The sequence below is a fragment of the Paenibacillus ehimensis NBRC 15659 genome (assembly GCF_004000785.1).
GTDB lineage: Bacteria > Bacillota > Bacilli > Paenibacillales > NBRC-103111 > Paenibacillus_G > Paenibacillus_G ehimensis.
In genome coordinates, this window is sequence record NZ_BILX01000055.1 from 1 (window position 1) to 44,266 (window position 44,266).

Here is a 44,266-nt window from a genome sequence, read left to right on the forward strand (position 1 = left end):
CTTGCGCTCCCGCGCTTGCTCCCGGCTGCGCCGCCGCTGGCGCTCCCGCGCCTGCGCCCGCTCCCGGCTGCGCCGCTGCCTGCGTCCTCTCTCCACCGTCAGGTTTCGCCCCTAGCAGCAAGCTCGCCGTATCGCGAAGCTGTTGAACAAGCTGCCGCACGTTTTGCAGCAGCTCGCGGCTTTGCGGCGACAGCGAAGCATTTCCTTCCAGCTCGCGCCCTGCAAGCTTGCCGAGCTGCTCTAAGACCTCATGAAACGGCGGCCCCTGCACCGCCTGCCGCACCGAAGCAACCGTTTCCGGAGTCATGGGCAGTCCTTTTTGAAACGCGATAACAGCCGAAGGAAGCCATGCTTCTTGCGGCATATTCGGGGGCATTTGAGCCTGAAGCTTCGCAAACGCCTGCACATTCTCCTTCGTCAACGTTACTCCGGCCTGATGCAGAAGCTGCACCAGCTGCCGGTTTGCCGGAGAATCAGGGAGCCCCATCGTTTTCACGATATCCGCGAGAGACCCGTCCGATATTTGCGCGGTTGGCTGCAGCGGCTTAAGGACTACCTGCCCCCCCGGCGATTCCGGCTGCACTTGAAGCATTGTGACTTCCCCCGGCTTCAGCGGCGTTTCAAGCTGTGCGCGCACCTGGACTCCGCCGATATTGACTACAGCATCCTTCTCCGGTCCAACCTGAAGCACCATGCCCTTCACCACTTGCCCGACCTTGAGCTCCAAGGCTTTAGGCTCCGCCGCCTGCGCGTCGCCCGCCAATCCCCGGATCAATCCGCTGATATTCATCGCTGCCCCTCCTTCCATCTATACAAATAAAGCCGGCCTGGGCACCGCTTGTACGTCACCCTGCCGGCAGCATTTCCGGTTCATTGTATATATCGGCTAGCCGCCGGGCTTTTTTCAGCCTAGACTCACAACTATTCTAAAACAGCACCTGCTGTTCGTAAACGATATTTCTTAGAAACGTTTTGCGGTGCATCGGCGAAGGACCGTATTCCGCCAGACGCTCCCGATGCATTTTGGTCGCATATCCTTTATGTATCGCAATGCCGTACTCCGGAAATTTCATATCCCATTGCAAGCACATGCGGTCCCGTGTCACCTTCGCAATAATGGAAGCGGCCGCGATGGATTGGCTTAGAGCGTCGCCATGTATGACGGCAAGCTGCTCCACATCCACATCGACTTGCTCGGCATCGACAAGCAGCGAATCGGGAACGGGGTTCAGCTGTTCGACCGCCCGTTTCATCGCGAGTCGAGCTGCCTGCTTAATATTGATCCGTTCAATCGTTTCGACGTCCGCCACTCCAATTCCGATGGACAGCGCCTCCTGCCGGATCACATCGTATAACGCTTCCCGCTTCTTCTCGCTTAGCTTCTTCGAATCGTCGACGCCCTCGAGCACCAGACCTTTTGGCAAAATAACCGCGGCAGCCACCACATCGCCGAATAAGCACCCCCGCCCGACCTCGTCAACTCCGGCCACGAACGTCCTTCCATAGCCCCAGAGCTCTTGTTCGTATTCCAGCATTTTCTCACCCGCATTTCCTGCAACAAAATTCGACCTGGTACTCCGCCATGATGTTCCATTATACCGCAGGATTCGGGACCTGCCTATCCCCTAGCGCATAAAACCGCGAATTCAAGCTTTTTCTCGTTTCGTCCAATAAATGTAAAACCATATTTTTTCCTTCCGCCGTCAACGTATAGTACCCTGCAGAACGATCCAGATCCACGAACAAACGATCGTTATTTTGAGCAAGCCAAAAGTACAGCGGATGCTCTCTGCCATCCTTCAAGCTCAGAGCGATCGTCATGTCGGGGGGCCGGATGTCCAGCTTAGCCGCCTCCGCAGTCGCTTCCTGTATCGCTTCGAGAAACTGTACGATCGCATCCCGGGAAACGATCGAACTCGTGTTGCCCGACGAATCGGTAATGATCAGGCTCGCAATATCTTCCGCCCGAATGCCATGCGGTTGGCCCCAGGTCCGTTTTCCGGCGGCAACATCTTTTCCCGTCTCATGACTGCAAGCACTGAGCAAACCGATGCCGAACAAAGCGGCGACAACGGCCATCCGCATACGTGCTTTCCATCCGTTCATTCCGTTCATTTTCTCCCGCCTTTCAGCAGCCGTTACTCTATATACATAACGATACGTACAACCGTTTTGTTTCCTCGTCCCAACCGAAAATTTTCAAGGGCCTGTCCACGACGACCTTGTCAAAAAGAAAAGGACCCGATTACGGAGAACCATAATCAAGTCCATGAAATGTGCAGCGAGCTGCTGGATTCGGATGTAAGGTGAGAAGAACGAAATTCAATATATATACATAATATTGAATAATTATTCGTTTTATTCTAAACTTGCAAAGCCATCGCTTCATTATAATTGCGCATCATCCGGGTCACGGTTACCAGTCTGTAATTATTGTCAATCAAATGGGGAAGCAGTTTTTCGATGGCCTGTACCGTTTGGCTGCGGTCCTCGCCCGCATCGTCTCCGCTGCCGTCATGAAATAAAATAATATCTCCAGTCTGCAGCGTGTCCAGCACCCGCTCCACAATCGTGTCGGCCCCAGGAAGACTCCAGTCCTTCGTATTTTGATGATCCGGCCAGATCACCGTATGAAGCCCGAGCCGATCGGCCGCCTCGACGGTATGCTTATTGAATTCGCCATAAGGGGGGCGAAACAAGGAGGGCTTTATTCCTGTAATTTCTTGAATAATCCCGTTCGTGGTTTCCAATTCTTCGTACACTTCCTGCCTTTCGCATTTGGGCAAAGCGGGATGGCTGTACGTATGGTTCCCTATTTCGTGCCCTTCTTCAACCATACGGCGAAGGAGATCCGGGTATTGCTTGGCATAGGAGCCGATAACGAAAAAAGTGGCATAAGCTTGGTGTTTCTTAAACAAGTCCAGAATTTGCGGAGTATAGACCGGATTCGGACCGTCGTCGAACGTGAGCGCGATCTGTCGTTCCCGCGAAGGCAATTGGTAGATAATCAAGCGTAACTCTCCCTTCCAAAGGAAAATAGCAAGGAGAGGCGTTCGCTTCCTCTCCGAAAACTCATGGTCCTCGGGTCGGATCGTCCGGCAAGCCTTATTTTTCAACCGCTATCGCTTCGATGCCAGCGCCGTCTCCGATAATCGCTGGTACAAGACGCTGCCCAGCTCCTCCGCTACCCGGTACACGGCCAGAATACTTTCAACGTGGGTTTCAAGCGCATCCTGGTTTAATAATGGGCCGATGACAAAGCCGTTGTCCGCTCCGTCGAGCTCGTAAGAGTTCGGCCGCAGTTGGAAGCCCCGCAAGGAAGCGTTCGTTTTAAAATGATTTTCGCGTGCCCGCAAATTGCGGATCAACGGGGAATCCGTCCGGTTCACGCGTCCGGCTCCGGTGCAGTTCACCACGAGATCTGCCGTCAGTTCGATTTTCCCCTCATCTCCGTCCGCTTCTATAGATAACCGGCGGTCTGCCCGGCTATCCATACGAATGATTTTTGCCTGCGTGGCGGTAACAAGCCCTTCCGCTACAAACCGGGCAGCGGTCTCGATATATTCACGGGCCGACGGACGCTGGCCGCCCGACGTCAGAGCTTCGTTCTCTTCGCCTTCGAAGACGCCGCCCGGCAAGTACCCGCTTGAAGAGACAACATTAATGCTGCGGACAGCAGAGAGCAGCTTCGGGCGATTCGCAAGAAAATAGATCGCCTCAATCGCCGAAGCGTTCGAGCCTGCGATCAAGATGTCCAGCTTCCGGCCGAACGTTGTGACGCGCTCCGTAACCGCCTGTTCCAGACCGGCATAGGCATCCTCGTACAAATCGTGAATATATCCCTCGTCCACACTCAAGCCGCAGCTATTGCTGCGCGGGATGCATCCCGTCGCCAGCACGAACGCCCGGCCAAGAAAGCTTGAGTCGTCGGCAAGCCGGATCGTAAAGCCGGACTCCTCCGGTTCGACATCCGTTACCTCTCCCGTAATCAACCCGACCTTGGCCAAATTCCGTTCTTCGGCCAACTGCACCGTTTGGCGAAGCAAGCGCTCGACGTAGAAGCCGAACAGCTTCCGGGGCACATACAATCCGTCTACCTGCCCGCTCTCAAGCTGCTCCTTATAGCGAAATATCCAGGCCTGCAGCAATCGGTCTTCATGGTGCACGCCTTCATTGAGCAGCTCCTTATAATGCAGTGACAGCCAATCCCGGAACTCTTTCGGTGTCGATTGGGCAGCCGGTTCAATGAGCAAAAATCCGGACGGGCTTTGTTTCCCGTAAGGAATCCCGCGACCGAATTCGCCGAAACGGTCAATCATCACGATATCGATCGGCTTTTGTCCCGCTTCCTTGCCTGCTTCCAGCAACCGGTTTAAGACATGAATCACCACCCGGCTTCCCGACAAGCCTCCGCCGGCAACTACCAAATCGGCATGATTAAGGTTTATCATCGTTTCTCTCCCGCTCCTTTTTCAACTATCTTTTCCACGCAATCTGTCGATATAAATCCCCGGATTCGACCCTTCGATATCGATAGCGCCCACGACTCGCGCGTAGAACGGAGCCGCCTCCTTGGGACCGCCGATTATGGCATAGGCGTAGCCCATATCCGCCATCGCATGCAAGCAATGCAGCAGCAGCGCTTTGCCCACCTGTCCGCCCCGGTAAGCTTCGCCTACCCCGATCGGGCCGAAAAAATTCCGGTACGTCGCTTCATAGCAAGCAAAGCCGATAATTTCACCGTCCTGTGTAGCAATAAAGCTGCTGACTGGGGAATTGGAAAACGTAACGTCGCATTCGCTCATCCAACCTTTGCTAAAATTGGTTTGCACCCATTCCAGCACCTGATTTTTCTCATAAGCTCTCGGGCGGCGTATAAGGATACCCTTCTCGCGCAGTGCGTTAATATAGCCGTCCAACGGAGGCAGCTCATAAAGCTTTACTAATCTGTCCAGCATTTCCACGATCGCTTCACCTCAAAATGATTTTCAATATTACATCGCCGAATACGTCTGCTCACGCGTCTCAACCGTGACAAGGTTTCGCACCCATTTGCCTTGCCGGATGCGATAAAGCGTCATGCACGCTTTCACAAGATCTTCCATAATGACCAGTATAAAAATTTGCGGCAAGCTCCACTTCAAGACGAAGGCGCCGACTAAAGCAAGCGGGATGCCTATCAGCCATTGTCCGGTGAAATCAATCACCAACCCGGCCTGCAAATCTCCTCCGCTGCGCAGCACCCCGCTGATCCCGACGGCATTGATCGTTTTCAGCCAAAAAGTAAGCGCCATGATCATATACACTTGGAAGGCCTCATCGATTAATGAATCGTCGATCGCTCCGTACAATCCGATGATCGGGCGGTAAAACAACAGCAGCAGCGAACCCAGCGAGAGCGACAGGAGAAGACTGATCATTAGCATTCCTTTAGCTTGATCAATTACAGCACTAAAGCGCTGTTGTCCAAGAGTGTGGCCCAGGAGCACGGCCGTCGCCGTAGCGCATCCTTGTTCAAAAGCGGCACTGAAAGAATCGACGGTCGCCATCATCGACATAATAGCCAACGCTTCGGTCCCGATCTTTCCGTAAATGACATGATACAAGAAGATTCCCGTAGACCAGATGAAGCCGTTGACGGTGGCCAGCACGGATATCCGGACAAACTGTATTAAACGATCTTTGCTGATATAACGGATGAAATCGTTCGGAACGAACGCCAGGGGGTGTTTTTTGAAGTAAATCATTGAGGTGAGCAGCAAAGCCTCCGCCACACTGCTGATCAGCGTAGCATAGGCAGCCCCCATGATGCCTAACTGGGGAAACCCGGCTTTTCCAAAAATAAGAAGGTAGTTCAGCAGCACATTCAAGGCGACGCCGCCTATGCTGAAGTACATCGCTGTGGAAGCTTGACCGATGGCTCGAAGGCCAACGCCAAACACATTGACAATCGCTAAAAAAATGACGCTTAATGAAATGACGCCCAAAAAACTCGATGCGATTTCGGTAAGATGGCTGTCGGAAGTGGCCAGCCCCATCACGAGCGCCGGATTTGCGGTAAAAAAGACGAGAACCGGCAGCACGACAAGCGCAAACGCCATCCCGAAACTAAGACCCAGAATTCCTTTGACGCCGGAAAGATTGCCCGCTCCCCAGTATTGGGCGGCCAGAACGCCGCAACCGCTGCTGAGGCCGACCAGCAGCACAATCGGAATCATCATCGCTTTACTAACAATACCGACCGCAGCCACCTCGGTTTGTCCTAACGTCCCGACCATCAGGACATCCGACAAATTCCGCGACGACAGCATAAGCACCTGAATGATGACAGGAATTGCCGTCGCAATAAAACTGACGAAAAATGCTTTTTCAAACCCAAACCACTTTCTTGTTTTCATTCCGGTTCTCCCTATCGTATGTCTCTTCATCCTCTCGCCGACTGTCTTGCAGACCGGCGAACTTTATCGCCGTCACTATTCTCGTATTCCCGCCTGCACTCACTCCTTTTTATGGTTTACTCTCCATCCTTGATTTCCCCTAACCTCCATCAGGGAAACTTTATCTCATAATCCAATAAATAGTAAATACTATTTATTAAAAGGATATTATCAAATTTTTCCCATTGGAGCAATAGGTTTTTGAGGATTTGAAATTTATAATTTTTCATAAGAGAAACGTTGTTCAACAAGAATTGAAAGTTAGAAAAGCCTCTTGCGCCTTAACGCAGAGGCGGTCTCTTGAATCACAAACGCGCTTCTTTCCGGTCAAAATATCGGCAGCACATGGAAAAACACATTCGGCGAAGCAATTCGAAAATAATAGCTGCTCCAGCCCGCCCCTTTATTGTTAAAACGATTGCGTTGGCCGAACAACAGCCGCTCCTGTTCCAATTCCTCGAGCTTATCGACTCTGCCCTCCGCATAATCCAGCAGTCGCGCGCCTGCGCTCTCCAGCCTCGTGAGGACGCCGCCATAGCGGATATCGAGCACTTCCCATCCAAAAGGCTTATACATCGCATGCCATTGGTTCCGATGAGCGATCCGCAGCGCGTTGACGCGACGGGACAACTCGGGAAGCACATCCAGCGCCGCCTCTTTAAGCTTTTCCAGTTGACCGTTGTCGTAAGCCTGCTTCAGTTCGATGCCTAATTGGCTTTTTAACGCCAGCACTCTGCACAATTGCTCAGGCACCTCGAACAAATAATCAAGATCCGCCTCGGGATTGCGTCGTTCACGAATCGCTTGCTCCAGCCGTGCGTAATGCTCCGACAGCTCCAATCCCTCGATCTGCTTGTCGAACAAGCCTAACAGCACATCCTGCCACAGCAAAAACTTGGACGGATTGCTCTGCTCCGTATTGTCCGGCACGCTCCCCGGCGTTTCGTCCAAATATTTCAGATTAAGGAACGCTTCTGCTTCAATGCCCGTACAAAACTTCACTCGTTGATACAGTTGTTCCGTGCTCACTTCCTCCGCGTAAGCATGTTCCGCATACAGCTGAATGCCGAGCAGCGCATTGAAATGGTTGTTTTCCATGCCGTCGTCGCCCCACATGGCCGCATGTACCTGCTTCACACCCTCCTTTTTGCAGGCCTTCAAGGCCGCGTCGGAAGTTTTCAAGGAAAGCCCGTAGTTTGTGCCGAAGCAGTTCCACGTCCAGATGCCGCCGAGGAAAATCGGATTCTGACCTCGGCCCAATTGACGATGGATGTCAATCAGATACGAATAGTCCTTTTCTTCCGTATGGAAAAAGTCCCAGTAGACTAACCGCACGTCGCTGGGAAGCACGCTCACCATTTCCTCGGGAAGCTCCACGTTTTTCACGAACACGTAATGATCGCCCTCAGCCTTGGAAGCCATCTTCAGGAACATGTCTCCGTACATGCATGGCTCCAAGCCGAGCTTTTGCGCAATTTGGCGCACCTTGGACAAGTGCCCGATCATCACGTCGAACCGGTCCTTATAACCGAAACGGTCGAGGTATTTCCCCCTTCCCAGCTCCTCCGCTTCGTCCATGCCGATATTCACCTTTTTGCTGCGAAACGGAGCGGTTGCGGCTCCAAGCATTTTCTCAATCAGCTCGTATGTCGGCTCGTAATCGGACAGCAGCACGCCCCTCGTGTCCCGGTAGTGCGCCGCCTGCTCCCATTTCAAAAACTCCTCCAGATGCGCGTAGGTCTGGATACTGGGATACGCCTCGATGCCAAAGATGTCCGCATAGTCATCTATCGCTTTCAACTCGGCGAACGAATATCTCCCCCGCATATAACCGAAATAAGGCTCGCCCTCCAGCTCATACACATCTTCCATGTAAAGCACCATCGAGTTGAGCCCCATCAGGGCGAGCTTGTGAATCCATGCCTTAAAGCTGTCCACCGTCAATACCGCATTGCGCGACAAATCGAATTGCGGCCCGATCGCATCGAACTGCGGATGCTCCTTGATATGGAACGATTCTTTCTCGCCGTAATGCTGAATAAACAATCCTAATGCGCGAAAAAATTCGTGCTTTCTTCCATAGCGGATCGTTCCTTGCCCTTGTTCCAGACGAACCTCCAACACATTCGGCGTCCGTTCCACGCGCACCGGGATGCCGTCATCCGATAGCGTAAGCCGCAGCTCCTCCGCCAACAGCCCGATCCCGGCTGACACCTCTTCCGTTTGCCCTTCAAACTTTATTCTCATCGCTTCTCCCTCCAAACTGGTACGGAATAGAAAAAAATATTGATATGTAACATTATTACGTATATTATTATATTGTGAGGAATTATATTACGTCAACGAATAAATCACAAGCAGGTGAACGTCATGAACAATGCCGGTTTATTGCTGCAAAGCATGCTCGATACGCTGCATCCGGCTGAAAAACGGGTAGCCGAGTATATCCTTCGGCACCAGCAGCAAATTAGCCAAATTTCCGTGCAAAAGCTCGCCGAAGATACGGAAACGAGCGTAGCGACGGTCGCCCGGCTTGCCCAGCGCGCCGGCTTCAGCGGATACCGCGAGCTAAAGTTCGCACTGCTTGCTGCTACGGCCGCAATTCCGAAGAAAGACGACCATTTTGACGATATTCGTCCCGGCATGGACTCCGCCGAAGTGATCCGGCAGCTTACCCGCGGGGCAAAGCAATGCATCGAGGATACGGCGCTGGTCCTGTCCGCCGAACAGGTCGACCGGGCCGTTACCGCGCTGCTGAACGCTTCGAAAACGGCTTTTTTCGGCGTAGGCAGCTCTTCTTTCGTCGCGATGGACGCCTCGTTCAAGTGGATTCGCCTGAACCGGTGGAGCTTTGTTTACAGCGATCCTCAAGTTATGCTGCTTTCCGGCGTCCTGCTTCAGCCAGGGGATGTACTCGTCGCTATTTCCTACTCTGGAAAAACGAAGGAAACCCTCGAAGTGGCGGCGATGGCCAAAGAGCACGGGGCCACGGTGATCAGCATCACGCAGGTCGGCAACAATCCGCTTCATCAAATGGCGGATATCGGACTTTGGGTCACCGCGACCGAGGCGGGGATGAAACGGGGCGACATCGGTTCGCGTCTGGCTCAAACCCATGTGATCGATATTTTATACATGTCCATGATCAGCCGTAACTTTACCGACGCCGTACTGCAGCTGGAAGAAACCTACACCATGGTGCGCCAAAAAAGAAAGGGCTAAACAAAGAGCAAATGGAGGCGTTGCACGTGACGGAGCGCGAACGAAGAGCCGGCCGGCTGGTGCTCAAAGGGATGATCCTCGACGGAAGCGGCAGAGACCCTTTTAGCGGTTATGTCGTCATCGAGAGGGGCAGAATCGCAAAAGTATACGCCGAGGAGGAGACGGCCGCCGGATACGGCCATCCGGATGAGGCTGCAGACGCACCCCTGCTCGATTTTGGCAGCTCCTGCTTGACACCCGGCTTGATCGACATTCATCTTCACGGCGGCGCAGGCGCGGATGTCATGGACGGCAGCGCCTCCGGCCTGATCCGGATGCTCCGCTATTATCTCGCCCATGGCACAACCTCGATTCTCGCCACCACCTTGACGGCCTCGAAGCCGGACATCGACCGCGCGCTAGCCGCCGCTTTTTCCGTGCGGCAAACGGAGCGCATCGGTCAGGTGATCCAAGGCATCCATCTTGAAGGGCCGTTCCTCAGTCCCAAATGGCCCGGAGCCCAGCATCCGCAATGGCTTTGCAACCCGCAGACCGCGTGGCTTCGCGAATGGACCTCCCGCTTCCCCGGATTTCTTCGCATGCTGACGCTCGCTCCCGAACTGGAAGGCGCCCAGGAGGCCGTCGCTTTTGCCTTGGAGCAAAACATCATCGCCGCTTGCGGACATTCCGACGCTACCTACGATCAGGTGCGGACCGCTATCGGCTGGGGAATTTCCCATGCCGTCCACTGCTGCAATGCCATGCGTCCGTTTCATCATCGGGAACCGGGGGTTGTGGGAGCGGTGCTTCTGCACGACGAGCTTAGCACCGAAATCAACGTTGACGGGTATCATCTGCACCCGGCAGCCGTAGAATTGATTGTAAGACTAAAGCAGGACCGCGTCTGTGTAATTACGGATTCCATGCGCGCCGCGGGCATGACGGACGGCGTCTACCATTTGGCCGGACTGGAGGTGCATGTCAAGGAAGGGGCTGCCCGGTTCGCCGACGGTACGATCGCCGGAAGCACCATTCCTTTGGCGCAATCGGTACGAAATCTCGTGCAAACGCACGGAAAATCGTTGCCGGAGGCCGTGAAGCATGCGACCTCGATTCCGGCAGGAATCGCAAAACTGCACAACAAGGGACTTTTAAAAGCCGGGTACGATGCGGACCTCATCGTGCTGGAGCCCGAGCAACTGCAGGTGAAGCGCGTCATGCTTGGCGGGGATTGGTTTGATCCCGAATCCAACGACTTTGTCTAGGCATCGGGAAGCGCATATTCACAAGCATTCATTTCAGGGAGGGGTTCGCTTTGCAATCCATTGGTGTCATTGAGGCCATTTACCGGTATCCGGTTAAGTCCTTTCAAGGGGAACGCCTGAGCACGGTCGATATCGAGCGATACGGTCTCTACGGAGACAGAGGGTACGCTTTTATTGATCACACGCGCTCAACCGATGCTTCCCGCTCGAATAAAAAGCTGAACGCCAAATTTGTCCCGAAGCTGCTCGCTTACTCCAGCAAATACGTGGCCGACCGATCCGGCAACGAATTTCCGCCAGTGCAGGTTACCGCCCCCGACGGCCGGGTATTTCAATGGGGTGAGGAGCTTTTTGAAGAAATTCGGGCCGTCGTTTCTCCGCGGGAGATTTCTCCACAGAAATATTCGCCTGAGCATGACGACCTGCTGGGGGTTGATGAAGCAAACATTTTGCTCGCCACGGATGTTTCTCTGGCCGAGCTGGAAAAAATTATCGGCGTGGAAGCCGACATGCGCAGATTCCGACCCAACTTCGTCATTCGCTACGACGAACAAAGGCCTTTTGAGGAGTTTGATTGGATCGGGAAAACCGTCCACATCGGAGATACGAAGCTGGAGGTATACAAAAAATGCCATCGATGCAGCATGGTGAACGTGGATCCGGACCATAACACCGTCAACCCGACATTCCTAAAGCATATCGCCAAGCATCTGGATGCCTGCTTTGGGGTATACGCCAGAGTCGTTCGGACCGGAACCATTACCGTTGACGATCCGGTTTATTTGAGCGATTGATTTCAAATTAAAAAGAGCGATTCGTTCCTTTACGAATTCGCTCTACTTGATACATTCATTTTTCGTTCCCAACGCGCGCCGTGCCTCTCACAGCGCGCGTTGCCGCGTTTATGGACAGCTGTGGCATGGTTAGGCTGTCGGGGCATCTTCAGGCGCTTCCAGGCTTATTCGTCCCAGCTTGCCTGCCCTCAGCTCGCGCAGAATGGCGAGCGAGGCCTTCTCCAGATCCACCCGTCCTCCGCTCATCAGCGCGCCGCGCTTGCGGCCTACGGCTTCCATCAAAGCGACAATCGCCTCGGTATCTGCCGGGTCTTGCGGAATCTCTTCTACGCCGAAACGCTCTTTGACCGCTTGCGCATAATGCTGGGTCAAATAACGCATAGCGAACAGGGCGATTTCCTCCACCTGCAAAATCTCTTCCTTGATCGCCCCGGTCGCTGCCAAGCGCAGACCGACCGACTGATCTTCGAACTTCGGCCACAAAATCCCCGGCGTATCGAGCAGTTCCATCTCCGTGCCGACCTTAATCCACTGCTGTCCTTTGGTGACCCCCGGCTTGTCTCCGGTTGCGGCGATTTTACGTCCGGCCATCCGGTTGATCAGGGTCGACTTTCCGACATTCGGAATTCCGACGATCAGCGCGCGGATCGCTCTCGGATTCATTCCTTTGCGCAGCTGCGCCTGAATTTTTTCCGACAGCAGCTCCTTGCTGCGCTGCATAATTTCTTTCACCGGGTTGCCGCCTACGGAATCGATAGGGATCGCTTTCAGCCCTTGCTCGGCGAAAAACTCAATCCACTGCCGGGTAACCTCAGGGTCCGCCAAATCATGCTTATTCAGCAGAACCAAGCGCGGTTTGTTTTGCAAAATCTCATCGATCATCGGGTTTCGGCTGGATAACGGTACCCGCGCATCCAAAAGCTCGATCGCCATATCAATCAGCTTCAGCTTCTCCTGGATTTGCCGCCTTGCCCGTGTCATGTGACCCGGAAACCATTGGATCGTCATCTGAGTCACCTCAATCTGTTTACCTACTGCCGGTTCGGGCTGTTGAAATGAACCAGGCTGATTTTATTGAACGGCCAGAATATCAAATCGGCACGTCCGACAATTTTATCATAATTGACAAAGCCTACAGACGGGTCGCGGCTATCCGAGCTGTTCGAACGGTTGTCGCCCATTACGAATACGCTGCCCTCGGGGACTGTCTGCTCCGGGAAATTTCTTGTGTTATAGGGTCTCCCTTCCGAGGCGGCTTTATCCAACGCCGGCTTCAGATAGGTTTCGTCCACCAATTGGTTGTCCACGTACACCTTGTCGCCTTCGACTCTAACCTTTTGGCCCGGCAAGGCAATGACGCGCTTTATGTAATCTTTATCTTTGGTCGCATGAAACACGACGACTTCCCCGTGCTTCGGCGTCCCGAACTTGTAAATAAACTTATTGACAATGAGCCGTTCTCCCGTATAGAAATTCGGCTCCATGGAAGGCCCTTCCACAATGAACGGGGCGAAAACGAGCCAGCGTATAAAAAACACGAGGGCCGCCGCAATCAGCAGCGCTTTGATCCATTCCCAAGCTTCGTTTTTGACGGGATTCGTTTTTTCTACGGTTTGATCCTGCTCCATTAGCTTTCCTGCCCTTTCGCCAGAGTGGGTAAAAAACGAAAAGGGACTTGGTGTGCAAGCCCCTTTGTTTTCGTTATCGAATCTCTTGAATTCTTGCTGCCTTACCGCGCAGACCGCGAAGATAATAGAGCTTCGCGCGACGGACTTTACCACGGCGAGCCACTTCAATCTTATCGATCTTCGGAGTATGAAGCGGGAACGTTCTCTCAACGCCGACACCGTAAGAAATTTTTCTTACTGTGAACGTTTCGCTGATTCCGCCGCCGCGGCGCTTAATAACAACGCCCTCGAACAGCTGGATACGCTCGCGCGAACCCTCGATAACCTTAACGTACACTTTCAAAGTGTCGCCAGGACGAAAGCTCGGAATGTCGCTGCGCAGTTGTTCCTTCGTAATCTCTTGGATCAAGTTCATGGATGACTCCCTCCTTCCACACAGGTGTTCATGCCGCTGCTAATAGATGTCGGTTCTTCGATGTCACGTGCAGAGGACCACCGTATTCAAGCAAATTGCCACAACGTTTTATATAATAGCATAAACTCAAGGGAAACACAACCAGTTCTTCGCTGTACCGGCTGTGATTGACGATAATTTTCCGAGTCGCTTCATTTCCGATGTACTTGAAAACGTATTCAACGACGCAAAATTAAAAACCGCCTTGTCTCATGCTTCTGCGCATGACGCAAAACGGTTTTTCCTGAGCGTAGGCCCGTCATTCCGGCTTCCCGGGGAGATCCCGACCTGAACGCTCCTGCGCTTCCCATTCGTGAAGCCAGCGGCGTTCTTTAGGCGTGAGCTCGATCCCCTCCAGCAAATCGGGACGTTTCCTCCATGTGCGCTCCAGCGACTGCTTTCTGCGCCACTCCTCGATATTCCCATGGTGACCGGAGATCAGCACTTCGGGAACCTCCCAGCCGCGGAAATTCGCGGGACGGGTATAATGAGGATATTCCAGCAGCCCGGTGCTGAACGAATCCGTCACCGCCGACGTTTCGTTGCCCAGCACGCCGGGGAGCAGACGTACGACACTGTCGATCACGACCATCGCCGGCAGCTCTCCCCCGGTCAGCACATAATCGCCGATGGACAGCTCGTCCGTCACCAAGTGCTCGCGGATACGCTCGTCATAGCCCTCGTAGTGTCCGCAGATGAAGATCAAATGCCGCTCCGCCGCAAGCTCCTCGGCTTTTTTCTGCGAGAACGGCTCGCCTTGAGGACACATCAGGATCACGCGGGGCTTCGATTCCAGCCCGGAGGTTACATCCTCAACCGCCGCGAACAGCGGTTCCGGCTTCAGCACCATGCCGCCACCGCCACCGTACGGATAGTCGTCCACCGTATTATGCTTGTTGTTCGCGTAATCGCGAAAATTGACCGTATTCAGCCCGACTAAACCTTTTTCCCGTGCCTTCCCCAAAATACTCGAAGTAAACACCCCTTCGAACATCGCTGGAAAAAGCGTCAGCACGTCGATTCTCATAGGTCAAGCAAGCCTTCCATCAGGCGGACCGTAATCTTTTTCCCGTTTACGTCGACGTTCAGCACGACATCGTCGATATAAGGGAGCAGCAGCGGTTTGCCGGCCGGACGCTTGACGACCCATACGTCATTCGCCCCGGGCGATAAAATTTCCGAAATCGTACCCAGCTCTTCGCCTTCCTCCGTGACGACGGTGCAGCCGATAATTTCGTGGTAGTAATACTCGTCTTCGGGAAGCTCGGACAAATATTGTTCTTCGACTTTCAAGAGCCAGCCTTTATATTTCTCCACTTCGTTGATATTCGTGAAGCCTTGGAATTTGATGATAAACATATTTTTTTGCTCACGGGCCGCTTCGACCGTAACAGAGAGCTGCGTCCCTTGCTCGGGGTGGACGAATACCAGCTTGCTGCCTTTGGCAAAGCGTTCGTCCGGAAAATGCGTTTCCGGTACGATTTTAAGCTCGCCGCGGATGCCGTGTGTATTTACAATTTTTCCAACCGTATACAACTTTTCGCTCATAGGACCCTCCCGGGTTTGGAATAGGAGCTCTATAGGAAGAGAAAAGAGTTAGGAGCAGCTCCTAACTCTCATGTTTCCCTTATGACACGATTTCAACCGAAACGCGTTTCGGTTCTTTCACTGCAGCGGATGTGACTACGGTGCGGAGCGCCTTGGCAATACGTCCTTGCTTGCCGATCACTTTGCCGACATCGTCAGGGTGTACCGACAGCTCAAACGTGATGCTGCGGTCGTCCTCGACCGTATTCACGCGTACTTCTTCAGGATGATCCACCAACGCCTTGGCGATAACGGTAATAAGATCCTTCATCGTACCCTCCGAATCTTACAGATTACTTCTGCAGCTTAGACTCGTGAAATTTTGTCAAAATGCCAGCTTTGCTGAACAGGCTGCGAACCGTATCGGAAGCTTGCGCACCGTTTTGGAGCCATTTCAGTGCTTTTTCCTCGTCGATATTCACAACGGCTGGTTGAGCAACCGGATTGTATGTGCCAATCTCTTCAATGAAACGACCGTCACGCGGGGAACGGGAATCCGAAACCACCACGCGGTAGAAAGGAGCTTTGTGAGCGCCCATACGCTTCAGACGAATGCGAGTTGCCATGTATATCACCTCCCCAATAGAGTTAAAAAACGTTTATCTCAAAACGGGAATTTCATCCCGCGTCCGAGCTTCTTAAGGTTCTTCAGCTGCTTGGCCCCTTTGGGCCCCATCATGCCGGAGAACTGCTTCATCATCTTGCGCATGTCTTCGAACTGCTTGATAAAACGGTTGACATCCTGCACGGAATTGCCGCTTCCCGCAGCCAAGCGCTTGCGCCGACTCGGACTGAGCAGGTCCGGATTTTGCCGTTCTTCCTTGGTCATCGACTTGACGATCGCAGCGACCCGGGCCATTTGCTTATCGTCGACCTTGACGTCCTTCATGCCCTTGATCTTACCTGCGCCCGGCAGCATATCGAGCAATTGGTCCAGCGGACCCAGCTTCTTGACCTGCTCCATCTGCTCCAGGAAGTCGTCAAACGTGAATTCCGCGGTACGCAGCTTGCGTTCCATTTCCTTCGCTTTGTCCGCGTCGATGCTCGCTTGCGCTTTCTCGATCAGCGTAAGCATATCGCCCATGCCGAGAATCCGCGAAGCCATCCGTTCGGGATGGAACGGCTCGAGCGCATCCAGCTTCTCGCCCATGGCGGCAAACTTAATCGGACAGCCGGTGACGGCTTTGACCGAAATCGCCGCTCCCCCGCGCGTATCGCCGTCGAGCTTCGTCAGCACGACGCCCGTCAGCTCCAGCTGCTTATGGAAACTTTCGGCCACGTTGACCGCGTCTTGCCCGGTCATTGCATCGACCACCAGCAAAATCTCGTCGGGGCTGACCGCTTCGACGATCTGCTTCAATTCGTCCATCAAGCTTTCGTCAATGTGAAGACGGCCCGCGGTATCGATGATCAGGTAATCGTTGTTATGATCCTTCGCATGCTGCAGCGCCTGCTTTGCAATCTCGACCGGGCTGACTTTGTCGCCCAGCGAAAACACCGGAACCTTCAGCTGCTCGCCAAGCACTTGAAGCTGTTTGATCGCAGCCGGGCGGTAGATGTCCCCCGCGGCCAGCAGCGGCCGGTGGTTCTGCTGAAGAAGCAGCTTCGCGAGCTTGCCGGTCGTCGTCGTTTTCCCTGCGCCCTGCAGACCGACCATCATAATGACCGTCGGCGGCTTGTTCGCCCGCGCCAGCTTGCTCTGCGTCCCGCCCATCAGGGCTGTCAGCTCTTTGTTTACGATATCGACGACAACCATCGCCGGAGTAAAGCTTTGCAGCACTTCTTGTCCGATCGCCCGTTCCTTCACCTTGGCGATGAATTCCTTGACGACCTTAAAGTTGACATCCGCCTCAAGCAGCGCAAGCCGTACTTCCCGCAGCGCTTCGTTTACATCGTCCTCGGTCAGCTTGCCTTTTCCTCTAAGCTTACTGAATACACTTTGCAGCCGGCTGGATAGTCCTTCGAATGCCACAGGTCGTCACCACCTTTCGGAGGGAATATGTTAGTCCAATTCGTTAAGCTTTTCCATGACGGCCTGAATCCCCGAGCGCTCCGGCTCCGGCAGACCGCCGCTAAGCGCCTCAAGCTGCCGGAGGAGCCGCTGCCGTTCTTCATGCTTCTCCAAGAGCCGCAGCTTGCCTTCGTACTCCTCAAGCACGGATTCGGCCCGTTTAATATGTTCGTAGACCGCTTGACGGCTGATGCTGAATTCCGATGCGATCTCGCCAAGCGAATAATCGTCGTGAAAATAATGCTTCAAAAACATTTGCTGCTTTTCCGTCAGCAGCCGCTCATAGAAATCGAACAGCAGATTAATCCGATTCGTCTTTTGAAGGACATTTTCCTCCGTCATTCGTGCCTCACCCCCGTTAAGGTAAAACACTTTACAGCAAATCAACCTCACTTATCATACTGAAATTGAAGGGGGATGTCAAGCTTTTCTCCTTGTCAGGTCAAAAGCATGGTTACAGCAGCGAAAACGGAGCAGGCCAACCCATGAATGCGCGGCAAAAAGCCGGCTTATTGACCGGCTTTCTCCTCTTCCTTTTCCGACTCGGCAATCCATTTGCTGAACAGCGCATGCACGAACTGATCGGAGTCGAATGCCTGCAGATCGTCCATTTTCTCGCCGAGACCGACGAATTTGACCGGCAGCTTCAGCTCCTGACGGATGGCGACGACAATGCCGCCTTTTGCCGTTCCGTCCAGCTTGGTCAGCACCAAGCCGCTCAGTCCCGATTTCTCGTCGAACAGCTTTGCCTGCTGCAAAGCGTTCTGCCCGGTCGTCGCATCGAGCACCAGCAGCACTTCGTGCGGCGCATCAGGCACCTCGCGGCGGATGACGCGGTAAATCTTATTCAGCTCTTCCATCAGGTTGACTTTGTTCTGCAGCCGGCCCGCCGTATCGCAGAGCAGCACATCCACTCCCCGCGATTTGGCTGCATGCAGCGCGTCGTACATGACGGCCGCCGGGTCCGAGCCCGCCTGCTGCTTGATGACGTCGACGCCTACGCGGCGTCCCCATTCTTCCAGCTGCTCGATCGCTCCAGCGCGGAACGTGTCTCCGGCGGCAAGCAGCACTTTTTTGCCCTGGGATTTCAGCATGTGAGCCATTTTGCCGATCGTCGTCGTTTTGCCGACGCCGTTGACGCCGACGAACAAAATGACCGTAAGACCGGATTCGGCCATCCGCAGCCCGCCTTGCTCCTCTCCTTTAAGCAGCGCGATCAGCATCTCGGACAAAATCGGCTGCAGCTCGCTCGGGTTCTCGATTTTGCGCTTGCGGACTTCGGCCCGCAGATCCTCGATCAGCTTCAGCACCGTGTTCACGCCCACGTCGGCGCCGATCAGGATTTCCTCCAGCTCCTCGTAAAAATCCTCGTCGATTTTTTTACGGCGGGAGAACAGATCCTCCACCCGCTCGACAAACACGTCTCTCGTTTTGGCCAAGCCTTCCTTGAACTTATTCGTCACCGTTTCGGCTTTGGTCGAAATCGCTTCTTTCAATCGTTTAAAAAAGCTCACGGGGCACCTACCTCGATTTCAATATATCGGCATCAGCCGGCTTCCATTATGGCCTCGTCTTCTTCCAGACGGACGGATACGAGCTTCGATACGCCGCCTTCTTCCATGGTCACACCGTACAGCACGTCGGCTTCCTCCATCGTGCCCTTGCGGTGCGTCACGACGATAAATTGCGTCTGCATCGAAAATTCGCGCAAATATTCGGCAAAGCGCGTCACGTTCGCCTCATCCAACGCCGCTTCGACCTCGTCGAGCACGCAGAACGGCACAGGCTTGACCCGGATGATCGAGAACAGCAGCGCAATGGCGGTCAGCGCCCGTTCGCCGCCGGAGAGCAGCTGCAAATTTTGCAGCTTTTTGCCCGGAGGCTGCGCTACGATCTCGATCCCGGTATCGAGCAGGTTGTCCGGCTCGGACAAAATCAGGTCGGCCCGGCCGCCGCCGAACAGCTTCCCGAAGACGACGACAAAATGCGAACGTATTGCCTCGAACGTGGAGCGGAATCTTCTCCCCATCTCCTCGTCCATCTCGCGGATCACGAGATACAGCGCCGTTTTGGCCTCCACCAGGTCGTTCTTCTGCTCCGCCAAAAACAGGTAGCGCTCGTGAACGCGCTGGTACTCTTCAATCGCCCCGAGGTTGACTTCACCAAGGATGGCAATTTCGCGCTTCAGCTCGCGAACTTTATTTTGGGTGCCCAGAACATCCTCCGGTACGGGATAGCGCTCTTTCGCCAGCTCATAGCTCAGCTCGTAATCTTCGGAGAGCTTTTTGAGCAGGTTTTCCAGCTCCACGTCCAAGCGGTTCACGCGAACCTCCGTTTGATGGAGCTGTTCTTCGATCTGCCTCAATTGGGCGCGCTGCTCTTTGGTTTTGCTTTCCTCGGCTTCAAGCTTGGCCACCCATTGCGCCCGCTCCGCGCGCTTCATGTCCAGCTGCTCCGCACATTGCTGCTTCTTCAGCTTCAAATCGTTAAGCTGCTCGATCTGCTGCACGGATTCCTGCTCATGATTCGCCATGTCGGAGTCGAGCTGCCGCTCCAGCTCGCAGTTCGTTTCCAGCTCGTTCCTGATCGTCTCCAGCTCATTGCGGGAACGGCGCTCCTGCTCGTGCAGCGACTGCTTCTCCTGCGTCTGCGCCGCGACCTTTACCTTCAGGTCCGTGAGCTGCGTTTGCAGCTCCTCTTTCTCCGACTCGCTTGCCTTGCGGCGGATTTCGGCGTCGCGGATGGCCTGCTGCAGCTCGGCCTCCTGCCGCTGCAACCGCTCTTGCGCCTCGAGAGCTTCCGTCCTCCGGCGCTCAAGATCGCTGCGCTCGGACGCCAGCGTTTCGCCGTCGGCGCCGTACAGCGCAAGCTGCTGGGCCACCTGCTTCGCTTCATGCTCCAACGGCTCAAGCGAAGCGCGAATCTGCTGCTCCTCGATCCGCCGGTTTTCGCCTTCCGCCCGCAGCTCGTCCAGCTTTCGCGTCGTTTCGCCGATTTCGCGGCGCAGCTCCTCCGCCTTGGCCCGGAAGCTCTTCAGCTGGGTTTCGGACAGCGAAATATCCTTGTCCATGTCTTCAATCTGCCGTTGGCGGCTCAGAAGACTGGTCGTTTTCTTCTGCTGGCTGCCCCCGCTCATCGAGCCGCCCGGGTTCACGACATCGCCTTCCAGCGTGACGACGCGGTACCGGTACTGCACCCGGGCCGCGATCCGGTTGGCAACCTCCAGCGTACTTGCAATAATGACATTGCCGAGCAAGCTGCCGGCAATTTGCCGGTACGTATCTTCAAACTGCACCAAATCGACGGCGATGCCGACAAAGCCTTCCATCCCTTCGATTTGGCGCTGTTCGCTTTCCGGAATGAATCGGCTGCGAATAACGTCCAGCGGCAGGAACGTCGCCCGGCCGAGCTGGCGGCGTTTCAGAAAAGCGATCGCGTCCCTGCCGTTCGCCTCGTTGTCCACAACGATATGCTGAAGCGCGCCGCCCAGCGCCGTCTCCATGGCAACCTCCACATGGGCGGGCACTTTGACGAGCTCGGCCACCGCGCCGCGAATGCCGCGCAGATCGCCCCGGTCCTTCGCCTTCAGCACTTCCTTGACGCCGTGCATGAAGCCGTCATAGTCGTTCGCCATCTCGCGCATCGTATCGCGGCGCGACACCATCGAATCGATCTTCTGCTCCCACTTGCGGACCGCGGCCTGCGCTTCTTCCGAAAGCGTCTGCTTCGACTTGAGTCCTTGGCTGAGCTCCAGATACCGGTTCCGAACATCCGCGAGCGCCGCTACGGCTTCTTCGAGCTTCTTCTCCAGAGCGGCCTTGCGCTCCGCAATGCTCTCCTGCTGCTCCTGCCATTTGCGGTGCTCGTCGTCAAGCCGGTCCAGCCGACGGCTGAGCGCTTCGAGCTGCTGCTCGGCATACCTCGCTTCGTTGCGGGCATTGGCCGATTCGTTCAGCACTTCGAGCAGCTCGCCCTTCAGCCGCTCTTCTTCCGCGCTGCTGATGCCTCCCGTGACGCCGAGCAGGCGGTCTTCCTCGGCTTTCAGCTTGGCCTGCGTCTCCGCAAGCTCCGCTCCGATGGCGGCGATTTTTTCGCGAAGCTGGGCAATTTCAGCCTCTTTATCCGTCACCCGCTGCTCCTGCTGGGCGACGGCAAGCCGCAACTGGTTTTTATTGGAAGCGTAATTTTTTTTCCGCTCCTTCAGCACTTCGCCCTGGCCTTCGCATTTCTCAAAATCCTCGCTCAGTTGAAGCAGGTGCTGCTGCAGTCCTTCAATCTCTTCCTCCAAGCGCCGCGTTTCCCAGCGTTCCTTCTCCAGCTCGGCGTCCTGCTTGCTGATCACGCCGGACAATTCGCGCTGCGATTCGCGAAGCTTCTCAAGCTGAGCGTTGGTATCCGTCCAGCTTGCGTAAATTTGCTCGATCTGATGGACATACATCGCGATTTCGCTGGATTTGAGCTCTTCTTTCAGCTCCTTGAAGCGCACCGCTTTCTCCGATTGCACGCGCAGCGGCTCCAGCTGGTCTTCCAGCTCCGACACCAGATCGTGAATGCGCAGCAAATTTTGCTCCGTTTCCTGCAGCTTCTTTTCCGTTTCGCGCTTGCGCGATTTATATTTGACGATCCCCGAAGCTTCTTCAAAAATGCCCCGGCGGTCTTCCGACTTCGTGCTCAAAATTTCTTCGATGCGCCCCTGCCCGATAATCGAGTAAGCTTCCTTCCCGATTCCCGTGTCCATAAAGAGCTCGGTAATATCCTTGAGCCGGCAGGGCTGCTTGTTGATCATATATTCGCTTTCCCCGCTGCGATGCACGCGCCGGGTGACGGTCACTTCGCTGTAATCCAGCGGCAGCGACTGGCTCGTATTATCGAGCGTCAGCGAAACTTCGCCGTAATTGACGGCCTTGCGGGCATCGCTTCCGGCGAAAATGATATCTTCCATCTTGCCTCCGCGCAGCGACTTGGCGCTTTGTTCGCCAAGCACCCAGCGGATGCCGTCGGAGATGTTGCTTTTTCCGCTGCCGTTCGGCCCAACCACTGCCGTAATTCCTTGTACGAATTCCAGCTCGGTCCGATCCGCAAACGATTTGAAGCCCGAGAGCTCGATACGTTTCAAAAACAACTTGGCTCACCTCTTACGGCTATTGTACCATATTCCGGACCTGTAGTAGATACCGGACGCTTTGGCATTCCGGCGGTCTAAGCGCAGGCTGCGGTGTGACTTGTTTCCTCATTCCCGTTCACCTGCAAAAAAAAGAGCGACGGCCCGCTGTACGGCCGTCACCTTCTGCGAACTTGCTTTATGGCTGATCCACCTTGACCTCGAGCTTTGCGAGCGCTTCGGCGGCCGCATGCTGCTCCGCTTCCTTCTTGGAGCGGCCGAGTCCCCGACCGAGCATTTCCTCGTGAAGATATACTTCCGCCGCGAACTCCCGCTCGTGCGCAGGACCGCGTTCGTCTACGATTTTGTATTCCAAGGGGCCCATATTATGCTGCTGGGTATGCTCTTGCAGAATCGTTTTGTAATCCGCCGTTAACAGACGTCCCTGCTGAGGCAGGCCCGGAAACATATGGCGGCTGAGAAAAGCGCGCACCGGCTCCAAACCTTGGTCCAAGTAAAGCGCACCGATGAACGATTCGAACACATCTGCGAGCAGTGCCGGACGGGTTCGACCGCCGGTCAGCTCCTCTCCTTTGCCGAGCAGCACATAAGATCCGAAGTCGAGCTGCTCGGCGAAGCCGACGAGCGAGGGCTCACAGACGATGGAAGCCCGCAATTTGGTCAATTCGCCTTCCGTGCGGTCCGGATACTTGTCGAACAAATATTCCGATACGGTCAGTTCCAGGACAGCGTCGCCGAGAAATTCCAGCCGCTCGTTATCCTTGTGCTGGCCGATGCGGTGTTCATTCACGTAGGAAGAATGTGTAAATGCCTGCCGTAGAAGGTCGGGACGCCGGAACGAAATGCCCAGGTCCGCTTGCAGCTGTTTTAAGTTGCGATGCATCTCTAATCACCTTCGTGTAAGCAATTTGTTTCGTGGAGGTTGAAACGTACGAACCAACCCCACGAAACAATGTTATAGTTTAGCCCGCCCCGTGAAAGTCTATGCCCTTAAGCCTCGTACTTTTGCAGAATGACCGTTGCGTTGTGGCCGCCGAAGCCGAACGAGTTCGACATTACGGTGCGGAGATCGAACGGACGCGGCGTATTCGGCACGTAATCCAGATCGCATTCGGGATCCTGATTGTCGAGATTGATCGTCGGCGGGATCACGCCATGCTTCAAAGCCAGCGCGCAGATGAGCGCTTCCACGCCCCCTGCGGCGCCAAGCAAGTGACCGGTCATCGACTTGGTCGAGCTGACGGCCAGCTTGTAAGCGTGCTCGCCGAACGCCTGCTTGATCGCGGTCGTCTCCGATTTGTCGCCGATCGGCGTCGAAGTGCCATGCGCGTTAATATAATCGATCGCTTCAAACGGAATGCCGGCGTCTTTCACGGCTTTGACCATGCAGCGGGCAGCGCCGTCCGGATCCGGATCGGTCATATGATGCGCGTCTCCGCTCATGCCGTAGCCGATCACTTCGCCGTAAATGCGGGCTCCACGCTTCTGCGCATGCTCCAGCGACTCCAGAATGAGAATGCCTGCGCCTTCGCCCATAACAAACCCGTCGCGATCCGTATCGAACGGACGGCTCGCTTTTTCCGGTTCATCGTTGCGGGTCGACATGGCGCGCAGCGCGCAAAAGCCTGCAACGCCCGTCGGACTGATCGTCGCTTCCGCGCCGCCGCAGATCATGACGTCCGCATCGCCGCGAAGGATCGTCTTGAAGGCGTCTCCAATGGAATGCGTACCTGTCGCACAAGCGGTAACGGCCGTGCTGTTCGGTCCTTTGGCTCCCGTAATCATCGAGATTTGCCCTGACGCCATATTGGCGATCATCATCGGAATAAAGAACGGGCTGACCCGCTTCGGTCCCTTTTCAAGCAAAATTTTATGCTGCTCTTCCCAAGTCGACAAACCGCCGATCCCCGAGCCGACATAAACGCCGACCCGCTCCGGATCGGTATCTTCTTTGACATTCAGCCCTGCATCCTTCAAGGCCGTCAAGGTAGCGGCTACGGCAAATTGCACGAAGCGGTCCATGCGGCGGGCTTCTTTTTTGTCCATATAATCTTCGGGATTAAAATCTTTGATTTCGGCGGCGATTCGTGTCGGGTATTCGCTGACGTCAAACGATTCAATCGCACTAACGCCGGATTTTCCGGACATCAGGTTTCCCCAAAAGGTTTCAAGATCACGTCCAAGCGCGGACATTACACCGAGACCCGTAATAACAACTCTTTGTTTCATGCTGCAATTCACCTCTATCGTAAATAACCTGCGTTATGTATTTCGTTCGTAAGGGGTTAAGCTCGCTGGTGCGTGCAGTTAGGCACGGAATGGAGATAAGTCCCGTTTATCCAAGAAAAACGGGACTTATGCGTTTTACGTATGAGATTTTATGTACTCTACTACTTGACCTACAGTAGTGATCTTCTCTGCATCTTCATCAGAGATTTCCATATCAAACTCATCTTCCAATTCCATAACCAATTCCACGACATCGAGAGAATCGGCACCTAAATCATCTTTAAAAGAAGCCTCAAGGGTCACTTCCGCTTCGTCAACGCCGAGACGGTCCACGACGATGCGTTTTACGCGATCCAAAACGTCGGACATCCGGTTCACCTCCTCTTTGGTATTATACTTAACTTATGGACAAAATGCCATAGTAAGCCTCGCTTGGTGCGAAAAAAAACAATTTTCGCCAAAAAATTCTATTTTGCGGCAACTCTGGCAGTGCGATACAACTGCCTGCACCTCCGCCCATTGTTGCCGCAAGCCGCGCTACATATACATGCCGCCGTCGACATGAAGCGTCTGTCCCGTCATATAGGACGAATCGTCGGACGCCAGGAACACCACCGCTTTGGCAATGTCCTCCGGCCGACCCAGACGTGCGAGCGGAATTTGCGTCATGAGCTGCGAACGCTGATCTTCCGAGAGCTTGTCGGTCATATCGGTCTCGATAAAGCCGGGCGCCACGCAGTTGACGGTGATGCCGCGCGAAGCAAGCTCCTTCGCCGCCGTTTTGGTCATCCCGATGACGCCTGCTTTGGCAGCCGCATAATTCATCTGCCCCGCGTTCCCCGTCGTCCCGACGACGGACGAGATGTTGACGATCCGGCCGAAACGCTGCTTCATCATCGGGCGGGTAGCGGCTTTGACGCAGTTGAATACGCCTTTCAGGTTCGTCTCGATCACCTGATCGAACTCCTCTTCCTTCATGCGCATAATGAGGTTATCCCGCGTAATTCCCGCGTTGTTGACCAAAATATCGATCCGGCCAAACGCCTCCAGGACGAGCTTGAACATGTCTTCGACTTCCTGCACGGAACCGACGTTGGCCTTCGCCTTAAACGACTTGCGTCCCAGCGCTTCGATCGCCTGCACAACCTCTGCCGCCGCCGCTTCGCTGCCCGCGTAGTTGACGACCACATCGGCCCCCGCTTCCGCGAGCCCGATGGCGATGGCCCGGCCGATGCCGCGAGAGGCGCCGGTAACCAGCGCTACCTTTCCCGTTAGCATACGCTAATCCCTCCCAAGAATAATCGTTTATACCGTCGTTTCCAGCTGAAATTTCTCGATGGCTTCCAGACTGTTGATGGAATACACTTTCGCACTGCGGTCGATTTTCTTGATCAGACCCGCTAGAACGGTACCGCTGCCGATTTCGACAAACGTATCCACACCCTGCCCAAGCAGCCATGCGACGCTGTCTTCCCACAGCACGGAAGAATGTACTTGATCGACCAACAGCTGCTTAATTTCCCCCGGCTCCTGTGCCGGCAGCGCCGTTACGTTCGCAACGACCGGAACGACCGCCGCTTTCATCGCAACGGATTCAAGCACGCCGCCGAGACGCTCGGAAGCGGGCTTCATCAACGAGGAATGGAACGGCCCGCTAACCTCAAGCGGAATCACGCGCTTCGCGCCGGCTTCTTTGCCGCGCTCGGCGATAGCCTGCACCCCTTCCTTGCTGCCGGAAACAACGATTTGTCCCGGACAGTTCAGGTTCGCAAGCTCAACGACCGTTCCCTGCCCGCTGACGTCCAAGCACAGCTGCCGCAGCGCTTCACGCTCCGCGCCGAGCACGGCTGCCATAGCGCCTTGTCCGCTCGGCACCGCCTGCTCCATAAACTCGCCGCGCGCACGTACCGTACGGACCGCGTCTTCAAAGCTCAACACGCCTGCAGCCACAAGCGCACTGTACTCGCCAAGGCTGTGCCCGGCCGTATAATCCGGCTGAAGGCCGTGACGCGCGCGGAACAGCTCAAGGTAGGCTATACTGGTTGTAAGCAGCGCAGGCTGCGTATTAACGGTAAGCTTCAGCTCTCCCTCCGGACCATCGAAGATGATGCGGCTGAGAGGGAAGCCGAGCGCCTTGTCGGCCGATTCAAAAATCCCCCGCGCGGAGGCATCCGCTTCATAAACGTCTTTCCCCATGCCTACCGCCTGCGCCCCTTGACCCGGGAATACGAATGCGATTTTGCCCATATCCGATTCTCCTTTATTACCGACTGCAAGCCGTTCGGACGAACCGAAACGGCCGGTCCTTCACAAAGCTCTATAGATTGAATTCCTTCATCAGATGTTTACCAAACCAATACGGAAGCGCCCCAAGTCAAGCCCCCGCCGAAGCCGACAAGCACCAGACAATCGCCCACTTTGACCCGTCCGGACTCCGCCGCCTCCGCAAGAGCGATCGGAATCGATCCTGCCGACACATTGCCGTACTTGTCCAAGTTGATCATGCATTTGTCCTCGCTCAAATTCAGCTTCTGCAGCGCGGACTGAATGATCCGGATATTCGCCTGATGCGGCACGAGCAAATCCACCTCGGACTTGTCGATTCCCGCCTTGCGCAGAGCTTCTTCCGCAGCGCTTCCCATAATGCGGACCGCGAATTTGAATACCTCGCTGCCGGCCATGAAGATGAAATGCTGCTTGCCTTCCAGACTCTGCGGCGATGCCGGGCAGCGGGAGCCGCCGGCGGCAACATTCAGCAGCGGGCCGCCTGCGCCGTCTGCGCCAAGCTCGAACGATTTAAATCCGCGGCCTTCCGGTACGGTGCCGAGCACGACTGCGCCTGCACCGTCACCGAACAAAATGCATGTATTCCGGTCAGTGTAGTCCGTAATTTTAGACAAGCATTCCGCCCCGACGACAAGCGCATATTTATAGGTTCCGGTGGCGATGAAATTCGCGGCGTTGGCCAAGCTGTAGATAAATCCCGAGCAAGCCGCCGACAGATCGAAGGCGGCCGCTTTCTTGGCTCCCAGCTTGTCCTGCAAAATACATGCCGTCGATGGAAACGCCATATCCGGGGTAACGGTCGCGACGATAATTAAATCGATCTCCTCCGGCGCGATGCCCGCGTTCTGCAGGGCGATCTTCGACGCTTCATAAGCCAAGTCCGACGACGCTTGCTCCGCGGAAGCGATGCGGCGTTCGCGGATGCCGGTACGGGTGACGATCCATTCGTCGTTTGTGTCCACCATTTGTTCCAGCTCGAAATTGGTCAGTACCTTTTCGGGCACATATTTCCCCGTTCCGAGAATGCCTACAGGCTTTAAGCTGCTATTCATAACTACTCGCTCCCGTTGCTAATTTCCGCAGAAATGCTGCGGACCAAATCGTTTTTCAAAGCGACCCGGGCCTGACGTACCGCGTTCTTAAAAGCTACGCCATTGGACGAGCCGTGGCTTTTGAGCACCAGACCGTTAATGCCGAGCAGAGGCGCTGCGCCATGCTCGGCGTAATCCATTTTTTTGCGGAATTGGCTGAGGCCTTTCTTGACCGCCGCAGCCGCAAGCTTAGTATACCACGTGCGCATAAATTGTTCTTTTAAGACGGAAAAGATGACCGAGGCCGCCCCTTCCATCGATTTAAGCATAATATTCCCCGCGAATCCGTCGCATACGATGACGTCGCAAGGCTTCCGGAGCACGTCGCGCGATTCCACGTTGCCTATGAAGCGGATCGGCGCCTGCTCAAGCAGCGGAAAAGCCGCCTTCGTCAGCTCGTTGCCTTTCATCGCTTCCGTCCCCACGTTAAGGAGACCGACGCGCGGCTCGGCCACTCCGTGGACTTTGCTCCGGTACAAGCTGCCCATGATGGCGTACTGTACCAGATGCTCCGCCGTCGCGTCCATATTCGCCCCGAGGTCGAGCGCAAGAATGCCTTCCCCGTCCACCGTCGGCAGCATCGGCGCAAGCGCCGGGCGCTCGATCCCTTTGATTCGGCCGACAACCAGGAGTCCCGTCGTCATCAGCGCTCCCGTATTGCCAGCCGATATCATGGCGCCTACTTCCTGTTCCTTCACCATACGGCCGGCGACGACCATCGAAGCGTCTTTTTTGCGCCGCACCGCTTTAACCGGTTCGTCGTCTGCTTCGATCGTCTCGCTCGCATGCTTCAACTCCAGATTCGCAAGCTTCTTGCCTTGAAGGAGCGGCTCCAGCACACTTGTATCTCCAACCAGTACAATCGTCGTATCCGGCCATTCTTCGGCCGCCGCGATCGCGCCATCCACCGCCGCCTGCGGCGCATGGTCTCCGCCCATCGCGTCAATCGCTATCCGCATGAAGCTCTCCTCCTTCATGCCGATCTTTGCTCGCATGATAAATGATGAAATTTCCTTGGAATACCATTTCGTCTCCGACGTATGTAAAAACTTCGACCTTCGCCTTGCCTTTGGAGATCGAACGGACATAAGCCTTGGCGATGCACTTCTCCTGCAGCCGGACCGGCCGCACGAAGCGGATGTCCGCTGCGGCGGTTAGCGCCACTTTATCGTTGATCAGCGCAACGGCCAAGGAATTGGCCTGAGAAAATATATGATGACCCCGGGCAATCTTCGTCCGGGAGAACACATGCTCTTCTCGAATTTCGAACATAGAAATGCCGCTTTTGTCGAGCTGCAGATCAATGACATCCCCGATGACTTCATGCAGCGGAAGCGAGCGCACCTGATCGTACGATTGCTCCGCCATCAGCTTCATCCGCTCCCGCAGCTCGGGAATGCCGAGCTCGAGCCGGTCCAGACGGATCGTCTGGATGCTGACTTGAAACAGCTTCGTCAGCTCTTCATCCGTAATAAACGGATTTTCTTCGATCGCTTTGGCCAACTGCTGCTGGCGCTGTCGTTTCGGAAGGCGTTCGATAACGAGCACCACCTTTTAGCTTAAACTAGGGAGTTCCCCACCTGATGCCTATGACTTGTCACTATCTCTTATGACCAAGTTCCAAAGCAAAGTATACTGGATTCTGTTTGAAAAGGGAAGCGCAAGCAGACAAAAAAAATAGCACTGCACCTGAAGGTGGAGTACTATCTCTTTTGTCTGCAGGAAGATTATTGGCTAATAATCTCTCTTTTCTTGTATTGACCGCAAACCTTGCAAACCCGGTGAGCCAATTTCAATTCACCGCAATTGTCACACTTTACCATGCCCGGTACTTCCAATTTAAAATGAGTACGACGCTTGTCGCGGCGTGTCTTGGATGTTCTCCTTTGAGGTACTGCCATATTTCCCACCTCCTTCAACGAATTCAGCCTGCGTTCCTGGTTACGATCGGTCTTTAAAAAAATCCGCAAGTCCGGCCAAACGCGGGTCCACCTTCTCCGTCTTGCATTCGCAAGCCTTCTCGTTCCGGTTCGTTCCGCACACGGGACACAGTCCTTGACAATCTTCACTGCACAGCGGGATGAACGGCAGCGCCATCAGGACGCTTTCCGCCAAATAGGGCTTCAGCTCAAACCGGTCTTCGGAGACATACAGCACGTCTTCCTCGTCCTGGTCCTCATCCTCGGACTCTTCGAGCTCTTGCGCTTCGCCCTTCACAAACGTTTCATGAAACGGAATCGTCAAATGCTGTCCGACCGGGGACAAGCAGCGCGAGCACGATTGCTCCACGTCGATGTCCAGTTCGCCGGTGACTTCGGCCGTGCCGGCCTTGTCCCGAGCTTCCAAACGCACCTGCAGCGGGCCGTACCCGAGCAGACTTCCGGACTTCGGCAGAATGCCTGTCAAATCTTCCGTGCCTTCGATCCGGATCGTGCCTTTGGATGCCAAATCTTTCAAATGTATAAACATGAGTATCACCCCAAACAAACAAAGATTATTATATCGACTTCGGTTCCGTTTTGTCAACATTTTCAGTTCATGCTATAGTGATTAAACATAATTGCGATTGGCAAAAGAAGCTGAAACCCTGAACAGGAGGAATCGTACGCATGTCAACCGTCGGCCTCGTTGTGGAATATAATCCGCTGCATAACGGTCACTACTATCATTACCAACAATCGAAAAAGGTAACGGGAGCGGACAGCGCGGTTTGTGTCATGAGCGGAAACTTTCTCCAGCGCGGGGAACCGGCGGTCGTGAACAAGTGGGCGCGGACCGAAATGGCGCTCCGCATGGGAGCCGACCTCGTCCTGGAGCTGCCCGTCGCCTACAGCGCTCAGCCGGCGGAATGGTTCGCCTTCGGCGCCGTTTCCGCGCTCGACGCTACCGGAGTCGTCGACAGCCTCTGCTTCGGCAGCGAGAGCGGCGATATCGGCTGGCTCGAAGCGGCAGCCGATGTCCTGCAGGACGAGCCGGCTTCGCTGCGGGAGCGGCTGCAGCAGGAGCTGAAAGCCGGGGTACCGTTTCCGGCCGCCTACAGCCGCGCCGTAGCGCAGCTTGTGCCGGGCGCGGACGAAAGCGAGCTCGCCAAACCGAATAATACGCTCGGACTGCATTATCTGATCGCCTTGCGGCGGCTTCGAAGCGGCATCCGGCCGCAAACGATTGCAAGGACGAAAGCCGAATACAATCAGACGGACATTACGGACGGGCGGATTGCAAGCGCTACCGCTCTGCGCAAGCTGATCTTCGAGGAACGCGCTTTGCACGGCCTTCGCCCTTATGTGCCTGCGGCGACGCTGGATATTTTGGAGCGGGAATGGCAGGCCGGACGCGCGCCGGTCGATTGGGAGCGCTTTGCACGGCCACTGCTGCTGCAGCTTATGCACCATACCCCGGAGCAGCTGGCGGCGTTTCACGAGGTAACGGAAGGGCTGGAGCACCGCATCCGGCAGGCGTTGACCGGGACGGCCGCTCCCGATGAAGGCTGTATCGCTTCGCTGCTGGACCGGCTTAAGACCAAGCGCTATACGCGGACCAAGCTGCAGCGCACTTTGCTGCGCATTTTGCTGAATCACACGAAGGAAGAGCTCGCTGCCGAAACGCTGGGACGAGGTGTGCCGTACCTGCGCGTGCTTGGCTTCCGTCCGAAAGGAAGGGAGCTGCTCCGACGAATGAAAAAAACGGCGAAGGTGCCGGTCGTTACCAAAGTAACGGACACGCTTTCGCCGCTGCTGGCAATGGATATTCGCGCTACCTCTGTCTATGCGCTCGGATATGAAACGCCCGCTCCGCGCGACTGGTTCGCGGATTACTACGAGCCGCCGGTTGTTGTGGCGGATTAATTCCTAACTTCCCGTTTTCTCCGGCAGCTTCGCCAAATAGTCCAAAGCCTCGTCCATCGTGGCGACCGGAACGACTTTCATTTTGGTCCCCAGCTCCTCGGCACGTTTCTTCGCATCCGAATAATTGGGGATCGTCTGTCCGTTCGGAGCCTTATAGTCTGCGGGGCTGAAAAAGATTTCGGCTCCCGCCCGATCAGCCGCAACGATTTTATGCTGAATGCCCCCGATGACGCCGACATGTCCGTCCGGATCGATCTCTCCGGTTCCGGCCACCTTATAGCCTTTGGTAATATCCCCTGGCGTCAGCCGGTTATAGATTTCCAGCGAAAACATCAGGCCCGCCGACGGCCCTCCAATGTCTCCCGCTTGAATGGTTACCTGCTGCTCCTCCGATTCGGCTTTCACACTGTGCATTTCGGCCAATACGACTCCGAGCCCGACCCGCGAAGCTGCGGATGCGGCGTCTGCCGGTTGGGCGCTTGGATCGGCAGGCAGCGTGGCCAAAGCTATATCCTCCGTCCGGATCACGCCTTTGCGCTTGTAGCTGACCGAGACGGTCTCTCCCGCTTTTTTACCTTGGACGCCGCCCCGCACCTCCTCCATGGTTTGAATCGGTTTGTCTCCGATTTTCACGATGGTGTCACCTGCCTGAAGCACGTCATGCGCCGGAACATCCGGATACACCTGCTGGATGACGATGCCGTCCTTGCTGATATGGTAAGGAATTTTCAGCCGGTTATACACCGCCTGGATCGCATCCGCCTGCGAGGTGAGCATAACTACTTCCTGACGCTGCGAATATTCCGCCTCGGTCTCGTTGTTGCGGAGCAAATCCCGCTTCAGACGCAGCTCTTCGTAAGGCCGAACGTAAGACATCAAATAGCCGAATACGGTCGCGTCGGCCACCTGCACCGTAGTCAGCATAAACTTGCCTTTTTCCTCCGAAGCTTGCTTGGCGTGAACCATCGGGTGAATGTCCTCGGCCGTCCCCGGTTTAAAAATATACAGGGGCAAAGGCATAAAATAAACAACGTACAAAAGCGCTATCGCTATAAAAACCGAAAAAACGACGCGTGACGCGCGTTTCATGTGTCGGGCCTCTCCCATTGATAGCTGTCCCCCCCAGCCGTTCGCAAATGTTGTATCTCTATAGGTAGCGTACGCCTGCCAGGTCTATTCCATGCGGACAAAGCGTAAACATGTACCACTAACCCAAGCTGGAGTGATGATTCGGATGCAACGGTTACAGGTTCTCTTCTCCCCGCGCTTTACAACGCTGCTGCTCGGCGCCGCGGCGCTTGCTCTCGTCGTCAGCATCATCGCCTTTCCCGACGAAGCGTTCCGCTCCTCGCTCCAGGGGCTGCAGCTCTGGTGGAAGCTGGTCTTCCCGGCCCTTCTGCCCTTTCTAATCGCAACCGAGCTGCTTCGCGGAATGGGCGTGCTGCACGGACTTGGCGTACTGCTCGAGCCGCTGCTGCGCCTTTTATTCAAGCTCCCGGGAGTCGCAGGCTGGATCGTGGCGCTCGGTTTCACTGCAGGCATGCCCGCCGGTGCCGCAGCGGTAGGGCAGCTTCGTAAGGACGGCACGCTGACCCGCGACGAAGGAGAACGTCTGCTCTCCGCTTCCCACCTGCTTAGCCCGGTATTCCTCGTGAGCGTGGTCGGCGTCGGCTTCCTGCAAAGCGCGACCGCCGGACTTGCGCTTGCGGTCATCCATTATGCCTCTACGCTGCTCTTGGCCCTGCTTCACCGTTTTCGCAGCATCCCTGGACCTCATCCATTGCCGAAAACGAAATCGCGGGACAAGGCGGGCGCAGGGTGGCTTGGCCGGAGCTTCGACGCATTTCAAAACGCCCGGACGCGCGACGGCCGGACGTTCGGGAAGCTGCTGGGAGATTCGGTGACATCAAGCGTTCAGCAGCTATTTCTGATCGGCGGGTGCATGATGATGTTCTCCGTGCTGCTTCATGCCGTCTCGCTTTCCGGACTCATCTCCGCGGCCGCTTCCCTTGCCTCCGCACTCGGCCTGAACCGCGACAACGCTCTGATGCTCGCCCAAGCGCTGCTGGCCGGCTTCTTCGAACCGCATCTGGGAGCATACGCATTGTCGCAATATACGGAAGCCGCTTCGTCGGCCTTGCCGTATGCGCTGCTCAGCCTGCTGCTCTCATGGGGAGGCTTGTCCACGCACGCCCAGGTCAAAAGCTTGACTGCGGTTTCCGATTTGCGCTATCTGCGCTTTCTGCGCTCCCGGCTTGAGCATGGCGGAATCGCTTTTGTGCTCACCTGCTTAGCCTGGAAGCCGCTCACCGATTCGTTCGACGGAGAGCAGCCCGTACTAGCGCATTATACCGCAGTCCGCAGCGGCTGGTCCTTCGAGCGCGACAGCCTGTGGCCTCTTGTCAGTCCGATGATGCTGCAGTTCGGCACGATGCTGCTTGTCCTGCTCGTGCTTTCGGTCTTTGCCGCTTTTCTCTTCCAGCGCCGCCGCCATCAGCGGTAAGCATTCGTTTTGAGCTACAAGCTTCCGCTGCCGTATTTGCCGCGCAGCGCCTGCTCCACTTCCGGAGGAACCAGATCGGCCACGGGCCCATGGAAGCGGGCGATTTCTTTCACAATGCTGGAGCTTAAATACGAGTATTTCGGCGTAGACGTCATAAAGAACGTCTCAATATCTTCACAAAGCTTGCGGTTGGTAGACGCCAGCTGCAGCTCGTATTCGAAATCGGAGACCGCGCGCAACCCTCTGACGATGAGGTGCGCGTTTTTTTTCTTCATATAATTAATGAGCAGATCCCGGAAGCTGTCGATTTCGACGTTCGGCAAATCTCTGGTCACCTGCCACAGCAGCTCCGTCCGCTCCTCCACCGAAAACAGCGGATTTTTGCTCGTATTGTTGAGCACGGCGACGATCAGCTTGTCAAACACCTTGGCCGCGCGGTGAATAATATCCAGATGCCCGTTCGTCACCGGGTCAAAGCTGCCGGGATACACGGCTACCCGCAGCCCGGGTTGATCGCCAATCTCGATAATTGGATTCATTGGTACAGTCAGCTCCCTTATAGTCGAGTTTAAGTCTCTTTACCCTCGGAGCGGGTACGGTAAATCGTAATGGCCGTATCCCCATACTCGGCCCGTCGCAGCCACTCGAGCTCCCCGAAGTCCCCCTCATGGCGGTCCTCGGCGTCATGCTCGACGACGATCCGCGCTCCGTCCGCCAGCAAGCCGCCCCGCTGCAGCTCCTCCAACAGCTCTCCGATTACTTTCAGCTTATACGGCGGGTCCAAAAATACCAGATCAAAACGCGCTTCCCGCTTGGAAAGCGCTTTGAGCGCGCGCATCGCATCATTGCGGTACACTTCGGCCCGTTCTGTCAACCCGGTCGCCTGAAGATTGTGGCGAATCGTGTCGATGGCTTTTTTGTCCACGTCCGTGAGCACGGCACGGTCCATCCCCCGACTCAACGCTTCGATACTGAGCCCGCCGGTGCCCGCAAATAAATCCAGCACTTGTCCGCCTTCGAAATAAGGGCCGATCATGCTGAATACCGCTTCTTTCACTTTGTCCGTCGTGGGCCGGGTCCCCATGCCCGGAACCGCCTTCAGCGGCCGCCCTTTGGCACTTCCCGATATGACTCTCATGCTGTATAGCCTTCTTTCCGCCAACTTAATATTGATATCGTATCATAAACGCAATCTTTTGCACAAAAAATCCAAAAAAATTTTGTCAGCGGATGTATATCTTTCTGCAAAAAGGATCATCCTTATATCATCGACATCCGAAAATGTCGTAGACAACCGCGGAGAAGGCTTACGTTCCCCATAAGCTCTTCGTCCGGTTTCTCCTCTCCCATGAAAGGGGCTCGTCGTGAGACGGGCCCCGATTTTATGGGTACAGTATAAAATAATGCTTTATTTAAAAGAAATTTTATATGTAACAGTAAAAATTAAAGCACTATAACAGGTATGTTTTTCGAACACTTATAGACCATTTGTAGACCAAATTTTTTTCCTTTATTATAAACATAGATCTCAGATATACATCTGGTGATCGTTACCTCGATTGTGTTTGACCAAGACATTCGTAGCCGTCCGAAAAGCTCGAGCTGGTCTTCCTCGGTCAGCTTTAAAAATACCTGTTTACCTGCATCCTTATTTGCATTCATTTTTCCATCCTCCAAAAAAAGAAAATTCGTTTGCATTATATGCGAACAGAAAGCGAACAAACAATAACAATATCTTCCTTCTGAAATATTTTTATTGAAATGAAAAAAGCGCCACGTTTTTTGCTGGCGCTTTTTTCGTCTGGTTAATGCTTATCCCTTTTAGCTGTTCATCTGTGCTTCAATGGGTATACGATTAAAATCACCCCGATCCAGAACGGGCCGAAGCCTCCTGACACAAGCTGCCGGGATGGTCGCGGATATCCGCCTCACGGCCGCCGCGCAGCGTGCCGTTTTATAGATGGCCCTTGATAATTGGAGAAATTATGTGCGATTTGGAAAGTCTTATCATTATAGTAGAGAAGCTTAGAGCCGAATTGAACGAGGCCAATCAGAGATTAGACGATGCCTTGAATGAATCTATGAAAAACCACCCACCGGCCGAAGCTAGTGGGGGTAATAGATAAAAAGTAGCAACCATACCTTATTATTTCCATGTAAGCTCTACTAATTCTTTACCTTCTGTAAACTTTACAAAAAAATCCCGGTTAGTACTGTTAATTGGTTCGCCGTTCTTCATTGCTGCGGCCCACATTTTTTATATCTTTTCCCTACTTCAGCTGTAAATTCATACGAGTTACTTGGGTGATCCTTTACATCCACCACTACGTCATTGCCTCTAAGAATTCTGAACCAGCATTTTTCCGCGCCTTTATGCGCTTTAACTGTGACCGTTACTTCTTGTGTTTGGTTTGCGAAGAAGTCGTTAGATTCGAGACGTTTGAATTTGCAGACGGCACCTGCTCTGCAGCATATGCGGCTGGAACAATGGAACTAATAGCTTATGCTGAAAGTAAAGCTAACCACAAAAAACAGCCTGCTCCTGTGTTTTCGGACACGATCGGGACATTTGGGCGTGAAGAAGTACCAAAGGATAATTACAGATTAATATAATTTTTGTTATTTTTTTAGTATTTTTATAGCACACCCTCCCGCATATTAGACAGCTCGTCCGCGAGTCATACCACCCCGGGGGCGGTAATATCAAGGGCGATTATTAGTGATGGTCGACCTATCTCGTAGTATTCATTCGACCTCATAAAATTGGATGTCGATCTTGACATCGGATGTTCCAGAGTAGTACATGACATTTGTTATTTCGAGACGATAATACGTTCGTTCAGTCCCAAAAGAATCACTATTAAATCCATTTCCCCCAACCGAATAATCTTTTATCAGTACATCATTTCCATCCTTGTTCATGTAAAGCTTATAATTTAAAAATGGAACACCACCGAATAATCCCTGTTGTTTCACTTCGAATCTTATCGGATTGTCTCCACCAGGATATAACCCGATAAATTTTTTAGTTTCCCACGGTTTAAGAATATAACTCCCGCTAGGATCACTGGCGGTTGAAAAGTTATTGCTTGTCTCAAGTTTTTTATCGGCGAAACTTGCCGGAACATTCCCTTCCGCAGCACTAACTGGTACTGCAAAAGTCAAGCATGCAAGTGCTGAAATCATACAAACCTTTTTCAAAATTTTCACTTTAATCACTCCTAAATCATAATAAATTCAATTTACAGTAAAACAATAACATATAATTACTTATAATGGAATCATTGGAATATAAACATTAATATTTTTTTAGAAAATAATCTTTCATTATCATCCGTTTATTGCAAAACCTGCTCTGATGCCTTCCACAGCTCATTCGCCAGCCAATAAATACAATCGGCCTGCTGCTCGTATGCTGCGGCCGTGGTGTTATCTCTGGCCTGTTCCGCTTCGATCAAAACCTACAGGCAGAAGCTCCCGGGATGGTTGCGGATATCCGCTACGAGGGAACAGCACGGCGTCACGATACAAAAGAGTCCCCGACCAGTTTTCTGTCTGGTTAGGACTCTTTTCGTCTTTAGCAACAAAACTCCTACTTCCACCCCAAGAAATTCACATCGGTTGTCCAGCGGCTCCCTTTAATTTAGAAGATTGAAAACTGGGAATATAAAGGATCGCTCTAGGTTATATGAGCTGACCATGAGCCCACTCGTCCGGATCACCTTGAGGGTAGAAAATATTAATACGACCCTTTTTTATATCTCTTCCGGTATCGCCAGCAAAAGCGTTAAACGCCTCCCACTTTCCATTGTATGGTTTTATAGCCCCGGAAACACGAACTTTTTATCCAAGTTTAATATATTTTGGATCTACAGCAATGTCACCTGCCTTTGAATTTCCCAAATCCTTGTAAAAAACGGTTGCTGGTAAAGCAACACACAAAGTAAACACCACCAAACTTGTGATTATCTTGCTTTTCCCATGGTTATTGAGATTCCCCTTTCTCAGGATAAGATGGAGGCAAAAAAAGAATGAACCCGGAATTCTTTTCAAACTAGACGACAACCATTTTGATGAATGTTTTAATACTCTAGTAATCGGCCGATTAATACCAATATATTGTTATATTAATATATATATTTTAATATTTTTATATATTCATTCAATAGAGTTATCAAACGTCGACTCCCTGCTTGCCGTTGCATAGATAACAGTATTAACCAAGCCAACTCTGCTCCGGTCATCTCCCGCGTATATTCTTTCTCGGCCCAAGTATAGTCCGTGATAAGCCCCTTCTTGTAAAGACCGTTCAGTGCGTCACCGAGTCATTCCAATTTCCAATCATTCTCAAATAAGAGGAGTTTTTGCCACGTAGTTTTCATCTTCCTTCAACTAAACTGTACTGTAACAGTTTTGATCATATAGGATTCTTGTCCTCTCACATAAAAGGGGCTCGTCGTGAGAGGGGCCCCGATTTTATGGGTACAGCATCTGAAAGGCCCTTTTAAATCAATGTTTTTATATATAACAGTTACTTTGAAAAAAGTAGTACAGATTGATTTTTTTACGAATGTCCACCAATGATTCAGATTAAATTAACAATACTTCGTTATTCCCAATATCAGAAATCTACGCCGAGTACATCAGTAAACTCAAATAGTTCCTAGCCCTCCTTTGCATTTTTACGAGCTTTGAGATCCTTGATGAACGTTTTTGAACCCCGATAATATGTATAAGCCTGTAACCTCAAAGTACACACTACCCTCATTAACAATTAGGGGAGGTATTAGTTCGGTGACTATTGTTCCATTTGAGGAGATTTGGCACGCAGATATGAATAATGGAAACGGTCTCCTTCCATTGATTAAAGGGGTAAGTGATGATGAAAAAAATGAACAACAAGGTTACGTAATTGTAAACCAAAATCCTTTTCCTAGAGGACAAAAAAGAGAGCGCAGTCAGACACGTCAAGTCAATGTTTTAGAGGAAGTTCATATTCCAGATAAGAAGTTAGAATCTTACAGTTTGTTTAAGAAACTTCATGACAACTACGACTGGCGCAGGAATAAAAATGACGAAACACCGCAAGCTGAGTTGGATGAAGTAAACGAATTCCTTAATTTTGCAATTAAAACAGCGCCTATGAAGATTGCCCGAGATTTCGCAATTGACAAAGGGAAAATTAGCAGTACATCATCCGATGAGGCATGGATCAATGAACTCAAGTCTATTTGGTTTAATCAATACAGAAGAAACAGCACTTCGGCTTTTGAACATGTTTTTATTGGTGAGCAAGGTGAGGAAGGCTCTCTTTCAGGCCACCACTCTTGGTACCATTATCACATCAATGATGGGCCCTTCGAAGTGACTCATCAGGAAGATAAGATTAGATTTTTGGAGGAGGTTGAAGTAATAACTTCTGAAAAGAGCAGAAAAGCCGAGATAATCACAATAAAATATATTTATTCGGCTAGTGATGAGAACGGTAGAACTGATTTGATGAAAAGTAAAGGCGGTTTTTTCGTAGGCTTGAGTACAGAAGGTTTACTTGCAATGGGTACTGTAGGATTTCTTGATCCTAAACAAAGAGCAGCGATTCCATTTGTTCTAAATGGCGAAAACTATTCGATGACTGTATGGAAAACTCAAGATAATCGACAGGATCCTCGGACTTTTTTCCCGAAATTCGCAAAGCAATCACAAAGAGAGCGTGAGCCTCATCCCGTTTTTTAGATTTAATATCTAAAAGGGCAGCATATCCTTCCTTCCCTTTATTTAAATATTGAAAATCCCACTAATTGCTTCCCCTCCAATGAAGGAAGCAAGGCATAACGAAGCCAATTCATCACCAGAAGCTTCAAAAAATTTAATCAAGAAAGTACTTAGTTCTTTTTGTTTTTGTTGCAGCGAACGTCATCAGTCTTATCTCGGCGGTTTGCCGGCCGACCCATTTAGCGGGTTCTCTAGTTTGGCACGGCATTTATTGCTGCCCCTTCCTTCCATTGATCGGATTGTTGAGGATCTTTCTTTGATCGGGAAGTCTTCGCCGCTTTATAAATGAAAAAGCCCAAGGATCAATCCTTTAGGCTCTCCACTTTCATGATATCCAAATAAGGAACCTTCAGCGTATCGCCGCAGCTCTCGATATGTACCTGCCGGGTTCTCGGATCCATGTTGATGATCCGCCCCCGCACCTGCTCGTCCATTCCCCATACGGTCAAGAAAATCTCGGCTCCCTCTTCTTGAGCTACAAACAATTGGTTCCCCAGCTCCTCCAATTCAAATTCGTCTCTTGCCGGGCGATATTTCTTGCTTAACGTCGGTATGCCTATCATGATTTCCATCTCCTTTCTAATTCATTTCAATCTATTGCTTTTTTTAGCGCGGCGCCCTTTGCTCCAAGCCTTGGATGACCCGAAGCTCGTCCCTGCGAACTTCTACGTAACCATCCTTGACGAGGCACAAAACAATTTTTCGCAGTTGCTCCACCGTGCGTCCGGATAACCATGAAATCCTCTTGACATCAGGCCTTACCCACGCTGTTTGGTATAGATTCCACAGAAATCGAAGCACTTTCTGTTCCACTTCGGTCATCAACGAATTCCACCCCGATCACGTCAGCGAGCTCCATTGACTCGTCATTTACTCCTTAAATCCACATCGACGATTTGATTCTTTTTTCCTTCAGTGCTTGAGCTTAAGATACCCTTGAGGACACGGAAACCATTTTCACAGCTAAAATATTTTCGATCCTAATCACCCGCAGCGCTTGCCGTTGATGACAAAAGGCTTTGACGATACCGTTCTCAACCTTCAAGACCTCAATCCTCCGCTGCTTGGTCTTATTGTCGATATCCAAATAAATAATTTCAATAATATGGCCAATATATCTTTCCATCACATTCGCCTCCAAATGAGAACATTTGTTTGTATTATATACGAACAAAATGCGAACAGGCAATAGTCCATTTGTTTTATCCTGCATCATGCAGCACTCAATGTGAGACACATCGGAGAGGAGATAATGGAGTCACGAAATAGGGCATGTTCGCAAAACAGGTAACAAGACCCAATTTATAGCAAGTAATCAGATGAAGCAAATCGCCGATGCGGGGAAGCCCTCCGTTTTTGCTTCCGGGTCCGCATTGCTCATAATACCTTTAAGTTAACTAGGTCTTCCAAATGAAAAAGGGACAGCCCGTCAGAAGTGATTCCGACAAACTATCCCCGTGAAGAAAAATTTTCCGATTACTTCAACAACCACAGCGAAGCTGCATTAGGCGGCTCCCAGCCGACCAGCGAGGTGTGGGCCTGGCGGCACTCGTACGTTTTGCCGTTGTAAGTAACAAGCGTGCCTACCGTGTAGGCTACATTCGGCGCCCATGCGGATACCGCCGGGCCGGTAGCCGTTTTGGCATTTACGGCATTGCTGTCGGCCGATACGTTGCCGGCGGCGTCAACGGCGCGGACCGTGAACGAATAGGACGTATCGGGCGTCAGCCCCGTAACGGTATATTCGAGCGTCGTCCCCGAAACCGTAGTCACTAAAGCGGTTCCACGATACACCCGGTAGCCCGTCACTCCGACATTATCCGTCGATGCGCTCCACATCAGATGAACGCTGGAGGAAGTCGGAGTACCCATCACATGCAAGCCGGTCGGAGCCGTTGGCGCCTCGTTGTCTACGGGTACGGCATGTGTCGTAACCGTGACGGCGTTGCTCGCGCCGGAGGCGTTGCCTGCGGCATCTTCGGCGCGAACCGTAAACGTATAGGACGTATTCGAGGTCAGCCCCGTGACGTTGTAATTTAAAGTCGAGCCGGAGACGGCCGCAATCGGCGTCGAACCGTTATACACTTTGTAGCCGGACACTCCGACGTTATCGCTCGATGCGTTCCATGCCAGCGATACGCTCGTGGCTGTAAGGTTGGAAGCGCTTAAGCTCGTCGGTGCAGTGGGAGGTTGCGTATCCGCAGAATCTCCACCGAAATTTACGTCGAGAACATTATAGAAAGCATTAGCCGTGTCGGCAATTTCCCAAACGGCCAGAATAACTTGATAGCCAGTCCGGCTTGGAACGTTGCACGTATCGGAATAAGTGTACGGAGGCTTCTTTCCGCCGTAGTCTACCGAGCAGAACGGCGTGAGGTCGAACGAAGCCCGGCTGAGCGGGGCGTTCTGATCCCAGTTTTGTTTGGTGATGTAATACTTCCAGCTGGACGTGGCGTGAGGCGCAGTCAGTTTCCAAGTAAACGTTTTCGTACCTGCCGTCATCGGGACCTTAGCCCAACGTGTAGCCGATTGTTGGTCAAGCTCCGGAAAAGCTCCGCCTGCGCTGGCGATTTTGCCGTCGGCCGGTCCGGCCTGCGGAAACCCTTTAGGCGCTTCCAAGCTTTGCGGTTCATAAATAATCGCTCCGCAGTTCTTGTTTTGCCCCAGCTTACACAAATAAGCGCGGCTGCCGGGCGAATCGATATAACCGTGGGCAAAAGCCCGGTCCGAGAAAAGCAGCATAATGACGGCCATCAGCAGCATCATGCCGCTGGCAACGAGCAGTTTGGATAGAGCATGGTGGGGTAAACGAAGCTGTGTCATCTATTGTTACCTCCTTATTTTTGGGGTCGGTAAGGACACGACGATGATTCATTTCCCTTTCACTAGTTCACGATCGTCAGCTCGATCAAACCTCCTCTTCATCTAAAATACAATTGTGAACCCATGCAGAAGCTCTTGTCAGTAGTGCATATCCTCCTTTCTGCTCCATGTTCTATATAAACTCATAAAGAGTCTATATATGCCGATATTCCGTGAGTGTCAAAAATGAGCGTTCTTGCTGCCGGTAGAATTAAAAGAGTCGGATAGAGGAAGGGACACTTGGCGCATGTTCTCCGTGTCCAATAGCTTTCGAGCTGTATGATGCCATGTGGGGAGCTTGATGTAAGCGATTGCGTTAATATGATCGCATTGCCGAAGAGATTATTGCAGACTATGTAATCCACTAATAGTACTTGGAATTATATGAATAGTAAATATATAGTAATAATAATATATCGCTTTAAAAATTACAATATAGTCCATGATTTAACATGAAATTACTTATCTCCACAAATTCAACAAACGAGAACGACATGCTCAAGTTCTAACGACCTACAGTTGCAATCAAGGACAGAGCTTGGTAGATTTATTTTAAGCCAAACTATGAGCCGGGAGCGAATGACGATGAGTTTTACTTTAGACAAAATCGAGAACAAAATTGAATTTTTCGAAGCCTACGATGCGAAAACGCTCGAAGCCAAAATCGACGCGCAAATCGAAAATAACAAAGCGCTGCTGCTGGATGTTTTCTCGATCAGCCATCAAGTGGTGTTCGACCCGAATGCGGGGAAAATGCTGTACAGCGCCGTCGTTCATTTTAAAGCGAAAATATAACGAATTCCGCCAAAAAAGCTTCATGCACACAAAAGCCATCGGCCCATCCGGCCGATGGCTAAAATTTATATAAACAACGCGATGCCGGCCATGACGAGCCTGTACCAGCCGATCATCGAGAGCCACAGCGGGACGCTGAACAGCACCCCGAACATGATTCCTACAGAGAATCTTCCTTCCATAAGCCGCACCTCCATCATTGTCCCTTGCGCCCAAGAGCTGCTGTGATGATAAGGCAAGCATAACAAAGTTATGTTTGGAATCTTTTAGGTCCTTGTTAGATTTCGATGAGCTTTTTGAACTAAGACAAACGAAACCTACAACTATTTACCCATTTTTGTCCGAAAGCAAACCCGCTGACAAAAAAAAGACCCGTGCGCTGCG

At 53.0% G+C, this 44,266-nt stretch carries 42 protein-coding genes and 2 pseudogenes; 8 read left to right on the plus strand and 36 right to left on the minus strand.

The genetic code is table 11. The features are described 5' to 3' along the window. From PEH01S_RS24440 to PEH01S_RS24475, 8 genes and pseudogenes are all read right to left on the minus strand, one after another. A pseudogene (locus tag PEH01S_RS24440) lies at positions 1-790 on the minus strand (hypothetical protein); the annotation flags it as partial. Positions 791-926: 136 nt separating this feature from the next. Then, positions 927-1,541: pseudogene (locus tag PEH01S_RS24445) on the minus strand (ribonuclease HII); the annotation flags it as partial. 52 nt (positions 1,542-1,593) lie between these two features. Beyond that, positions 1,594-2,106, minus strand: coding sequence for a hypothetical protein (locus PEH01S_RS24450; RefSeq protein ID WP_127488597.1), 513 nt, complete (start codon positions 2,104-2,106; stop codon positions 1,594-1,596). 257 nt (positions 2,107-2,363) lie between these two features. Then, positions 2,364-3,011 (minus strand): polysaccharide deacetylase family protein, encoded by a 648-nt coding sequence (locus PEH01S_RS24455; RefSeq protein ID WP_164828034.1) that lies wholly within the window; start codon positions 3,009-3,011, stop codon positions 2,364-2,366. Between the two features lie 108 nt (positions 3,012-3,119). Next, positions 3,120-4,451, minus strand: a complete 1,332-nt coding sequence (locus PEH01S_RS24460; protein ID WP_127488601.1) for an FAD/NAD(P)-binding protein — start codon at positions 4,449-4,451, stop codon at positions 3,120-3,122. A 21-nt stretch (positions 4,452-4,472) separates the two neighbouring features. Next, complete coding sequence (locus PEH01S_RS24465) at positions 4,473-4,958, minus strand: GNAT family N-acetyltransferase (protein WP_025851528.1); 486 nt, start codon at positions 4,956-4,958, stop codon at positions 4,473-4,475. 36 nt (positions 4,959-4,994) lie between these two features. Continuing rightward, entirely contained in the window at positions 4,995-6,398 is a 1,404-nt protein-coding gene (locus tag PEH01S_RS24470; protein WP_025851526.1) for an MATE family efflux transporter, read from the minus strand. A 366-nt stretch (positions 6,399-6,764) separates the two neighbouring features. Then, positions 6,765-8,684, minus strand: coding sequence for a beta-N-acetylhexosaminidase (locus PEH01S_RS24475; RefSeq protein WP_127488603.1), 1,920 nt, complete (start codon positions 8,682-8,684; stop codon positions 6,765-6,767). Between the two features lie 123 nt (positions 8,685-8,807). Between PEH01S_RS24475 and PEH01S_RS24480 the strand changes: the two genes are divergently transcribed. Genes PEH01S_RS24480 through PEH01S_RS24490 form a run of 3 tightly spaced genes read left to right on the plus strand, consistent with a single transcriptional unit; the run spans position 8,808 to position 11,697 of the window. Next, positions 8,808-9,659, plus strand: coding sequence for a MurR/RpiR family transcriptional regulator (locus tag PEH01S_RS24480; protein WP_025851522.1), 852 nt, complete (start codon positions 8,808-8,810; stop codon positions 9,657-9,659). Between the two features lie 26 nt (positions 9,660-9,685). Further along, positions 9,686-10,903, plus strand: a complete 1,218-nt coding sequence (nagA, locus tag PEH01S_RS24485; protein ID WP_164828035.1) for an N-acetylglucosamine-6-phosphate deacetylase — start codon at positions 9,686-9,688, stop codon at positions 10,901-10,903. A 50-nt stretch (positions 10,904-10,953) separates the two neighbouring features. Beyond that, on the plus strand, positions 10,954-11,697 hold the full coding sequence (locus PEH01S_RS24490) for an MOSC domain-containing protein (RefSeq protein ID WP_127488607.1): 744 nt from the start codon (positions 10,954-10,956) through the stop codon (positions 11,695-11,697). A gap of 129 nt (positions 11,698-11,826) precedes the next feature. Here the strand turns inward: PEH01S_RS24490 and ylqF are convergent, their stop codons facing one another. From ylqF to PEH01S_RS24595, 21 genes are all read right to left on the minus strand, one after another. Continuing rightward, positions 11,827-12,705: a ribosome biogenesis GTPase YlqF gene (ylqF, locus tag PEH01S_RS24495; protein ID WP_127488609.1), complete on the minus strand. Its 879-nt coding sequence runs from the start codon at positions 12,703-12,705 to the stop codon at positions 11,827-11,829. A 23-nt stretch (positions 12,706-12,728) separates the two neighbouring features. Then, the gene (gene lepB, locus PEH01S_RS24500) at positions 12,729-13,325 is read right to left on the minus strand and encodes a signal peptidase I (protein ID WP_127488611.1); all 597 of its coding nucleotides are present in this window, start codon (positions 13,323-13,325) and stop codon (positions 12,729-12,731) included. A gap of 73 nt (positions 13,326-13,398) precedes the next feature. Further along, positions 13,399-13,740 carry a 50S ribosomal protein L19 gene (rplS, locus tag PEH01S_RS24505; RefSeq protein WP_025851516.1) on the minus strand — a complete coding sequence of 114 codons (342 nt, stop codon included), beginning with the start codon at positions 13,738-13,740 and terminating at the stop codon, positions 13,399-13,401. Between the two features lie 298 nt (positions 13,741-14,038). Further along, entirely contained in the window at positions 14,039-14,806 is a 768-nt protein-coding gene (trmD, locus tag PEH01S_RS24510; protein WP_127488613.1) for a tRNA (guanosine(37)-N1)-methyltransferase TrmD, read from the minus strand. Beyond that, positions 14,803-15,327, minus strand: a complete 525-nt coding sequence (rimM, locus tag PEH01S_RS24515; protein WP_025851514.1) for a ribosome maturation factor RimM — start codon at positions 15,325-15,327, stop codon at positions 14,803-14,805. The genes trmD and rimM overlap by 4 nt, the downstream gene beginning before the upstream one ends. 79 nt (positions 15,328-15,406) lie before the next feature. Then, on the minus strand, positions 15,407-15,637 hold the full coding sequence (locus PEH01S_RS24520) for a KH domain-containing protein (RefSeq protein ID WP_010501094.1): 231 nt from the start codon (positions 15,635-15,637) through the stop codon (positions 15,407-15,409). A 22-nt stretch (positions 15,638-15,659) separates the two neighbouring features. Continuing rightward, a complete protein-coding gene (gene rpsP, locus PEH01S_RS24525; protein ID WP_010501096.1) occupies positions 15,660-15,932 on the minus strand; it encodes a 30S ribosomal protein S16 in 273 nt (90 codons plus the stop codon). A gap of 38 nt (positions 15,933-15,970) precedes the next feature. Next, entirely contained in the window at positions 15,971-17,338 is a 1,368-nt protein-coding gene (gene ffh, locus PEH01S_RS24530; protein ID WP_025851512.1) for a signal recognition particle protein, read from the minus strand. 30 nt (positions 17,339-17,368) lie between these two features. Next, a complete protein-coding gene (locus PEH01S_RS24535; RefSeq protein ID WP_025851511.1) occupies positions 17,369-17,719 on the minus strand; it encodes a putative DNA-binding protein in 351 nt (116 codons plus the stop codon). Positions 17,720-17,886: 167 nt separating this feature from the next. Then, positions 17,887-18,891 (minus strand): signal recognition particle-docking protein FtsY, encoded by a 1,005-nt coding sequence (gene ftsY / locus PEH01S_RS24540; protein ID WP_025851510.1) that lies wholly within the window; start codon positions 18,889-18,891, stop codon positions 17,887-17,889. 32 nt (positions 18,892-18,923) lie between these two features. Continuing rightward, entirely contained in the window at positions 18,924-22,499 is a 3,576-nt protein-coding gene (gene smc / locus PEH01S_RS24545) for a chromosome segregation protein SMC (RefSeq protein ID WP_025851509.1), read from the minus strand. Positions 22,500-22,677: 178 nt separating this feature from the next. Then, the gene (rnc, locus tag PEH01S_RS24550; protein WP_025851508.1) at positions 22,678-23,382 is read right to left on the minus strand and encodes a ribonuclease III; all 705 of its coding nucleotides are present in this window, start codon (positions 23,380-23,382) and stop codon (positions 22,678-22,680) included. Between the two features lie 107 nt (positions 23,383-23,489). Then, complete coding sequence (gene fabF / locus PEH01S_RS24555; RefSeq protein ID WP_025851507.1) at positions 23,490-24,728, minus strand: beta-ketoacyl-ACP synthase II; 1,239 nt, start codon at positions 24,726-24,728, stop codon at positions 23,490-23,492. A 135-nt stretch (positions 24,729-24,863) separates the two neighbouring features. Then, positions 24,864-25,097, minus strand: coding sequence for an acyl carrier protein (acpP, locus tag PEH01S_RS24560; RefSeq protein ID WP_010501107.1), 234 nt, complete (start codon positions 25,095-25,097; stop codon positions 24,864-24,866). Positions 25,098-25,265: 168 nt separating this feature from the next. Next, on the minus strand, positions 25,266-26,006 hold the full coding sequence (gene fabG / locus PEH01S_RS24565; RefSeq protein WP_025851506.1) for a 3-oxoacyl-[acyl-carrier-protein] reductase: 741 nt from the start codon (positions 26,004-26,006) through the stop codon (positions 25,266-25,268). A 27-nt stretch (positions 26,007-26,033) separates the two neighbouring features. After that, a complete protein-coding gene (gene fabD / locus PEH01S_RS24570; RefSeq protein WP_025851505.1) occupies positions 26,034-26,975 on the minus strand; it encodes an ACP S-malonyltransferase in 942 nt (313 codons plus the stop codon). Between the two features lie 98 nt (positions 26,976-27,073). Beyond that, a complete protein-coding gene (locus PEH01S_RS24575; protein WP_025851504.1) occupies positions 27,074-28,066 on the minus strand; it encodes a beta-ketoacyl-ACP synthase III in 993 nt (330 codons plus the stop codon). A 2-nt stretch (positions 28,067-28,068) separates the two neighbouring features. Then, on the minus strand, positions 28,069-29,064 hold the full coding sequence (gene plsX, locus PEH01S_RS24580) for a phosphate acyltransferase PlsX (protein WP_025851503.1): 996 nt from the start codon (positions 29,062-29,064) through the stop codon (positions 28,069-28,071). Next, on the minus strand, positions 29,048-29,656 hold the full coding sequence (fapR, locus tag PEH01S_RS24585; RefSeq protein WP_025851502.1) for a transcription factor FapR: 609 nt from the start codon (positions 29,654-29,656) through the stop codon (positions 29,048-29,050). Before fapR ends, plsX begins: the two co-directional genes overlap by 17 nt. Before the next feature lie 176 nt (positions 29,657-29,832). After that, entirely contained in the window at positions 29,833-30,006 is a 174-nt protein-coding gene (gene rpmF / locus PEH01S_RS24590; protein WP_010501119.1) for a 50S ribosomal protein L32, read from the minus strand. A 40-nt stretch (positions 30,007-30,046) separates the two neighbouring features. Continuing rightward, positions 30,047-30,574 (minus strand): YceD family protein, encoded by a 528-nt coding sequence (locus PEH01S_RS24595; RefSeq protein WP_025851501.1) that lies wholly within the window; start codon positions 30,572-30,574, stop codon positions 30,047-30,049. 140 nt (positions 30,575-30,714) lie between these two features. Between PEH01S_RS24595 and PEH01S_RS24600 the strand changes: the two genes are divergently transcribed. Further along, the gene (locus tag PEH01S_RS24600; protein ID WP_127488615.1) at positions 30,715-31,950 is read left to right on the plus strand and encodes a nucleotidyltransferase; all 1,236 of its coding nucleotides are present in this window, start codon (positions 30,715-30,717) and stop codon (positions 31,948-31,950) included. Between the two features lie 3 nt (positions 31,951-31,953). On the opposite strand, the gene PEH01S_RS24605 is transcribed toward PEH01S_RS24600, so the two are convergent. Then, positions 31,954-33,039, minus strand: coding sequence for a SepM family pheromone-processing serine protease (locus PEH01S_RS24605; RefSeq protein WP_025851499.1), 1,086 nt, complete (start codon positions 33,037-33,039; stop codon positions 31,954-31,956). A gap of 145 nt (positions 33,040-33,184) precedes the next feature. Between PEH01S_RS24605 and PEH01S_RS24610 the strand changes: the two genes are divergently transcribed. After that, a complete protein-coding gene (locus PEH01S_RS24610) occupies positions 33,185-34,453 on the plus strand; it encodes a nucleoside recognition domain-containing protein (protein ID WP_025851497.1) in 1,269 nt (422 codons plus the stop codon). Between the two features lie 14 nt (positions 34,454-34,467). Here the strand turns inward: PEH01S_RS24610 and coaD are convergent, their stop codons facing one another. Continuing rightward, positions 34,468-34,992 carry a pantetheine-phosphate adenylyltransferase gene (gene coaD, locus PEH01S_RS24615; RefSeq protein WP_036714840.1) on the minus strand — a complete coding sequence of 175 codons (525 nt, stop codon included), beginning with the start codon at positions 34,990-34,992 and terminating at the stop codon, positions 34,468-34,470. Between the two features lie 29 nt (positions 34,993-35,021). Beyond that, positions 35,022-35,591, minus strand: a complete 570-nt coding sequence (gene rsmD, locus PEH01S_RS24620; protein WP_025851495.1) for a 16S rRNA (guanine(966)-N(2))-methyltransferase RsmD — start codon at positions 35,589-35,591, stop codon at positions 35,022-35,024. A 1,166-nt stretch (positions 35,592-36,757) separates the two neighbouring features. On the opposite strand from rsmD, the gene PEH01S_RS24630 reads away from it, so the two are divergent. Next, positions 36,758-37,066: a hypothetical protein gene (locus PEH01S_RS24630; protein WP_127488617.1), complete on the plus strand. Its 309-nt coding sequence runs from the start codon at positions 36,758-36,760 to the stop codon at positions 37,064-37,066. 132 nt (positions 37,067-37,198) lie between these two features. Here PEH01S_RS24630 and PEH01S_RS24635 read toward each other — a convergent pair whose 3' ends face one another. Continuing rightward, on the minus strand, positions 37,199-37,663 hold the full coding sequence (locus PEH01S_RS24635) for a hypothetical protein (protein WP_127488619.1): 465 nt from the start codon (positions 37,661-37,663) through the stop codon (positions 37,199-37,201). Between the two features lie 1,584 nt (positions 37,664-39,247). On the opposite strand from PEH01S_RS24635, the gene PEH01S_RS24645 reads away from it, so the two are divergent. Continuing rightward, positions 39,248-40,186 carry a hypothetical protein gene (locus PEH01S_RS24645; protein WP_164828036.1) on the plus strand — a complete coding sequence of 313 codons (939 nt, stop codon included), beginning with the start codon at positions 39,248-39,250 and terminating at the stop codon, positions 40,184-40,186. 341 nt (positions 40,187-40,527) lie between these two features. Here the strand turns inward: PEH01S_RS24645 and PEH01S_RS24650 are convergent, their stop codons facing one another. The 3 genes from PEH01S_RS24650 to PEH01S_RS24660 form a co-directional block, all read right to left on the minus strand. After that, positions 40,528-40,788 (minus strand): YolD-like family protein, encoded by a 261-nt coding sequence (locus PEH01S_RS24650; RefSeq protein WP_025851489.1) that lies wholly within the window; start codon positions 40,786-40,788, stop codon positions 40,528-40,530. Positions 40,789-41,150: 362 nt separating this feature from the next. Further along, on the minus strand, positions 41,151-41,351 hold the full coding sequence (locus tag PEH01S_RS24655) for a hypothetical protein (RefSeq protein ID WP_025851487.1): 201 nt from the start codon (positions 41,349-41,351) through the stop codon (positions 41,151-41,153). Between the two features lie 350 nt (positions 41,352-41,701). Beyond that, positions 41,702-43,048: a lytic polysaccharide monooxygenase gene (locus PEH01S_RS24660; protein ID WP_127488623.1), complete on the minus strand. Its 1,347-nt coding sequence runs from the start codon at positions 43,046-43,048 to the stop codon at positions 41,702-41,704. A gap of 624 nt (positions 43,049-43,672) precedes the next feature. On the opposite strand from PEH01S_RS24660, the gene PEH01S_RS24665 reads away from it, so the two are divergent. Then, complete coding sequence (locus PEH01S_RS24665; RefSeq protein WP_127488626.1) at positions 43,673-43,882, plus strand: YrzA family protein; 210 nt, start codon at positions 43,673-43,675, stop codon at positions 43,880-43,882. The last annotated feature ends 384 nt before the right edge of the window (positions 43,883-44,266 follow it).

Coding starts and splice junctions, on each gene's coding strand:
- PEH01S_RS24450 (WP_127488597.1), bottom strand. CDS start 2,106: ATGAACGGATGGAAAGCACGTATGCGGATGGCCGTTGTCGCCGCTTTG.
- PEH01S_RS24460 (WP_127488601.1), bottom strand. CDS start 4,451: ATGATAAACCTTAATCATGCCGATTTGGTAGTTGCCGGCGGAGGCTTG.
- PEH01S_RS24465 (WP_025851528.1), bottom strand. CDS start 4,958: ATGCTGGACAGATTAGTAAAGCTTTATGAGCTGCCTCCGTTGGACGGC.
- PEH01S_RS24470 (WP_025851526.1), bottom strand. CDS start 6,398: ATGAAAACAAGAAAGTGGTTTGGGTTTGAAAAAGCATTTTTCGTCAGT.
- PEH01S_RS24475 (WP_127488603.1), bottom strand. CDS start 8,684: ATGAGAATAAAGTTTGAAGGGCAAACGGAAGAGGTGTCAGCCGGGATC.
- PEH01S_RS24480 (WP_025851522.1), top strand. CDS start 8,808: ATGAACAATGCCGGTTTATTGCTGCAAAGCATGCTCGATACGCTGCAT.
- ylqF (WP_127488609.1), bottom strand. CDS start 12,705: ATGACGATCCAATGGTTTCCGGGTCACATGACACGGGCAAGGCGGCAA.
- lepB (WP_127488611.1), bottom strand. CDS start 13,325: ATGGAGCAGGATCAAACCGTAGAAAAAACGAATCCCGTCAAAAACGAA.
- rplS (WP_025851516.1), bottom strand. CDS start 13,740: ATGAACTTGATCCAAGAGATTACGAAGGAACAACTGCGCAGCGACATT.
- trmD (WP_127488613.1), bottom strand. CDS start 14,806: ATGAGAATCGACGTGCTGACGCTTTTTCCAGCGATGTTCGAAGGGGTG.
- rimM (WP_025851514.1), bottom strand. CDS start 15,327: ATGAGCGAAAAGTTGTATACGGTTGGAAAAATTGTAAATACACACGGC.
- PEH01S_RS24520 (WP_010501094.1), bottom strand. CDS start 15,637: ATGAAGGATCTTATTACCGTTATCGCCAAGGCGTTGGTGGATCATCCT.
- rpsP (WP_010501096.1), bottom strand. CDS start 15,932: ATGGCAACTCGCATTCGTCTGAAGCGTATGGGCGCTCACAAAGCTCCT.
- PEH01S_RS24535 (WP_025851511.1), bottom strand. CDS start 17,719: ATGACGGAGGAAAATGTCCTTCAAAAGACGAATCGGATTAATCTGCTG.
- rnc (WP_025851508.1), bottom strand. CDS start 23,382: ATGCATCGCAACTTAAAACAGCTGCAAGCGGACCTGGGCATTTCGTTC.
- fabF (WP_025851507.1), bottom strand. CDS start 24,728: ATGAAACAAAGAGTTGTTATTACGGGTCTCGGTGTAATGTCCGCGCTT.
- acpP (WP_010501107.1), bottom strand. CDS start 25,097: ATGTCCGACGTTTTGGATCGCGTAAAACGCATCGTCGTGGACCGTCTC.
- fabG (WP_025851506.1), bottom strand. CDS start 26,006: ATGCTAACGGGAAAGGTAGCGCTGGTTACCGGCGCCTCTCGCGGCATC.
- fabD (WP_025851505.1), bottom strand. CDS start 26,975: ATGGGCAAAATCGCATTCGTATTCCCGGGTCAAGGGGCGCAGGCGGTA.
- PEH01S_RS24575 (WP_025851504.1), bottom strand. CDS start 28,066: ATGAATAGCAGCTTAAAGCCTGTAGGCATTCTCGGAACGGGGAAATAT.
- plsX (WP_025851503.1), bottom strand. CDS start 29,064: ATGCGGATAGCGATTGACGCGATGGGCGGAGACCATGCGCCGCAGGCG.
- rpmF (WP_010501119.1), bottom strand. CDS start 30,006: ATGGCAGTACCTCAAAGGAGAACATCCAAGACACGCCGCGACAAGCGT.
- PEH01S_RS24595 (WP_025851501.1), bottom strand. CDS start 30,574: ATGTTTATACATTTGAAAGATTTGGCATCCAAAGGCACGATCCGGATC.
- PEH01S_RS24600 (WP_127488615.1), top strand. CDS start 30,715: ATGTCAACCGTCGGCCTCGTTGTGGAATATAATCCGCTGCATAACGGT.
- PEH01S_RS24605 (WP_025851499.1), bottom strand. CDS start 33,039: ATGAAACGCGCGTCACGCGTCGTTTTTTCGGTTTTTATAGCGATAGCG.
- PEH01S_RS24610 (WP_025851497.1), top strand. CDS start 33,185: ATGCAACGGTTACAGGTTCTCTTCTCCCCGCGCTTTACAACGCTGCTG.
- coaD (WP_036714840.1), bottom strand. CDS start 34,992: ATGAATCCAATTATCGAGATTGGCGATCAACCCGGGCTGCGGGTAGCC.
- rsmD (WP_025851495.1), bottom strand. CDS start 35,591: ATGAGAGTCATATCGGGAAGTGCCAAAGGGCGGCCGCTGAAGGCGGTT.
- PEH01S_RS24650 (WP_025851489.1), bottom strand. CDS start 40,788: ATGATAGGCATACCGACGTTAAGCAAGAAATATCGCCCGGCAAGAGAC.
- PEH01S_RS24655 (WP_025851487.1), bottom strand. CDS start 41,351: ATGGAAAGATATATTGGCCATATTATTGAAATTATTTATTTGGATATC.
- PEH01S_RS24660 (WP_127488623.1), bottom strand. CDS start 43,048: ATGACACAGCTTCGTTTACCCCACCATGCTCTATCCAAACTGCTCGTT.
- PEH01S_RS24665 (WP_127488626.1), top strand. CDS start 43,673: ATGAGTTTTACTTTAGACAAAATCGAGAACAAAATTGAATTTTTCGAA.